Here is a 57,671-nt window from a genome sequence, read left to right as displayed (position 1 = left end):
CGCCACTATCGGGACCCACAAGGCGCCATCAGGAGCAGCAACGCCTTGCCAGCCTACAAGCTGCGCCGTGTCGTCGAGGAAATGAATGCGCAGCTCGCCGATGATTTCAGCCTCACCAGGCTGGCCCGCAGCGCCGAGCTGAGCGAGTACCACTTCAGCCGGATGTTCAAACGTGCCACCGGGCTCTCGCCGTCGCAGTACTTCATCGGCCTGCGCATGGCGCGGGCTCGGCAGCTGCTGATCGAAACGCAGCGCAGTGTCATCGACATCGGGCTGGAGGTGGGCTACTCGAGCCCGAGTCATTTTTCCCAGGTGTTTCGCCGCGAAGTCGGCGTCACGCCAAGCGCCTATCGGCAGGCCTGAAAGCGCAAACGAAAAAACCCCGGCCACGACGACCGGGGTTCTTCGTTTGCGGAGCCCGGCAGTTGCCGGGCTCCGCGCCACAGGCCGATCAGCGCTTGGCGACCTGATCCTTCGGCAGCTTGAAGGTCCAGACCATACCGCCCTGGTTGAACTCCTTCACCCGCTTGGCGACCTCGCCGCCCCACAGCGGGACTGCACCGCCCCAGCCGGAGAGAACGGAGACGTACTGCTCGCCGTCCATTTCCCAGGTAACTGGAGAGCCGATCACGCCCGAGCCGGTGTTGAACTCGTAGAGTTTCTTGCCGGTCTTGGCATCGAAGGCCATCAGGTAGCCTTCCGGGTTGCCGGTGAACACCAGGTTGCCCTTGGTCGCCAGCACCCCGCCCCACAGCGGTGCGTAGTTCTTGTAGCGCCAGACTTCCTTGCCGGTCTTCGGATCGATGGCGCGCAGCACGCCGATGTAGTCGTCGTTGAGCGGGTGGATGGTGAAACCGGCACCCAGGTAAGCCGCGCCCTTCTTGTAGGCGGTGCCTTCGTTCCAGATGTCCATGCTCCACTCGTTGGACGGCACATAGAACAGCCCGGTGTCCTGGCTGTATGCCATCGGCATCCAGTTCTTGCCACCGAGGAACGACGGCGCCACGGTTACAGTCTTGCCCTGAGCGCCAGCGTCGTTGGGCGAGCCCGGACGATTGGCGTCGTCGTAGATAGGCCGGCCGTTCTTGTCCAGGCCTTTGGCCCAGGTGATCTTGTCGACGAACGGGAAGCCACGGATGAACTTGCCGTTGGTGCGATCGAGTACGTAGAAGAAGCCGTTGCGGTCGGCGGTACCGGCAGCCTTGATGGTCTTGCCGCCTTCCTGATAGTCGAAGGACACCAGCTCGTTTACGCCGTCGTAGTCCCAGCCGTCATGCGGTGTGGTCTGGAAATGCCACTTGATCGAGCCGTCGTTCGGGTCCAGCGCCAGGCGCGAGGAGGAATACAGGTTGTCGCCAGGACGCAGGTGCGAGTTCCACGGTGCCGGGTTGCCGGTTCCGAACAGCAGCGAGTCGGTGTCCGGATCGTAGTAGCCGCCCAGCCACGGAGCCGCACCGCCGGTCTTCCACAGGTCGCCCGGCCAGGTCTTGCCTGCTTCGCCGCCGGAGATACCGCTCTCGACCTTCTTGCCGTCCTTCCACACGTAGCCCATGTGGCCTTCGACCGTCGGACGCGTCCACAGCAGTTCGCCGTTCTTCGGGTTGTAGGCTTCGATCTTGCCGACCACGCCGAACTCGCCACCGGACACACCGGTAATCAGCTTGCCCTTGACGATCAGCGGAGCTGCGGTCAGCGAATAACCGGCCTTGTAGTCGGCGACGGTTTTCTTCCAGACGACCTTGCCGGTGTCCTTGTTCAGCGCGACCAGCTTGGCGTCCAGCGTGCCGAAGATCACCAGATCGTCATACAGCGCCACGCCACGGTTGATCACGTCACAGCACGGCATGATGCCGTCCGGCAGGCGCGCATCGTACTGCCACAGTTCCTTGCCGGTACGCGCATCGACCGCATACACGCGGGAGTAGGAACCGGTGATGTACATCACACCGTCCTTGATCAGCGGCTGCGCTTCCTGACCGCGCTGCTTTTCACCACCCAGAGAGAAGCCCCAAACCGGTCGCAACTGATTGATGTTATTGGCGTTCAACGCGTCCAGCGTGCTGTAGCGCTGGCCCTGCAAGCCCATACCGTTGGTTACGATCTGGTCGGTGGACTTGGCGTCGTTGAGGATTTCCTGGTCGGTTACGGCCCAGGCGTGCAGGCTGGACATCGCCACCGCGGCGCATAGCGCCGTCAAGGCGAAGGGCTTGCGAAGACCGGTGTGCTTCATTGCGGCTACCTCTGCGGGTTCATTGTTATGCCGGGAAATTTTCCCGGTCTGGGGTTGATTCTTGGTTTGCCCCGCTTTGGCAACAATTGCCCGCAGTACCGATTTTCCTACTCCCTTGGTAGCAATACGCCGCCGTGGACGGCGGAAGCCGCAGTTTTTCAGGGCCGTATGGGTCGAGAGCGGCACCGAAGTCGCAGCCATCCGGCCGGAAAAGACTATTCCGCTGTGCTGGCCCAGCCCCTAAAACGGACGTCCCCTCGCTCAGAAGGATACGAGCCATGCTTCGCCATTCCCTCGCTATCGCCCTTGCCTTGCTTACTGCCCTGACCGCACATGCAGCCGAACCAATCCGCATCGGACTCAACTACCCGAGTACCGGCAACTACAAATCCGAAGGACTGGAGCTGAGCCGCGGCGCCCTGCTGGCGGTCGATGAAATCAATGGACGTGGCGGCCTGCTTGGCCGGCAGTTGCAGCTGGTCAGCCTGAACTCCGCCGCCCGCCCCGAAAAAGCCCGAGCCAATATCGAGCGCTTCGCCAATCAGGGCGCGGCGATGGTGTTCGGCGGCGCCAATAGCGAGGAGGCCCTTGTCGCTGGCCAGCGAGCACGCGAACTCGGGCTGCTCTATTTCCCCACGCTCGGCTACGCCAACGAAATCACCGGGCGCGACGGGCATCGTCATCTGTTCCGCGAGTCCAACAGTGCATGGATGAGCGCTCGCGTGCTCGGCGAATACCTCAGCTGGCACATGCCCAACCGGCGCTATCACTACGTCAGCCTCGAAGACGCATGGGGTCGCAGCATGGAGCAGGCACTGCGCGAGGCGACCAAGAGCCGCGACCGCGCGCGCCATGGCTACTCGAAGATCGCCGAGCGCGGCGCACGGCGCGGCGACTACCTGGCTGCTCTGCAGAAAGCCGCCGCCAGTAACGCCGATGTTCTGGTGATCGTCCTGCTTGGCGAAGATCTGGTGCAGACCATGCGTCTGGCGCATACCCTGGAACTCGGCAAACGCATGCAGATCATCGTGCCCAACCTGACCCAAAGCATCGTCGAACAAGCCGGCCCGCTGGTGATGGAGCACGTCATCGGCACGGAAGCCTGGACCTGGCGCGTGCCGAAGCTGGTCGGCAGCACCGAAGGCCAGGCGTTTGCCGATCGATTCATCGCCCAGCATCAGGCGTATCCGGGCAGTACCGCTGCCTCAGCCTATGGCATCGTCCGGCAGTGGGCGGACGCTGCCCAACGCGCCGGCAGCATCGATGCCGAAGCGGTGATCGCGGCCTTGGAAAACCACCGCTACCAGCTACTCAAGGACGAGCAGTACTGGCGCGACTTCGACCACCAGAACGTGCAGAGCATCTATGCGGTGCGGGTCAGGAATCGCAGCGAAATCATGCAGGACCGCTTCAAGCAGGACTACTTCACCATCATTCATCGCATGGACGGCGAAGCGGCTGCCCCGAGCCTGGATGACTGGCAGCAGGAGCGCGGTGATCAGCTCCAGCTGGAGTGATGTGAGGGTTATTGGTCGACGCGTTGCAGCGCTTCGACCTCGTAACGCGGATACAGATGGCTGACGCTGCGGATCAGCTCGAAACGGGTCAGGCTGATGCCGGCAAAACGCTCGGGGATCGGGCTTTGGATCACTTCATTCATATCCGCCCCGCTGCTCGCGGCATCGCGTAGTAGCCCGTCTAGCCAGCCTAGATAATCGCGCATCTGCCGGAACGGCTCGGCGTCATCCGCTACCGGGCCGTGGCCGGCAACCAGGCGTTTCCAGGGCAACGCTTCGAGGGTTGTCAGATCATCCAGCCAGACGTTCAAAGCAGGGCTGTTCGGTGTGGTCAAGGCGCGTTGGTAGAACAGAATGTCGCCGGCGAAGAGCACGCCGCTGCGTTCGTCGAGAATGGCCAGATCGGCGCCGGTATGTCCGCGCAGTGCCAGCAAGCGCAGGGGCCGCCCAGCGACTTCCAGCGTGCCCGACTCAACGGTTTCGCTTGGCAACACGACTTCAGTGCCGCGCATCCAGTCGCCAACCAGACGATACATGTTCTCGGCCATCGCGTTGCCCTGCTCGCGCAGCAGCTCGGTGGTGCCAGCCAGCGCCGCGATCGGCACATCAGCAAAGGCCTGGTTGCCCAGTACGTGATCGGGGTGATGGTGAGTGAGCAGAACCTTGGTCACCTGAAGGTCAGTGACGCGGGAGATGGCCGCGCGCATTGCCTCGCCATAGAGCCTGGACGGCCCAGTGTCGATAACGATGACCCCTGTATCACCGACAATGAAACCTGTATTGACGATATTGCCGCCATTGCGCTTGTCGAAGTTGTCGGTCGAGCCTTCCAGCAGCCAGACCCCATCGGCGATCTGCCGTGGCTGCAGCGTGTAGCTCAGCTCGGCCTGCACGGGTAGCATCATACAGAAGGCGAAGATCAGCATGAACAGGCGCATGACGCCTCCTTGGCTTGGTTTGCTTACTCGCGGATTGCGCGGTGCAGTCAGAATGCGGCCTCGAACTCGTTGCCGTTGTTGTCGCGCAACCACAAACGGGTTTCCTGACCGCCCTTCACTTCCAGGCTCAGGTTCGGGTTTTCGGCCACCGCGGGATACAGCTCCAGCTCCGCCATGACCTTGCCGTCTGCATCGCGCAACTCGGCCTGGTTGAGGAAGAATTCCGGAATACCGCCGACCAGACCGTTATCCATGGGATGGGATATCTGCAGGCGCAACCGGCTGAACTCGCCGCGGGGGAAGCGCGCACCAACCACCTCGCCCAGACGGTCTTCCCAACCCGCTTGCGCGCGCACGACGCTTGGCGCTGTGCAGCCGCCACCAGCTGCATCGACTCGCGCCGAGCCGATATGCCAGACGCCATCGCGGGTCAGCACAGCGGCGCGGATCGGCGTCGCCTGTTGCACCCGAATGCGAATGGCCACCAGCGGCACGACTTGGTCGCCTGGAGTAAAGGTGAAGATACGTGGGATCGGGTTGAGGTCGGCCCAGGCCTCGATGCGCACCACATCGTCACCCAAGGCGCGGGCGTCGATATGCACCGGCACCTGCCGGGAATCCTCGGCGAACGGTGGCACGTGCACCTGTACGCGCTCGTCGAACACGTAAGGCTCGCTGTTGAGCAAGCCCTTGTGATGGTACTCCCACATCACCGATTGCAGCGGGTCAGCCTCGGCCGCCACAGCAGTCGACGCATGGAAGGCAAACAGCAGCAGCAAGATTCGGGCGCTCATGTCGACTCCTCGAACGGCGATCCGCAGCGGGATCGGCATGGCGCAGCCGGTCAGCGCCCGGCCACGTCGCTCTCCACATCCTGGTACAACCCGGGCAACTCGTAGGTCAAACCGTGGCGGGCATAGAGCTTCGCCAGCTCGCCTTCGAGAATCAGTGGTTCCAGCGCCTCTTCCAGCGCGTAGGCCAGTTGTCGGTTGGATTCATGTACGGCCATCCCCAGGTCCCAGACCTGCTTGCCCATGTTCGGATAGGCGTTCTCGGCAAGTTTCAGATGCTCATCACCGGCCTTCGCAAGCAGCCACTCGACTTCCCCGCGCATGGCCATGGTGGCATCCACCTCGCCCTGCTGCATGGCGGTGAACGCCTGCGACACGCTCGGATAATGGTGAGTGTTCTTCGCCAGCCGACCTTCGAATACCGAGGAGAGGTAGAACGAGGGCACACTGTCGACCTCGACGCCAATCGGGTGGTACTGGAAGATCGCGACGCTTGGCACTTCATCGATGCGCCGGTCATCGTAGGCCGCCTGCCAGCGCTCGCGCTGGTAGGGGCCGAACATCACCACCAGCTCGTTGATCACCTCACCCAGCTCGTTGCGCTTGTAGGCGAACTCGCGGTCGTAGGGCACGCGCAGCATCACATCGGCCAGCACATCCGGCCTCAGGTAGTGGCCTTTCCAGATGAAATTGCGCAGATCGTCGTCAAGGGTTTCGTCCGGCGTCACCCACAGAACCTGCAGTTTCAGGCCCAGGCCTTCGGCGAGCTTGCGCGCCAGCTCCACATCGACACCACGCGGCTCGCCGTCATGCTGGTAGCTATACGGAGGAAAGTTCTCGTACATCGCCACCTTGAGCACGCCGGACTCGATGATGTCATCGAATGCACGCACCTTGACGATCTCCGCCTGCGCCAACGCGCCGCAAAGGGTCAACCACAGCGCGAGGACCAGCCGCGCGGCGTTCATCACTGCTTCGCCGCTTCGCTTTCAATATAGGTACGAATCGCCCACAGCGCTTCCTGACTGAGGGTGTCCGCCATGCGCGGCATGTACACGGCACCATCGCGGACTGCGCCGTTGATCACGCGCTCCTTGTACCACTCGTCACCGTCGTAGCTGGCTTCCAGCTCGCGTAGGTCGGGTGCGATACCACCGGAGATCGCTTCCAGGCCATGGCAACGAGCACAGTTCTGGTTGTACGCGGAGGAACCGATCTGCACCGCCAGATCATGATGTTCGCTCGGTGCGCGATAGGGGTTTTCTTCCAGCCATTCTTCACCGAGCGCCGGCAGGCCCTTGGTGTTGACGGCCTGCGGCGTCACGTCGCCATGCGCCATTACCAGGCCGGACATACCGAGGACACCCGCTGCCAGCAGTGAGCGCAAAAAGATCTTGTTATTCATGACTACCACCCTCTATTCGAGAACCTGTGCAACAGCCCCATCGGAGCGCATGGTGGTCATGTTGGCCGTGCGGGCGGGCCGGCAGAATCCTGCTTTGGATGCCTGCATCTCCTCCCTTGGTACTGGGTTTTACCACCACCTTTGGCACCGCACTGGTAGCAAGGCTAAATCACCCGGGGTTCGGGAAGGATTCCCGGCATCGGCGGGAGCTTTTCCGTGTCGGCTCTCACCGCGCGCTCTCAATAATCGAATCGCCAGGCCACCGCTATACGGCGGCCTTGTCCGAATCGACCAAGGGAATCGCAACCATGACAACAAGATCGAACCCCGGCAGCAAACGCCCACTCGCCATCGCCGTGCACTGCCTTGCACTGGCGGGCAGCCTGGCGCTGGCCGGTGCCGCGCATGCCAAACCGGTCAGCTGGGAAGACATCGCCAACGACCATCTTTCCACCGCCAACGTGCTGCAGTACGGCATGGGCACCAATGCACAGCGCTGGAGCCCGCTGGCGCAAGTCAACGAGAGCAACGTGTTCAAGCTGACTCCCGCCTGGTCATTCTCCTTCGGTGACGAAAAACAGCGCGGGCAGGAGTCCCAGGCCATCGTGCATGACGGCGTGATCTACGTGACCGGCTCGTACTCACGCGTGTTCGCCCTGGATGCCAAGACCGGCAAGCGCCTGTGGAGTTACGCCCATCGCCTGCCCGACGACATCCGCCCATGCTGTGACGTGGTCAACCGCGGCGCCGCCATCTATGGCGACAAGATCTACTTCGGCACCCTGGATGCTCGTCTCGTGGCGCTGAACAAGGACACCGGCAAGGTCGTCTGGAACAAGAAGTTTGGTGATCACGCCGCGGGCTACACCATGACCGGCGCACCGACCCTGGTGAAGGACGGCAAGACCGGCAAGGTGCTGCTGGTGCACGGCAGCTCGGGCGACGAGTTCGGCATCGTCGGCAAGCTGTTTGCCCGCGACCCGGAGACCGGCGAGGAAGTCTGGATGCGCCCCTTCGTCGAGGGCCACATGGGCCGTCTCAACGGCAAGGACAGCACACCGACCGGCGACATCAAGGCGCCTTCCTGGCCGGACGATCCCAACCACCCGACCGGCAAGAAGGAAGCCTGGAGCCAGGGCGGCGGCGCGCCGTGGCAGAGCGCCAGCTTCGACCCGGAAACCAACACCATCATCGTCGGTGCCGGCAACCCCGCCCCGTGGAACGGTTGGGAGCGCACCAGTGATGGCGGCAACCCGAAGGACTACGACAGCCTCTACACCTCCGGGCAGGTCGGCGTCGATCCGAGCACCGGCGAGGTGAAATGGTTCTACCAGCACACTCCGAACGATGCCTGGGACTTCTCCGGCAACAACGAGCTGGTGCTGTTCGACTACAAGGACAACAACGGCAAGACCGTCAAGGCCACCGCGCACGCCGATCGCAACGGCTTCTTCTATGTGGTCGACCGCAAGGACGGCAAGTTGCAGAACGCCTTCCCCTTCGTCGACGGCATCACCTGGGCCAGCCATATCGATCTGAAAACCGGTCGACCGGTGGAGAATGAAGGCCAGCGCCCACCCAAACCGGAACCAGGCGAAAAGCACGGCAAGTCAGTCGAAGTCTCGCCGCCCTTCCTCGGCGGCAAGAACTGGAATCCCATGGCCTACAGCCAGGACACCGGCCTGTTCTACGTGCCGGCCAACCACTGGAAGGAGGACTACTGGACCGAGGAAGTCAGCTACAAGAAGGGCTCGGCCTATCTCGGCCAGGGCTTCCGCATCAAGCGCATGTACGACGACCACGTCGGCATTCTGCGCGCCATGGACCCGACCACCGGCAAGGTGGCCTGGGAGCACAAGGAGAAGCTGCCATTGTGGGCCGGCGTGCTGGCGACCAAGGGCAATCTCGTCTTCACCGGCACCAGCGACGGCTATTTCAAGGCCTTCAACGCGAAAACCGGCGATGAGCTGTGGAAGTTCCAGACCGGCAGCGGCGTGATTTCCCCGCCGGTAACCTGGGAACAGGACGGCGAGCAATACATTGGTGTGACGGTCGGCTACGGCGGCGCCGTGCCGCTGTGGGGCGGCGATATGGCGGTGCTGACCAAGCCGGTCGCGCAGGGCGGCTCATTCTGGGTATTCAAGCTGCCGGAATGGGAGAAGAAGACCGCCAAACGATGAGCGGAAGCGTGCCCGTCATAGCAACGGGCACGCCTCAATTGCATCGAGGTACCGCGGTTCACGCGGCGGATCGGGTCTGTCGGCTTCGGGTTGGCGCTCTCGCCGACCAGCCAGACCCGCCGCGCGACCGCATTTCCCGCATCCAAACTCTTTCGGAACGTCACCATGAAAATGCTCTCCCGACTGCTGCCGCTGGTCCTGCTCGCCAGCCCTGCCGTGTTTGCCGCAGACGAAGGCCCGCTGACCGTCAACGGCTGTACCCTGCAGCCAGATAGTCAGTGCCCCAATGCTGATCTGCGCGGCGCCGACCTGAGCAATCAGGATCTGCGGCGCATCAACCTCGCTGGGGCCAACCTGTCTGGCGCCAACCTGCGCCACGCCAACCTCGACCTGGCCAATCTGGAAAAAGCTGACCTCACCGGCGCCACGCTGAACCGGGCCAGCCTGCAACAGGCCAACCTGCGCCTGGCCAACTTCACCAATGCCCGGCTGATCGCCGTGCAGGGCTGGGGGCTGTTCGCGCAAGCGGCACAGTTCAAGGGCGCCGATCTCACGGGTGCCTATCTGGAATTCGCGCGCATGAGCGGCGCGAAGATGCACGGCAGCAAGCTGCACGCCGCCGATCTGGAGATGACCTGGCTGAGCAAGGCCGACCTCAAGGGCGCCGACCTGACCGACGCCAACCTGCAGGAAGCCAAGCTTAACGACGCCAACCTGGCCGATGCCGTGCTGACCGGTGCTCGGCGCCACTACGCAACATTCCAAGGCACCAACATGGAGGGCTGCAAGGACTGCCCGCACGGCTGGGAAAAGTGATCTGCATACCTGCAGAGCAGCGGCGATGCAGTTCCTCAATCAATCCCATAGAAAGCCTGCACTAACGAAAACTCATACGGCGCCGATGACGTGACTGGGCAGTCTGCCCTTCACTGGATGCCAATAAGAATGTTCAACAATCACCTCAAACGAGAACTGGCCGAGCTACGCGAGGAAGTCGCGACCGACCGCCAGATCAAGGACTCGTTGTACAGGGAAATGATGGTCCTGGAACTGGACCGGCAGGGACGCATCCAGTACGCCAACGAGCTATTCCTGAACGAAATGGGTTATCGCCGTGACGACATCGTCGGCCGCGCGCTGGATGACTTCTTCACTGCGCAGTTTCGCGCCGAGCCGAACTACGCGCGCCTCAAAACGGCCATGCAGCGCGCCGAGCACATCAGTGGTGCATACCGATTGCTGCGTGCCGATGGTCAGGAGGCATGGCTGCGTTCGATCTGGCAACCAATCAAAAGCTCGAACGGCACGCCGCTCCATTTCACGCTATGCGCCACCAACCTGACCCGCACCATCGAGGCGTCCCGTGAGCATGAGAGCGTGATCAACGCGCTGCTGCGCTCCACCGCGGTGATCGAGTTCGACCTCGGCGGGCATGTCATCACGGCCAACCAGCGATTCCTGGACGGCATGGGCTATCGCCTCGAACAGATCAAGGGCAAGCATCACCGTATGTTCTGTGAGCGTGAAGAGGCAGAATCTGCGGCCTACCGCGAGTTCTGGGCCAGCCTGAACCGCGGCGAGTACATTGCCGAGCGCTTCAAGCGTATCGACGCGCACGGCCAGGCGGTCTGGCTCGAGGCCTCGTACAACCCGGTTCACGATGCCTACGGCAAGTTGTACAAGGTCATCAAGTTCGCCACGGTGATCACCGATCAGGTCAATCGTGAACTGGCGGTCGCCGAGGCCGCGACCATCGCCTATGACACCTCGCAGCACACCGATCTCAGTGCCCAGCGCGGCGCGCAGGTGGTTCAGCAGACTGTGGATGTGATGCATCGCATCGCCCAGCAGATGCAGGACGCCTCCGATGGCATCGAAGCGCTGGACAAGCAATCGCAACTGATCAGCGCCATCCTCAAGACCATCAGCGGCATCGCCGACCAAACCAACCTGCTGGCCCTGAATGCCGCAATCGAAGCGGCCAGAGCCGGCGACCAAGGCCGCGGTTTCGCGGTCGTTGCCGATGAAGTGCGTCAGCTGGCTGCCCGTACCAGCACCGCTGCCAAGGAGATTGTCGGCGTGGTACAGAAGAACCAGGACCTGGCTCAAGCCGCCGTGCACAGCATGTCTGTCAGCCGTGAGCAAACCGAACAGGGACTGGAATTCGCCAACCAGGCCGGCGCGGTGATCGTCGAGATCCAGGACGGTGCACAGCGGGTAGTCAGCGCTGTCGGGCAGTTCGCCAGCCAATTGAAGAGCTGACGGTATGCTTGCCGGAGTGGCGCACGCCCAGCATTCGCGTCACTCCGGCGATGCACTCTAGACTGTGCAGGTAAGATCCCAAGCGCCAAACCGGCTGATTCTTCGAGGACCGACGATTGAGCCAGAAGCCCATTATCCACATCGTCCAGCAGGCGGATATCGCCGGGCTGCCAGCATTCGCCGGGGTGCCGCTCGAGCGCATCAGCATGCCCGCCACAGCTGCCGAGTTTGCGCTGGCGGTGGCTGAAATCCTGCAGGCGTCATGCATCGGTTTCGATACCGAGTCCAAGCCCACCTTCAAGGTAGGTGAAGTTTCCAGCGGCCCGCACCTGATCCAGTTCGCCACGGCAGAAAGGGCTTATCTGCTGCGGGTCGGCATGCCTGGGTGTACAGAGGCAGCTCGTGCCGTGCTGCAGGCACCGGGGATAGTGAAGATCGGTTTCGGCCTGAAATCCGATCATTCCCGGCTGCGCAGCAAGCTGAACATTCAACCGGTCAGCCTGCTCGACCTGGGTTCGGTACTGCGCTATCAGGGCAAGAAAGGCCAGGTCGGCCTGCGCGGTGCCGTGGCTGGGATACTCGGTACACGGATCGAGAAATCACGCAGGGTGGCCACCTCGAATTGGGCCAATGCGCGCCTGACCGAAGCGCAGCAGGCATATGCGGCGAACGACGCCTATGCTGCGCTCAGGGTGTTTCTCGGACTGGTGTTGGAGCAGCAAAGCCTGCTGCTCCAGCATGCGACCACCAGCGATGCACGAGGGGCAACCCCGGCAAATCGGAAGCCACGCCCTCCCCGATCCGATAGGAATACCGCCATGAAGAAAACCCTGACGATCCGTTGGCAGCGACTGGTGAACGAACATGGCGAGACATGCCCCCGCTGCGGAGCTACCGAGCAGGCCGTTCGGCACGCGACCGCGGATCTGCGCCAGGCACTGCGCATCCTGGGAATTGACGTGCGCCTCGAAACGTCGCAACTGAGCCCCGCGGACTTCGCCCAGGCGCCACTGGAATCGAATCGCCTATGGATTGCTGAAGTACCGCTCGAACAGTGGCTCGGTGCGGCTGCGGGAGAAAGCCGCTGCTGCTCGGCGTGCGGCGATGCCAACTGCCGGACGCTGGAAGTCGCCGATGCGACCCACGAGGCCGTCCCGGCAGAGCTGATCATCAAGGCCGGTCTCCTGGCAGCCGCGCAGCTTCCGGACAATGCCAGCGGTTGCTGCCCAACGGCTCAGGCCACGTCGGGCCATGGCGGTTGCTGCTCCTGACCCAACTGCAGCGATCAGCCGAGCCCCTGTGCGGTGCGTTGCAGAAGCGATAACGCCACGTAGGCGAGTACGCCCAGCGCCGCCGAAAGCCAGAGCGCACCCGTGCCGAAATCATCGATCAGCAGCGCGAAGACGAACGGGGCGAACGCCTGGGCGAAGCGTGCCGGCACCATCAGCAAGCCTTGGCGCAAGCCATATCCATGCGGTCCGAACAACGCCAGCGGCAAGGTGCCTTTGGCGATGGTCAGAATGCCGTTGCCGCCGCCATGCAGAAGCACGAAAGCCGTGGTAGCCGGCGCACCAGCAAGCAGCACACCCGCAGCCCCTACCGGATGGGCGACGGCGGCGAGGCGCGCCGAGATCAACGGATGAAAGCGCTGCAGCAAGACAAACTCCAGGCAGCGAGCGCCAACCTGCGCCGGACCGACCAGCGCTGCAACACCGATCGCCGCCGCGGCAGAAAGCCCCGACTCCTGCAGCAGACGGGGCAGATGCGCCGCCATCGCCGTGCTGGTGAACCAGGTAGCGGCGAACACGAAAGCCAACAGCGCCATGGTCAGGCCCGAGCCGGGACGGCCATTGGCCTGTGATCGCTCGGCCGGAGACATCGCCCGCTGGACGCCGACCGGAATCAACAGACGATTCAGCGGCAACCCGAGCAACAGATGCACGCCCGCCCATGTCAGGCAGGTAGCGCGCCAGCCGTACTCGGCGTTCAACCAGCCACTGATCGGCCAGCATATGGTGCTGGCGAAACCGGCGAGTAGCGTTATGCCGGTAATCGCTCCACGTGCATCGCGCCCGAAGATTCCGGTGAGTGTGGAAAAGGCCGATTCGTAAAGCCCCAGCGCCATGCCGATACCGATCACCAGCCAGCCGAGCCAGAGCATCAGCGGGCCGCTGGCCATGCCAAGCACGGCCAGCCCGGCGGCAAAAATGATGCTGGACAGCGCCAGCACATCGCGTCCGCCGTGATGGTCGATGCGCTTGCCCGATAGCGGCCCGAGAACGGCGGTGACGATCAGTGCCAGGGAGAACGCGGCGAATACATTGCCGGTGGATATGCCCAGTTCGCTCGCCATCGGTTCGGCGAGAATGGCCGGCAGGTAGTAAGTCGAGCCCCAGGCCAGGGTCTGTGCACTGCCGAGTGCAAGCACGATGCGCAGGCGTGACGGCATGCTCAGCGGCACCCGCCGGCGGTATGTTGCGAGACGAGGCTGTGGTGATGGACGCGGTTCATCCGTGCTCCTCTGCTGCCGTCGACCAGTCGGCCAAGCTCGCCAGGATACGCAATCGGCCATGACGATTTCGCGTCACATACCTAGAACCTGGAACAGGCCGAACGGCGCAGCCAGGCCGGACGCAAACATGCCGAGCGCAAAGGCCAGGCAGGCTCAGTGGAGCTGCGACTGATCGGTTATAGCGCATCCCAGCGGTAACGCGCCCCCAGCCAGCCCGCCCGCGGCGCACCTGGGGCGATGAACTGCTCGTGGCGCCATTCGTCCGGGTCCGATTCGAAAGCGTTGCCGCTGCCAACGAAGGGGTTCTCGGCCAACGCGCCGCCGGTGGCGTAGCGCTTGTCGAAGAGGTTGTCGACCCGGCCGAAACGGATCAGGCCTCGCAGACCATGCGGTCGCCGACGCGGAGCAAACCCAGGTCGATGGCCCGGTGCACCAGCTCGGCCTGGGAGCTGACCCCCAGCTTGCTTTTCAGCAGGGCCATATGGTTTGAGACAGTCTTGCTGCTTATGCACAGACGCTCAGCGATCTCGCGATTGCCGATGCCACGGGCAAGCATGATGAAGATCTCCATCTCCCGCGGCGTCATCTCGGCCAGCCGTCCCTTGGCCGGTGAATGCGACGGCCGCTGGCACGCAAGATCCGTAGCCAGGGGCTGCTCGATGAAGGTTTGCCCGGCAAGCACCTTGCGCACTGCCTCGACCAGCACATCGGGCGCGCAGCGCTTGGTCAGATAGCCGGAGGCGCCGGCATCCAGCGCCTGCCGAACCAGCGCGAGTTCGTCGTGCATGCTGAAGATCAGCACTGGCATCAGCGGCAGTCGCTGACGCAGGCGGCGACAGGTTTCCAGTCCGCTGATGCCCGGCAGGCCGAGGTCGAGCACGACCAGGCTGGGAATCGACTGCTGAACCTGCTCCAGCGCCTGCTCGCCGCTGGCGGCTTCACTGACTGTCACTTCCGGGAGCAATGCCTTCAGCAGGCTCGCATAGCCCTGACGCACCACCGCGTGGTCATCCACCAGCAGAATCTTCATGACATGGCTCCTTGCAAAGGCAATTTGAGATAGAGCGCCCAGCCCTTGCCGGCGCGGTGGCGCACACGCAAGCGGGCACCGAGGCAACGCGCGTGCTCGACCATCGAGCGCAGGCCGACACCCGGGCGCTCCGCCGGCTGCCCGTGTCCGTCATCACGGATCAGCAATCGCAAGCCAAGAGGGTCACCACGCAGATCGAGACACACGCGAGTCGCACGCGCATGCCGTGCCACGTTGGTCAGCGCCTCCTGCACCATGCGATAGAGATGCACCTTGGCGTCCATCGACAGGTCTGGAATTGGTCCTCGCAGTCGGACTTCGCACGCGATGCCCTGGGTGCTTTGCCATTGCTCGGCCAGTTGCCCAATCGCGTCTTCCAGACTCAGGTGATCGAGCATCACCGGATACAGGTCACGCACCAGCGTGCGAAAGCCGTTCTGTAGATCGAGGCTGTGTTGTTCGAGATGGGCTGCCGTTTCGCGAATGGCCGACGGCTGATCGGCCTGAACGCGCAGCAGGCAGGCCCGCGCGCGGATGCCGGCCAGATACTGGCCGAGGTCGTCATGCAGCGCCTGCGCCAGCCGGGTGCGCTCACGCTCCTGCAGCGCCAGTAGCGCCTGGGTCAGCCGTTCGTTGTCGAGCCGGGCGTCCTCGAGGGCAGCCGCCATGTGATTGAAGTGCTCGGCGAGTTCACGCGCCTCGGCGAAGCGATGCGGCGGCAGGCGCGTGTCGAGCCGGCCATCGGCGATTCGCACCAGCGCACCGAACAACTCGGCCAATACGCGCATCCCGGGCCGCAGTGCCCAACGAATCGCCAGCAGGCAAAGCAGCAGCGCCAGGCCGAACAACACCACTAGCTGTACCAACGAGTCCCTGACTTCCTCGACTTCGTCGCTTGGATCGACGCTGATATGCAAGCGTCGGCCATTCGGCAGTTGCAGCACCGTGGGTGCAGACAGCTCGGCCGGATACAGCCACGCCCCGAGCCAGTCGCTCCGCACCGGATCGGCGGCATCGGCCCCAACCAAGTCCGCTTCGAGCCAGCGAACGCGGACGTGACGCAGGCTGTCGGTGAGTCCAGGTCGCAAGGATTCTGGATCACGCTCGGCCATTTCGCCGAGGTAGCCAACCACCGCGGCAGCGGCATTCAGCTCACGCTGCACGTCATGGCTGGCCTGGCGTAGCAAGACTGCCAGGCAAACCAGCGTGACCAGCGTGAAGAAAAGCGTGACCAGCAGATTGATTCGCCAGAGTGCAGACATGTCGACGGTTTCCCGGGGTCAGCTGTGCCGAGCGCGAGGTCGCTTCACTTGACCACGAACCGGCCTTCCATCCCCTTGTTCTGCAGACCCTTGCAGTAGAAGGGAAAGCTGCCCGGCTTGACTGGCAGGAAGAAGATTTCCGCTTCACCGGCGTCTTCGAACTCCAACTCGACCAGCGTGATCGCCTTGATCTCTACGCCGCCGGCCTCGACCTTGCGCAGGAATATCGACTGCGCGAACTCGGGGGCCTGAAACGCACACTCTTTCTGACCATCGGAGCTGATCTTGAGCTGATAGGCGACACCTGTTTCCAGCTGGTACTCCTTCTGCGAGACGGCGTAATCGCTTTCTTCGGAGCCAAATTTAAGGTCGGGCAACGCCTGCGTCCGGCGAGTCAGGTCGCCAGCGGCATGGCTGTGATCGAAGCCGATCAGGCTGCCAATCAGCAGAAGGTTGAACAGCAGCGCTTTGATAGTGGGCATGGGCATAGTCTCGTTATTGTTTTCGGTGCCCCATCCTAAGGCGCCCCGCTGCGCCCAGCTTCCTACCTTGGTAGCGCCTAGACCGGCAGGTCGCATTGCGTCGCGCCGGAGCCAGTCGATCACGCGCATCGAAACCGACCAGAAAAGCACGTTCTCCGCTTATTTCTGAACGCTGGCGCTACTGACTTAGGTAGCGGCCCGTTAAACCAGTACCAACGTAGCAGTACCAAGGTTCCGATCAACTTAATTGCCGGCCGGCCGCAATACTCAGGCATGCATGATGCCGTTTAGACATCACCTCGATCTCCGGCGACTGGGCGGCTGTATTGCCATCCCTGGTACGCCGCCGCTGGTTCTTTTGCGTTATCAGGAGTTGGAACCGTGATCTCTCTCAAATCCATACAGCAGCGAATAGCAATTACCGGCGGCTTATGCCTGCTCGCGACAGCAGGCATATTGATCGGCTACAGCGTCTACCTTGCCAGCACGACTCAGCAGCTGGTTTCTGGCCGTGTCAGTCAGCAGGCGCAAGAGGACGCATTGCAAACCCTGCAGCATCTTGGTGGCAAGTACGCGGGCGAGATCCGCTCCGAGTTCACCGAGGCACTGGAAGCCGCCCGCGGCATGGCGACCGCATTCGCAGTCGGCAAGTCGGGTTCGACGAACTCTGGAGGCCTCCAGATCGGGCGTGATGAGGTCAATTCCATTCTGCTGAACGTGCTCAAGAGCCAGCCAGACTTCAACGGCACGTACTCATGCTGGGAACCCGACGCCATCGATGGCCAGGACTTCCTGTTCACCGACGGACAGAACGGCAACAACGGGCAGACCGGCCGCTTCACGCCGTACTGGACACGTGGTGCAGACGGCAAGATCGCCGTTCAGCCGCTGGTCGAGTACGACACCATGGACAAGCACCCCAACGGGGTGCTCAAGGGCGGCTGGTATATCGGCCCGCGGGAAACGCTCAAGGAAAGCGTACTCGGCCCACTGCCCTACATCGTTCAGGGCAAGCAGGTGTGGCTGGCGACGCTCTCGGTGCCAATCATCGTCGACGGTCGCTTTATGGGCGTAGCGGGCACCGACTACAACCTGGACTTCGTGCAGCAAATCAGCCAGGAAGTATCCGCCAAGTTGTTCGACGGACAGGGTGAAGTGGCGATAATCAGTGATCAGGGCCTTATCGTTGCGGAAAGCCGCTTCCCGAATCTGATTGGTCAGCATTTCCAAAAAGTACTGCCTGATGGCTGGCAGACGGTGCTGACCTCAGTGCAGAAAGGCGAAGAACTTGCCCGTCTGGATGACAACGGCATGGTCGTGGTGTTTGCCCCCATCGAGCTAGGCCGCACCGGAAAGCCCTGGTCGATGATGCTGAAGATCGACAAGGAGATCGTGCTGGCCAAGGCGACCGAACTGAAAGCGGAGATGGATGCGCAAAGCGCCCGGAGCATGCTGCAACAGATTGGCGCGGGCGTGCTCATCTCGCTACTTGCGGTCATTGCTTTGTGGATTTCCTCCCGGGCGCTGGCGCTGCCCATTCGCAAGGCGGCTCAGCTGGCCGGGGCGATTCAGAAAGGTGACTTCTCCCAGCGCATGGCGCACCAGTCTGCAGACGAAGTCGGCCAGCTGTCCGCCAGCCTTGACAGGATGGCAGACAGTCTCCAGGAACAGGTGCACGTCGCCGAGCGTATATCCCAGGGCGACCTGGCGGTCGAAGTGAGGCTGGCATCGGAACAGGATCAACTCGGCCTTGCGCTGCGGAGAATGGTGGACAACCTGAATGGGCTGGTATCTCAGGTACAGCAGAGCTCCGAGCTGATCAACGACAAAGCGGGCCGGGTCACCACGCTGAGCCAGGATCTGTCCAACGGCGCGACGGAATCCGCATCGGCGGTTACCGAGATCAGCGCGACCGTGAACCAGATGGCTGTGCAGATCCGCCAGACCTCCGAGTACGCCAGCGAAGCCAACGCGCTCTCGCGCAACTCAGAACATTCGGCGCGCAGCGGCAATGAGCTGATGGTCACGCTCAAGGCCGCGATGCAGGAGATCAACCAGTCGGGGCTGGACATTACCAACATCATTCGGGCAATCGAAGAGATCGCCACGCAAACCAATCTGCTCGCGTTGAATGCGGCCATCGAGGCGGCCCGAGCGGGCGAGCATGGGCGCGGATTCGCAGTGGTTGCCGATGAGGTCCGTCAGCTGGCAGCACGCAGCGCCGAAGCCGCACAACGCTCCACGCGGCTGATTCAGGAGTCCAATGCACGCACGATCAAGGGCATGGAGATAACCGACGACACGGCACGTGCACTCGAGGCAATTGTCCAGGGCGCGGCGCAGGTATCGCAGCTGGTGGACGAGATCGCTTCCGCGTCGAGCCAACAGGCATCCGGTATCGAGCAAGTCAGCCAGGCCATCGGCCAGATCGATGAGGTCGTACACCACAACAGCACCAACTCCGAGCAGTCGACGCAAGCGGCACAGGAGCTGACGCAGCAAGCGCAGCAAATGATCGTTCAGGTCGGACGATTCAAGGTCAGGCGAGTTCGCTGACAGGCCCGAGGCGGCGCGCCTGCTGCGCCGCCTCGCTGGGTTTTTCTACGACCTTGGTACACAGCGACTGGTACTTTCTGCATATTCCCCCGCTCCGCCATGGTTCCTATGCTGCCTGCAACGTCACAGGAGCTGCCCATGCGCCATGTATTACGACGAGCCGGTTTCCTGATCGCCTTCACCTGCTGCGCCCCTTGGGCGGCCGCCGCCCCCAGCCAGGAGCTATCGATACGCATCGGCTACCTGGGTTATCGAGCGGATACCGGGCCAGTGCTCTCCAACGTCATTCCTGAACCGGAAGATGCCGCCCTTCGCGGCGCCGAGTTGGCGATTACCGATAGCAACAGCACCGGACGCTTTCTCAAGCACAGCTACGCGCTCGAGGCGGTCACCAGCGATACGGCGGAGGACCTGCTTGAACAGGCCGCCAAGCAATACGCGGATGGCTTGCGCCTGTTCGTGGTCAATGCCCCGGCGGCAACCTTGCGCCAGCTGTCCGACGCCATGCCGCAAGCCCTGCTGATCAATGCCGGCAGCGCCGACGACGCGCTGCGCAGCCAGAGTTGCCTGGCCAATGTCCTGCACACACTGCCGAGCCGCAGCATGCTCGCCGACGCGCTAGGCCAGTTCCTGGCGGCGCGGCGCTGGAACCGCTGGCTACTGATCGCCGGCCCTACCGCGGATGATCAGGCCTACGCCGATGCGCTGCGCCGTGCAGCAAAGCGCTTCGGGCATCGGATCGTCGCGGAAAAAGCCTGGAGCTTCGACAACGACCAACGCCGCAGCGCCCAGGCCGAGATGCCGCTGTTCACCCAGGCCGCCGAATACGACGTGGTGCTGGTGGCCGACGAGCGTGGCGACTTCGGCGAGTACGTGCCCTACCAGACCTGGCTGCCAAGGCCGGTTGCCGGTACTCAGGGTATGACCGCCACCGGCTGGCACAAGACTGTGGAAACCTACGGCGCCGCGCAGCTGCAGAAACGTTTCGAAGCGCATGCCAAGCGCTGGATGAATGACCGCGACTTCGCCGCCTGGATGGGCGTGCGCAGCCTTGCCGCCGCAATCACGCGCTTGCGCAGCACGGACCCCGCCGCGATTCGCCAGTTGTCGCTCAGCGGCGAGCTGCCGCTGGATGGCTTCAAGGGCCGCAAACTGAGCTACCGCGCATGGGACGGTCAGCTGCGCCAGCCGATTCCACTGGTGCACCCGCGCGCACTGGTTTCCAATTCCCCGCAGGAGGGCTTCCTGCACCCCACCAGCGAGCTGGATACCCTCGGCTTCGATGCGCCGGAAAGCAGCTGTCGCCTCAGCGAGGTTCACCCATGAAGCGATCAATGATTGGCGGCTTGCTGGGCCTGGCGCTGCTGTCCAGCAGCACGATCCAAGCTGATGAGTTGGGTTACGAAGCCTATGTGGACAGTCCCAAGCGCATCAAATGTCTCTACGGCTACGTGACGGCGAAGACCGGCAACTTCGATGCCGCCAGAGCCATCTTCGAAGACTGCGTGGCGCGCTGGAACGACGTCTATTCACTGATCTCGCTCGCGCAGATGTACGAGAGCGGCAACGGTGTGGAGAAAGACCTGAACAAATCCGCCGCGCTGCTCAAGCAGGGCGCGGAGCAGCCGGACAACGCCAGTTATGTCAGCCTGGCGCGCTATCACTGGGGCGTCGCGCTGGCCGAAGGGCGCGGCGTCGAGGCTGACCCCGAGTCCGCACGCAGCTGGTTGCAGCGCGCGGCTGCCGATGGCCAGCCGGAAGCGGACGAATACCTGCAGCGGCTGGAGCAAGCTCGCGTGCCAGCATCGATCACACAATAACGACAAGAGAACCCGGCCATGCCACGAACTGCCCTTGCCACCGCTATCGCCCTCGCCTTCAGCCTTGCTGCGGGCTCGGCGGCGGCCGCCACTGCCTATGTTTCCAACGAGAAGGATGACAGCATCAGCGTCATCGACCTGGACAAGATGGAAACCGTCGAGACCTTGCAGGTCGGCATGCGCCCGCGCGGCCTTACCCTTTCCCACGACAACAAACTGCTCTACATCTGCGCCAGCGACTCGGACACCGTTCAGGTGATGGACCTGGCCACGCGGCAGATCATCAAGCAGCTGCCATCCGGTGCCGACCCGGAACAGTTCGCCCTGCACCCCAACAACAAATGGCTGTACATCTCCAACGAGGACGACGCCTTGGTGACGGTGGTCGACGTCGACAAGGAGGAAGTGCTGGCGCAGATCGATGTGGGTGTCGAGCCGGAAGGCATGGCGGTCAGCCCGGATGGCAAGTGGGCGGTCAACACCAGCGAAACCACCAACATGCTGCACTGGATCGACACCAGCACCAACGAACTGGTGGACAACACCCTGGTCGACCAGCGGCCGCGCCACGTGGAGTTCACCAATGACAGCAAGCTGCTCTGGGCATCGGCGGAGATCGGCGGCACGGTCAGCGTGGTGGACGTGGATAAACGCGAGATCCTCAAGACGCTGACCTTCAAAATCAAGGGCGTGCACCCGGACAAGGTGCAGCCGGTGGGCATCAAGCTTTCCTCCGATGGCAAATACGCCTTCGTCGCGCTCGGCCCGGCGAACCATATTGCGGTGGTCGACGCGAAGACCTACGAGGTGCTCGACTATCTGCTGGTGGGCCGGCGCGTCTGGCACATGGCGTTCAACCCCGATGAAAGCCTGCTGTTGACCACCAACGGCGTCAGCGGCGATGTCTCGGTGATCGATGTCGCAAAGCTCAAGGTCACCAAATCGATCAAGGTCGGCCGCTATCCGTGGGGTGTGGTGGTCACACCATGAACGCGCTGGAGGTCAGTGATGTCGGCTTCGCCTACGGCGCTCGCCGGGCACTCGATGGGGTGAGTTTCACCGCGGCGCAAGGCCGCTTCACCGCATTGCTCGGTCCGAACGGGGCTGGAAAGTCGACGCTGATTGCATTGCTGACGCGCCTGTATGACCTGCAACAGGGGCAGATCCATATTGCCGGCTTCGGTTTGCGCGAAACGCCGCGCAAGGCTTTGGCCCGACTGGGCGTGGTGTTTCAGCAGAGCACGCTGGATCTGGACCTGACCGTGGAACAGAACCTGCGCTACCACGCGGCGCTGCATGGCATGCCCCGGGCCGTGGCGACCGAGCGCATCGAAGTTGAACTGCAGCGTCAGCAGCTCGCCGAGCGCCGGCGTAGCAAGGTACGCGAACTCAACGGCGGGCATCGCCGGCGCGTGGAAATCGCCCGCGCACTGCTGCACCGCCCCGATCTACTATTGCTCGACGAAGCCAGCGCCGGCCTCGATCCCGCCAGCCGCCAGGCGCTCAACCAGCATGTGCGCATGCTCTGCCAAGAGCAGGGCATGAGCGTGCTGTGGACCACGCACCTGCTCGATGAAGTCCATGCGGACGACGATCTGCTGGTGCTCAATCGCGGCCGGCTGGTCGCTCAGGGCAGCGTGGCCAGCGTGGCGCTGGACGGCGAGGATCTGGCCGCGAGCTTTGCACGGCTGACCGGCGACGCTACGCAGTCCGCGCCAGCTCCTACGCTTCAACGTGAGAACCCTGCTGCGGCAGTCCCAGGCCTTTCGGCATCTGCCGTTGCCCCGGCAACAGCGACACCTGCGGCAGCCCACCACACAAGCGCACCCCTCGACCCAGGGCGGGAAACCTTATGACGATCTACTGGGAATGCCTGCGCGGCATAGTCCTGCGCGAATGGCTGCGCTTCGTCCAGCAACGCTCGCGTTTCTTCAGCGCTCTGGTGCGTCCGCTGCTGTGGCTGGTGGTATTTGCTGCCGGTTTTCGCGCGGCGCTGGGCATCGCCATCATCGAGCCGTACGACACCTACATTACCTACGAGACCTACATCGTGCCGGGGCTGGCCTGCATGATCCTGCTATTCAATGGCATGCAGGGTTCACTCTCGATGGTCTACGACCGCGAGATGGGCAGCATGCGCGTGCTGCTGACCAGTCCGCTGCCGCGCAGCTTTCTTTTGGCCAGCAAGCTGGTGGCCATCGCGCTCATCTCGTTGTTGCAGGTCTATGCGTTTCTGGCCATCGCCTGGTTCTACGGCGTCCAACCGCCACTGCTCGGCCTGCTCGTCGCCCTGCCCGCCCTGCTGCTGGTGGCACTGTTGCTGAGCGCTCTGGGCCTGCTGCTATCCAACGGCATCCGTCAGCTGGAGAACTTCGCCGGGGTGATGAATTTCGTCATCTTCCCGATGTTCTTCCTCTCTTCGGCGCTGTATCCACTGTGGAAGATGCGAGACGCCAGCGAGTGGCTGTACTGGATCTGCGCGATCAACCCGTTCACCCATGCCGTGGAGCTGGTACGAAACGCGCTCTATCTGCGTCTGGCTCCCACGGCACTGGTGGTCTGCCTCGGCCTTACACTGCTGTTCAGCCTGCTCGCAGTGATCAGCTTCAATCCGCAACACGCCGCACTGCGCCGCTCGGCATAAGTGAATTACTACTTTGGTACTGGTTTTCCACTCCATCGTAGGATTTAAAAGACGCGCCCATTGTTCTGTAATCGGCCTACCGAAACGCCAAGGACTATATCCATGCTCAGGTCGCTGCTGCCCTTGCTCTTTGCCGCACTGCCTGGACTCGGCGCGCCCCTCATCGCATCGGCCGAGGAGCAGCTCGCCCTGTTCTCCGCCGAAGGTTACCGCCAGACGCAGTACCGCAGCCCCACGCCGCCGTCCATCGACGGCGCGCAGACCCTGGATACCTCGGCATTACAGGCATTGCTCGAAGCACAGCCCGACGTGGTACTGGTGGACGTGTATCGCAGCCAATGGCTGGCTGGCCAGTTCGTCGATAGCGAACCCCACGCCAACCTGCCAGGCAGCCTCTGGCTGGCCAATACCGGCGACGGTGACCTGCAACCCGAATGGGCGCGTTATTTCAGCGATAATCTGGCGCGTGCCAGCCAAGGCAATCAGGAGCGGCCAATCGTGTTCTACTGCCGCTCCGACTGCTGGCTAGGCTGGAACGCCACCAGGCGCGCTCACGCGTTGGGCTATAAGAAACTGTACTGGTATCGCGACGGGGTGGACGGCTGGGAACAAGCGGGCCTGCCCTTGCACCCCGCTACGCCGAAGCCCCTGCCTGGCAGCGACTAGCGTCCCGAAACCAGCATGCCCCACCATAATCACAACAAAGAGGTGACCGGCCTTGTACAAGATTCTGATCGCGGACGACCATCCGCTGTTTCGTGAAGCCATCCATAACGTCATCCGCGACGGCTTTCCGGATAGCGAGATACTCGAGACCGCCGACCTGGACAGCGCCCTGGCGCTGACCCTGGAACACGACGATCTCGACCTGGTGCTGCTGGACCTGAACATGCCGGGCATGCACGGACTGAACGGCCTGATCAATCTGCGCAACGAGGCGCCGACCATTCCGGTGGTGATCGTTTCCGCCGAGCAGGACAAGCAGATCGTATTGCAGGCGATTACCTATGGCGCGGTCGGCTTCATCACCAAGTCTTCGCCACGGGCGCAGATGACCGACGCCATCGAGCAGATTCTCAACGGCAACGTCTACCTGCCCTCAGACATCATTCGCAGCCAGAAGCCCACCAGCCGCCATTCCCATCACAACGAACAGTCGATTCCGCCGGAACTGCTGCAAGCCCTGACCCGCAAGCAACTGCTGGTGCTGGAGCGCATGACCAAGGGTGAGTCGAACAAGCAGATCGCCTATAACCTCGATATCGCCGAAACTACGGTGAAAGCGCACGTCTCGGCGATCCTGCGCAAGCTCAACGTGCACAACCGTGTCCAGGCGATCCTCTCGGCTGGCGATATCGACTTCACCGCCTACCTGCGCCGCTGAAGGGCGGCGCCTCAGCGCCGGGCTGAAACTAGGCGCTCGCCTGGGCGCCTTCGAACCAGGCAAGTTTCTCGCGTAGCTGAACCACCTCACCAACGATCAACAGGGTTGGTGCCTGGACCTGTTCCTGCGCGATCAGCTCGGCAAGCGTCTCCAGCGTGCCGGTAAAAACTCGCTGATTACTCGTCGTGCCCTGTTGCACCAGCGCCGCCGGGGTACCCGCCGCGCGGCCATGGGAAATCAGTTGCTGGCAGATCACTGGCAAGCCCACCAAGCCCATGTAGAACACCAGCGTCTGCGCTGGGGCGGCGAGTTCCGCCCAAGGCAAATCGCAGCTGCCGTCCTTCAGATGACCGGTAACGAAGCGCACCGATTGCGCATGGTCGCGATGGGTCAGCGGGATGCCGGCGTATGCCGCGCAGCCGCTGGCCGCGGTAATACCGGGCACCACCTGGAACGGCACGCCATGGGCCGCCAGCTCTTCGATTTCCTCGCCGCCGCGACCGAAGATGAACGGATCACCGCCTTTGAGTCGCAGCACGCGCTTGCCTTCCTTGGCCAGGGTCACCAGCTTCTGGTTGATTTGCTCCTGCGGCACCGCATGTTCCGAGCGCTGCTTGCCGACGTAGATACGATCGGCATCGCGCCGGCACAGGTCGATGATCGCCGGCGCCACCAGTCGGTCGTAGAGCACCACGTCGGCCTGCTGCATCAGCCGCAAGGCACGGAAGGTCAGCAGATCAGGGTCGCCTGGGCCGGCACCGACCAGGTAGACCTCGCCCAGCGCACGCGGCGCAGCACCGGCGAGCTTTTCCGCGAGCAGGCGCTCGGCTTCGACGCTACGACCGGCAAGAGCCTGCTCGGCGATCGGCCCCTGAAAAGTCTCCTCCCAGAACACCCGCCGCTGCTGCACATTGGCAAACTTGGCTTTGACCTGAGCACGAAACTGCTTGGCCAGACCGGCCAGCTGGCCGTAAGCCGCGGGAATCCAGGTCTCGATACGCGCCCGGATAAGCCGTGCCAGCACCGGTGCATCGCCACCGCTGGACACCGCAATCACCAGCGGCGAACGGTCGACGATTGCCGGAAAGATCACGCTGCACAGCTCTGGCGAGTCGACCACGTTGACCGGCATGCCCAGCGCATTGGCGTGCTGCGATACCGATGCGTTCAGCGGCTCGTCATCGGTGGCTGCGATGGCCAGCACACAGCCCTGCAGGTCCTGCGGGTCATAGCCGCGATTGAGGCACTCACCGCCGCCCGCCTCGACTAGCTCAACCAGTTGCGGTTCGATGCTCGGTGCCACCACCCGCAACCGCGCTCCAGCTTCACTCAACAGTCGGGCCTTGCGCAGCGCAATCTCGCCACCACCGACGATCAGCACCGTGCGGCCTTTGAGGTTGTGGAACAGCGGAAGGTATTCCATGGGCGAATCCTGGAGGGTCATTGGAGGTACGGGCATCACAGCCATTACGGCCGTGATGCCCCTTGTCGAATATCAAGGATCCGGTCTGATGCCTGGATCGCGATGCCGCAGCGTCAGATATCAGCCGATGATGTCGATGCCGCCCATATAGGGCTTCAGCACTTCCGGTACAACCACGCTGCCGTCGGCCTGCTGGTAGTTCTCCAACACGGCGACCAGGGTACGGCCAACGGCCAGACCCGATCCGTTGAGGGTGTGTACCAGTTCGGGCTTGCCGGTTTCCGGGTTGCGATAGCGCGCTTGCATGCGTCGTGCCTGGAAATCGCCACAGTTGGAGCAGGAGGAAATCTCGCGATATTTGTCCTGGCTCGGCACCCAGACTTCCAGGTCATAGGTCTTGGTCGCGCCGAAGCCCATATCGCCCGTGCACAGCGACAACACACGGTACGGTAGCTGCAGCAACTGCAGCACCTTCTCCGCATTGCCAGTCAGCTCTTCCAGCGCCTCGAAGGATTTCGACGGCTCGACGATCTGCACCATCTCGACCTTGTCGAACTGGTGCTGGCGAATCATGCCGCGGGTATCGCGCCCGGAGGCGCCGGCCTCGCTGCGGAAGCACGGGGTATGGGCGACGAACTTCAGCGGCAGTTGCTTGGCGTCGAGAATCTCGCCAGCAACAATGTTGGTCAGCGAAACCTCTGCGGTCGGGATCAGGTAGAAGTCTGCTTCGCCCTCGCGGCTGATCTTGAACAGATCTTCCTCGAATTTCGGCAGCTGGCCGGTACCCTGCAGCGCGGGCGCCTGCACGAGATACGGGGTATAGGCCTCTTCATAACCGTGGTCACGAGTATGCAGGTCGATCATGAACTGCGCCAGGGCGCGATGCAGGCGGGCAATCGGCCCGCGCATCAGGGCGAAGCGGGCGCCGGACAGCTTGGCGGCGGTTTCGAAGTCCAGCCAGCCATGCTGCTCGCCCAGGGCGACGTGATCCTGCACCGGGAAGTCAAAGGTCTTCGGCGTGCCCCAGCGACGCACCTCGACGTTCTCATCCTCGTCCGCACCGACCGGCACCGACTCGTGCGGCAGGTTGGGAATGCTCAGCATCAGCTGGTCGAGTTCGCTCTGGATGCGGTCCAGCTCCTGCTTGCCGGATTCGAGTTCGCTGCCCATGCGATCCACGTCGGCGAGCAACGGGGCGATGTCCTCACCGCGCTGCTTGGCCTGGCCGATTGACTTGGAACGCGCGTTGCGCTCGGCCTGGAGTTGTTCGGTGCGGGTCTGCACGGTCTTGCGCTGAGCTTCCAGCGCTTCGATGCGCGCCACGTCCAGCTGGTAGCCACGGGTGGCCAGGCGGGCCGCCACGTCCTGTAGCTGAGTGCGTACCAGTTTCGAATCAAGCATGGTGGGTCTCGTCTGTGAAAGCTTGGATGAAGGGCGAAGAGGGAGCGAAGTTTACTGTGAACGGTCGTCGGTTCATAACCTTGCGAGCATGAGGCCAGCCCAGGCTGCCAACAAGCCACCGAGAACGCTGCCGCCGACGTAGGCAAAGGCAGTTGCCAGCTGACCACTCTCCAGCAGCCGCAAGGCGTCCAGCGAAAAGCTGGAGAAGGTCGTCAGTGCGCCAAGAAAACCAATGATCAGCGCGCCACGCAGCTCGGGCGAAATGTCCGGCCGCGCGAGAAAGGTGGCGTACAGGTAGCCGATGAGCAGGCAACCCAGCAAATTCACCGCCAGGGTGGCGAAATAGAAATGCCGTGGCCATTGCGTGCTGACCCAGGTGGCAACGGCAAAGCGCAGCAATGTTCCAACCACGCCGCCGCAGGCGACGGCGATCGCCATGCGGATCATCCCTTTCTCCGTTGTATGGGGCTTTCTCGGTCGAGCCGGGCAAGATGTTCGAGCTTGTCGCGGATTTTGCTCTCCAACCCGCGCGGAGCAGGATGGTAGTAGCGACGGGGCTCCATGGCCTCGGGAAAATAATCCTCGCCGGCCGCATAGGCATCCGGCTCGTCATGGGCGTAGCGGTACTCATTGCCGTAGCCGAGTTCTTTCATCAGCTTGGTCGGCGCATTGCGCAGGTGCAGTGGCACCTCCTGCGAACCATTTTCCGCGGCATCGCGCATCGCTGCCTTGAACGCGGTATAGACGGCGTTGCTTTTCGGCGCGCAGGCGAGATAGACGATGGCCTGCGCCACGGCCAGCTCACCTTCCGGACTGCCCAGCCGTTCCTGCACATCCCAGGCATTCAGGCACAGCGGCAGTGCGCGCGGATCGGCGTTGCCGACCTCCTCACTGGCCATGCGTACAACGCGCCGGGCCAGGTACAGCGGGTCGCAGCCGCCGTCGAGCATGCGCGCGAACCAGTAAAGTGCCGCATCAGGATTGGAGCCACGTACCGATTTGTGCAGCGCGGATATCTGGTCGTAGAACGCTTCGCCGCCCTTGTCGAAACGGCGCCGGCTGTCACCCAGCAAATCCTGCAGCAGGTCGGTACTGATGGTACCGCCCTGCTCCGCCAGATCGGAGGCGTTCTCCAGCAGGTTGAGCAACCGCCGCCCATCGCCGTCGGCCGCGGCCAGCAGCATCTGGAAGCTCTCTTCCGGCAGTTCGAGATGCAGGTCGCCGAGCCCCTTGGGCTCGCTCAATGCCCGCGCCACCAGTTTGCGCAAGGCCGCCTCGTCGAGGCTTTTCAGCACGTAGACGCGGGCACGCGAGAGCAACGCATTGTTGAGTTCGAACGAAGGATTTTCGGTGGTCGCGCCGATGAATATCAGCGTGCCGTCTTCAACGTACGGCAAAAAGGCATCCTGCTGCGACTTGTTGAAGCGATGCACCTCATCAACGAACAGGATGGTCCGCCGACCATATTGCGCAGCCTGCTGTTTGGCGATCTCGACCGCCTGGCGGATCTCCTTCACCCCAGCGAGCACGGCCGAAACCGTCTCGAAATGGGCGTCTGACACCTTGGCCAACAACCGCGCCAGCGTGGTCTTGCCGACGCCGGGCGGCCCCCAGAACACCATGGAATGCAGCGCGCCCTGTTCCAGCGCCTCGCGCAACGGCTTGCCGCGGGCGAGCAGGTGCTCCTGCCCGACATACTCGTCAAGGCTGGCTGCGCGCAAGCGCGCTGCAAGTGGCTGGGAGACTGGTTCGCGGCTGAACAGGTCCATTGCGGACGGTTACCTCAATTGCAGCGGCCTGCAATTGCGCAGGCCGCTGAAAACGAAATGCCGGACGTAGGTCACTCGGAGATGACGTCGGCACCCTCGGGGATTTCAAAGGTGAACAGATCGGCCTTCAGCGGCTGGTTCATCTTCACACCCATGAACAGGATATTGGTGCGCTGACCTACGCTGTCGATCAGTTGCATGTCATTGATCACTCCGTTGCGAAATGACAGGCGCAGGTTATCGAACAGCGTGTCCTTGGCCTTCGGCTTGAGCGTGAAATCCACCACCTCGCCGGCCTCCTTGTGGGAAACCTCGAAGTTCTCGCTGATGGTGGAAACGTCGCCGGACAGCAGCAGCGCCGGAGTATGAGTCAGGCGCTGGTCAAGTTCCTGAATGGTGACCTGCTCGAGATCCGGATCATACAGCCAGACCTTCTTGCCGTTGGATACCAGTAGCTGCTCCATCGGCGCGTCGGTGTGCCAGCGGAACTGTCCGGGGCGCTTCAATGACAGCTCGCCGGAAGTCTCCTGCAGCTGGGTACCACTGCCATCGAGCGAAAGCTGCGAGAAGCGGCCGGTCAGCGTTTCGGCCTGGTTGAGCAGGCCGGTCAGTCGTTTGGTAGACGCAGCCTGGTCGGCGTGAGCCGGGGCCAGGGCGACCATCAGGACAGATGCACACAGCAAACGGATCAATTGCATGTAGCCCTCGAAGCGATTCAATCGCGCATAGGCGGCGGCGCGATGACTTCGCGCGAGCCATTGGTGTTCATGGATGTCACCACGCCGGCCATTTCCATGGCTTCGATCATGCGAGCGGCGCGGTTGTAGCCAATCTTGAGCTTGCGTTGCACCGCGGAAATCGACGCGCGGCGGCTTTCCGTGACGAAGCGAACGGCCTCGTCGTACAGCGGATCTTCTTCGCTACCTTCCCCGCTACCCTCGCCACTACCACCATCGAAGCCGCTGCCCGCCTCTTCGACGCCGGCCAGAATATCTTCGATGTAGTCGGGGGCGCCACGGGCCTTCCAGGCTTCGACGACCCGGTGCACTTCCTCATCGGAAACGAACGCGCCATGTACGCGAATCGGCAGGCCGGTGCCCGGTGGCAGGTAGAGCATGTCACCGTGACCGAGCAGCTGCTCGGCGCCGCCCTGGTCGAGGATGGTGCGCGAGTCGATCTTGCTGGATACCTGGAACGCCATGCGGGTCGGAATGTTGGCCTTGATCAGACCGGTGATCACATCCACCGAAGGACGCTGGGTGGCCAGGATCAGATGGATACCGGCTGCGCGAGCTTTCTGCGCGATACGCGCGATCAGCTCTTCGACCTTCTTACCGACGATCATCATCATGTCGGCAAACTCATCGACCACCACCACGATGGTCGGCAGGCTCTTCAGGTAAGGCGGCTCGTCATCCATCGACTCGCGCTTGTACAGCGGGTCGTGCAGCGGGGTGCCGGCCTCTTCGGCTTCCTTGATCTTGCGGTTGAAGCCTGCCAGGTTGCGCACGCCCATCGCCGCCATCAGCTTATAGCGCCGCTCCATCTCGGCCACGCTCCAGCGCAGCGCGTTGGCGGCCTCCTTCATATCGGTGACGACCGGGCAGAGCAAATGCGGGATGCCCTCATAGATCGATAGCTCGAGCATCTTCGGGTCGATCATGATCAGGCGCGCCTCTTCCGGCGTCGACTTGAACAGGATCGACAGGATCATGGCATTGACCCCCACCGACTTACCGGAACCGGTGGTACCGGCCACCAGCAGGTGCGGCATCTTCGACAGGTCGGCGATGACCGGCTTGCCGCCGATATCGTGGCCGAGCGCCAGCGTCACTGGTGACTTGGCGTCGTCGTATGGAGCCGAAGAAAGCACTTCGGAGAACCGCACAATCTGGCGATCCTCGTTGGGAATCTCGATGCCCACAGTGGTCTTGCCTGGAATTACTTCCACCACGCGAACGCTGATCACCGCGAGCGAGCGCGCAAGGTCCTTGGCCAGGTTGGAGATACGGCTGACTTTCACGCCAGCAGCCGGCTGGATTTCAAAGCGAGTGATGACCGGGCCCGGATGAACCGACTCGACGATGACTTCGACACCAAACTCCTTCAGCTTGATTTCCAGCAACCGCGACATCGCTTCCAGGGACTCGGGTGAATACTGCTTCTGCTGTTTCTCGGCAGCGTCAAGGATAGAAATCGGCGGCAGACTGCCCTCGATCAGCGGATCGACGAACAGATTGGCCTGCTTTTCTTTCAGCACACGCTTGCTCGGTTCTGCAGGCTTCGGCGGCGCAGGCGGCGCGATCACTGGCGCTACACGCTTGTCCCGCTCGCTCATGTGCTTGGCCAGCGCTTCATCCCGCTCGATGATGCGCTCCTTGACCTTGGCCTGCTCACGGCGATCCCGCACCATTGGCGCAGCGACTTCGCTGACTACATCATCGGCTTCGCGCAGTTGCGCGACCATCTGCTTGCGCTCGGCCCGAGCATTCCACCAACGACTGAACACGCTCTGGATCAACTCGATCAGATCAAGCGTGATCTTGCCGGTGATATCCATCACCTTGAACCAGGACAGGTCGGTGAAAACGGTCAAGCCAAACAGGAAAAACGCCAGCAGTGCCAGGGTGCTGCCCTGCACGTTCAACGAAAGCACCGCGAGCTGACCGAGACTTTCGCCTAGCGCCCCGCCTGTGGACGCTGGCAAGCCAGGTGCTGCCTGAAAATGGATATAGGCCAACGCAGAACCGGACAGCACCAGAAATACCAGCCCGATCAGCCGCCAGGAGAACAGCCAGCCATTCCAGACCCAGGGTTGATGTCGGGCACGGAAGACCTGCCAGGTTTTTACGCCAAGCAAAAGGGGGAACAGGTAGGCGAAATAGCCCAGCGCCATGAACAGGACATCGGCAAACCAGGCGCCAGCACGCCCCGCAGCGTTGCGAACCTGATCGATATTGCTCGTATGTGTCCAGCCAGGATCACCAGGATCGTAGGTCAGCAGTGCCATCCACAGATAGACGCAGAGCGCACCGAGCGCTATCAACGCGCCTTCCTTGAGGCGATAGTGCAATTGTTGTCGCCAGACGGTCGCCGGCGCGGTAGATGAGGAATTCTTCAAAACGCTTTCTTTCCTGCGCCTGCGGCGCGATGAACCGTAGTCAGCCAGAACCCCGGCATTGTACGGGTTTGTCGATTCGATGGCATGCGGGTTCCGCGGCGGCTTGGGCTTTTGCCAATGCTTCGGTGTAGCATAAACGCCCGATTTCCCGGCGCGGCTCGACTGGAGCACGCTTCTCTATTTGCAACAAAGGCTTATGAGGGCTTTTTATGAGTGAAGTCAAGCATTCGCGTCTGATCATCCTCGGCTCGGGCCCGGCCGGTTATACCGCTGCGGTATACGCTGCCCGCGCCAATCTGAAGCCACTGATGATCACTGGCATCCAGCCCGGCGGTCAGCTGACGACCACCACCGAAGTCGACAACTGGCCTGGTGACGTCGAAGGCCTCACCGGCCCCGACCTGATGGTCCGTATGCAGAAGCACGCCGAGCGCTTCGACACCGAGATCGTCTTCGATCACATCCATACCGCAGAGTTGCAGCAGCGCCCGTTCACCCTGCGCGGCGACAGCGCCGTCTACACCTGCGACGCTCTGATCATCGCTACCGGCGCTTCGGCACAGTACCTCGGCCTGCCTTCGGAAGAGGCATTCGCCGGCCGTGGCGTATCGGCCTGCGCAACCTGTGACGGCTTCTTCTACCGTAACCAGGTCGTCGCGGTGATCGGCGGTGGCAACACTGCAGTCGAGGAAGCACTGTACCTGTCCAACATCGCCAAGGAAGTCCACCTGATCCACCGCCGCGACAAGCTGCGCTCGGAGAAGATCCTGCAGGACAAGCTCATGGACAAGGCGACCAACGGCAACATTCGCCTGCACTGGAACCACACCCTCGAGGAAGTGCTCGGCGACGCCAGCGGCGTAACCGGCGTGCGCCTGAAGAGCACCCTAACTGGCGAAGAAAACCGGCTCGACCTCGCCGGCGTGTTTATTGCCATCGGGCACAAGCCGAATACCGACCTGTTCCAGGGCCAGCTGGACATGAAGGATGGCTATCTGAAGATCAGAGGCGGCGGCGAAGGCGATGCCACCTGCACCAGCATTCCCGGTGTCTTCGCTGCAGGCGATGTTGCGGACCACGTCTATCGCCAGGCGATCACCTCTGCCGGCGCTGGCTGCATGGCGGCACTGGACGCCGAAAAGTACCTCGATAATTGATCAAACGGCGGGCTTCGGCCCGCCCTCCCCTATCTGCAACTGCGTGGCGAAATGCTGACCTGGCTAAAGCGCGACGACCTCGAATTCCCTCCTCTCGAGAAGGCTCTACATGAACCCAACGGTCTTCTGGCGGCCGGAGGCGATCTGAGCGCCGATCGGCTGTTGGCGGCCTATCGACATGGCTGCTTCCCCTGGTATCAAGACGGCCAGCCGCTGCTGTGGTGGTCTCCGGATCCGCGCACAGTGCTCTATCCGAATGAGCTGCATGTCTCGCGCAGCTTGCGCAAGCGGATGCGTCAGGGCGATTTCCAGGTGACGTTCGACCGCGCCTTCGGCGACGTGATCCAGGGCTGCGCAGGCCCGCGCAGCTATGCGGACGGCACCTGGATCACCACACCGATGCAGCAGGCCTACATCCATCTGCACGAAATCGGCGTGGCGCATTCGGTGGAAGTCTGGCAGGACGGGCAGCTCGTCGGAGGACTCTACGGCCTGGCTATCGGTAGGCTATTTTTCGGCGAGTCGATGTTCAGTTGCGTCACCGATGCATCCAAGGTCGGCTTTGTCGCGCTGGTAGAGCGGCTACGCGCATGGGGCTTCGCCCTGATCGACTGTCAGATGCCGACGCGCCATCTGGAAAGCTTTGGTGCCCGCAGCATTTCACGCGAGACCTTTGCCGCCGCGCTTGCCGAGCATCTGGATAGCTCCAGTACAGCCGACTGGCGCGCCTAGTCGACTACCGCAAGCTGACCTACACTCAGCTCATGATTTCTGAGAGTTGACCATGACTTCACTGGCTCGCCTCAAGTTCTACGCCACCCAGCCCCATGCGTGCAGCTACCTGCCCGACGAACAGGCCACCACCCTGTTTCTCGACCCCAGCCAGCCGATGGATGCACAGGTGTATGCGGAGCTTTCAGAGATGGGCTTCCGCCGCAGCGGCGATCACCTCTACCGTCCGCACTGCCAGCGCTGCTCGGCGTGCATTCCGGCGCGCATCCCGGTCGCTGCGCCAGCCCTCAGCCGTCAGCAAAGGCGGATACTCAAACGCAACGCTGATCTGCAGGTTCGCTGTGTTCGGCCGGCATTCAGCGAGGAGCTCTATACGCTCTATGCCAGCTATATCGAGAAGCGGCACGCCGATGGCGATATGTATCCGCCCAGTCGCGAGCAATTCAATACCTTCCTGGTGCGCGATCTTCCATTCTCGCGGTTCTACGAGTTCAGGCTGGACGGACGGCTGTTGGCCGTGGCAGTCACCGATGTACTGCCTAATGGGCTTTCGGCGGTCTACACCTTCTACGATCCTGAAGAGGAGCGCCGCAGCCTGGGGCGCTATGCGATCCTCTGGCAGATCGGCGAAGCTGCGCGTCTTGGGCTGAAAGCCGTGTATCTCGGCTACTGGATCAAGAACTGCCGAAAGATGAATTACAAGACCGAATATCGTCCAATCGAACTGCTGGTCAATCAACGCTGGGTGACACTCAGCTGAAGTCCTTGGCTCATCGACCCATTTCGGGCACAATGCTTGCCGCTTTTGCCCGCGCACGCATGCGCCGGGTCACTCATTTGGACACCGAGGACTTTACTGAATGTCGAAAGAAGACAGCTTCGAAATGGAAGGTACTGTCGTCGACACCCTGCCAAACACCATGTTTCGTGTGGAGTTGGAAAATGGGCACGTCGTTACTGCGCACATCTCCGGAAAGATGCGCAAGAACTACATCCGGATTCTTACCGGTGACAAGGTTCGCGTGGAACTGACCCCCTACGATCTGAGCAAGGGTCGCATCACCTACCGCGCCCGCTAAGCGAGCTGCGAGAAAAAATGCCCGGTTCTGACCGGGCTTTTTTGTTGCGTTAAAAGTTCGGCCCGCTACAGCCCGCGGACAAAAAACGCCCGGCAAAAAAGCCGGGCGTTCGACACCTCTGACAGTCACGCCAGCTCGGCAGAAGTCTCGAATTCGAAGAACGGTTCGCCGTCCCGAATATCGATATGCACCACCCCACCATGCTCGGCCAGCTCTCCGAACAGGATCTCTTCGGCCAAAGGCCGCTTGATCTTGTCCTGAATCAGCCGCGCCATTGGCCGTGCCCCCATCTGTGCATCGTAGCCATGCTCGGCCAGCCAGCCGCGGGCCGCATCCGACACCTCCAGCGTCACATGCTTGTCCTCGAGCTGCGCCTGCAGTTCGATGAGGAACTTGTCGACGATGCTCTTGATCACTTCGTGGCTCAGCCGGCCGAACTGGATGATTGTATCCAGACGGTTCCGGAATTCCGGAGTAAAGCTCTTCTTGATCACTTCCATCGCATCCGACGCATGGTCCTGCAGCGTAAAACCAATCGAGGCTCGCGCCGCAGTTTCCGCACCGGCGTTAGTGGTCATGATGATGATCACATTACGGAAGTCCGCCTTGCGCCCGTTGTTATCGGTGAGCGTGCCGTGATCCATCACCTGCAGTAGCAGGTTGAAGACTTCCGGGTGCGCCTTCTCGATCTCGTCCAGCAGCAGCACACAGTGCGGCTGTTTGGTGATGGCCTCGGTTAGCAGGCCACCCTGATCGAACCCGACGTAACCCGGAGGTGCGCCGATGAGCCGGGACACGGTATGGCGCTCCATGTACTCGGACATGTCGAAGCGAATCAGCTCGACCCCCAGAGCGCGCGCCAGCTGACGCGCAGCCTCGGTCTTGCCCACACCGGTCGGACCGGCAAAGAGGAACGAGCCGACTGGCTTGTCTGGCGCCTTGAGCCCTGCACGAGAAAGCTTGATGGCGGTCGCCAGCGAATCGATCGCATCGTCCTGTCCGAACACAGTGAGCTTGAGGTCACGCTCAAGATTACGCAGCAACTCCTTGTCCGAACTGCTGACGTGCTTCGGTGGGATGCGTGCGATCTTCGCAACGATGTCCTCGACCTGCTCGACGTCGATGCATTTGACGCGTTGATCCTCAGGCTGCAACCGTTGGTACGCGCCAGCTTCATCGATCACGTCAATCGCCTTGTCAGGCATATGGCGATCGTTGATATAACGCGATGCCAGCTCCGCCGCCGCACGAAGCGCCTCGTCGCTGTACTCGATATGGTGATGCTGCTCGAAACGCCCCTTCAGCCCACGCAGAATGCCAATGGTGTCCTCAACCGAGGGCTCGGACACATCGACCTTCTGGAAACGCCGCGCCAGCGCGCGATCCTTCTCGAAGATTCCGCGAAACTCCTGGAAAGTCGTGGAGCCGATGCAGCGAATCTCCCCTGAAGAAAGCAGCGGCTTGAGTAGGTTGGAAGCGTCCATTACCCCACCCGAAGCAGCACCAGCGCCGATGATGGTATGAATCTCGTCAATGAAGAGAATCGCATGTGGACGCTTGCGCAGCTCGCCAAGCAGCGCCTTGAAGCGCTTCTCGAAATCCCCGCGGTATTTCGTACCAGCTAGCAGTGCACCCAGATCCAACGAATAAACGACACTGTCGGCCAGCAGATCCGGAACCTGGTTGTCCACAATCCGCTTGGCCAGCCCTTCGGCAATCGCCGTCTTGCCGACGCCGGCCTCGCCGACGAGAAGCGGATTGTTCTTGCGCCGACGCGCGAGAATCTGCGCAACGCGCTCGACCTCATTTTCGCGCCCTACCAGCGGATCGATCCGCCCTTGACGTGCCAGCTCATTGAGATTGCTTGCATAGGCATCAAGCGGATTGCTGGAGGCTCCCGACTCGCCGCCGTCTTCATCCTGCATTTCCGCATCGCTTTCCGGGCTACCGGCATTGCCTGGAACCTTGGAAATCCCATGCGCGATATAGTTGACGACATCGATACGCGCCACATTCTGCTGCTTGAGCAGGAATACGGCCTGACTCTCCTGCTCACTGAAGATTGCCACCAGCACGTTGGCGCCTGTCACCTCGCGCTTGCCGGAGCTCTGAACATGGAACACCGCACGCTGCAGAACGCGCTGAAACCCTAGTGTTGGCTGGGTTTCACGCTCTTCATCATGCTGTGGAATAAGTGGAGTGGTGGAGTCAATGAACTCCTGCAGATCGTGGCGCAGCTTGTCCAGGCTCGCGCCACAGGCCCGCAACACGGTCGCAGCCGCTTCATTGTCCAGTAGGGCCAACAGGAGGTGTTCAACCGTCATGAATTCATGACGCTTGGTACGTGCCTCTTTGAAAGCCAGATTCAGAGTGACTTCGAGCTCACGGTTCAACATAGCTTTCACCTCTTCCCCAGCAATCGGAGTTAACCGTCCTTCTCGATCTCACAAAGCAGCGGGTGCTGGCATTCCCTTGCATATTGATTCACTTGCATCGCTTTGGTTTCGGCCACATCACGGGTATACAGCCCGCAAACTGCCTGCCCCTCGGTATGGACGGCCAGCATGATCTTGGTGGCCTGCTCCCTGCTGTGATTAAAAATGCCTTCCAGCACCTCGACGACAAAATCCATCGGTGTGTAGTCGTCATTAAACATGACAACTCTATACATCGGTGGTGCCTTCAATTCTGGCTTGGCCTCCTGAACAGCGAGGCCAGACGCGTCGTCTTCGTCCCCTAAGGGCCGGTCCTGATTGAATGTTAGTCGAATCTGAGCAAATGCATGCATGCGCATAACGGTTCTAGGTCGTGGCGCCGGGGCCAGATAAATATGGACAGCTTCGCAGCCAGCTGACGAGTCGCCTTGACTATCGGCAAAACGATGATACAAACAGTATGTGCCTACAAGGGCAAACGGGTTGCGCAACATGAGGCCTCGGGCTGCATAAGCGCGGAATGAAATGGATGTTACTCCAGTAATGGACTCCTTTGCAGAGGGATAACAGCATGCTAAGCGGTAAGGTCAAGTGGTTCAACAACGCCAAAGGCTATGGCTTCATCGTAGCAGACGGCGGCGATGAGGACCTGTTCGCCCACTACTCAGCCATCCAGATGGAAGGCTACCGAACTCTGAAAGCTGGGCAAGCGGTCATGTTCAATATCCTGCAGGGTCCGAAAGGCCTCCACGCAACCGACATCAGGCCGCAGCAGGCCATGTCTGAAGCGACGGCCCCTGCTGCTCAGGGTGTTTCCACCGTAGACGCCTGACGTTTCACGAAACAAACAAAAAGGCCGATCAGATGATCGGCCTTTTTTTCGTCAGGTCGCGTTACATATGACTGATCATTGCATCGCCGAACTGCGAGCATGACATCAGCTGCGCGCCTTCCATCAGCCGCTCGAAGTCGTAGGTCACGGTCTTGGCTGCGATAGCGCTTTCGGTCGACTTGATGATCAGGTCCGCTGCTTCTACCCAGCCCATGTGACGCAGCATCATCTCGGCGGAAAGAATCAAAGAGCCGGGGTTGACCTTATCTTGGCCGGCGTACTTCGGCGCAGTGCCGTGGGTCGCCTCGAACATGGCTACGGTGTCGGACAGGTTCGCGCCAGGAGCGATACCGATACCGCCCACTTCGGCGGCCAAGGCATCGGACAAGTAGTCACCGTTCAGGTTGAGCGTGGCAATGACATCGTACTCAGCCGGGCGCAGCAGAATCTGTTGCAGCATGGCGTCAGCGATGGCGTCTTTCACGACGATATTCTTGCCGGTATTCGGATTCTTGAACTGCATCCAGGGCCCACCATCCAGCAGCTCAGCGCCGAACTCGTCGCGAGCCACCTCATAGCCCCACTCCTTGAAGGCACCTTCGGTGAACTTCATGATGTTGCCTTTGTGCACGATAGTGACCGAGCTACGGTCATTGTCGACCGCGTACTGCAGGGCTTTACGAACCAAGCGCTTGGTGCCTTCCAGTGAAACCGGCTTGATGCCGATGCCACAGTTTTCTGTGAAGCGAATCTTCTTGACGCCCATTTCTTCGGTAAGGAACTTGATGACTTTCTCCGCCTCAGGGGAGCCAGCCTTCCACTCTACGCCGGCGTAGATGTCTTCGGAGTTTTCACGAAAGATCACCATGTCAACGTCACCCGGCTTCTTGACCGGGCTAGGCACACCGGTGAACCAGCGAACCGGACGCTGACAGACGTAGAGATCAAGCTCTTGGCGCAGCGCAACGTTCAAGGAGCGGATGCCACCGCCGACCGGAGTGGTCAGGGGGCCCTTGATTGACACCACGTAATCACGAACGGCTTCCAGGGTCTCCTTCGGCAGCCAGGTGTCCTGGTCGTAGACCTGTGTCGCCTTCTCGCCCGCGTAGATTTCCATCCAGGCAATCTTGCGCTGACCGCCATAGGCCTTCTGCACGGCGGCATCCACGACTTTGATCATCACCGGGCTGATATCGACTCCGATACCATCCCCTTCTATATAAGGAATGATCGGGTTGTTGGGGACGTTCAGGGTGTTGTCGGCATTAACGGTAATTTTGTCACCGCTGGATGGCACCTGGATCTTTTGGTATCCCATGCTGGACTCCGTCTTCGTGGTTAGACATCGATCGTCGTTTGAGGGTAACCCACTCGAATCGCCTGAAACTACATGTTCGTTCGTCGTATGCGCAATGCCGTTCTGCCAGAGGGTGGCGCAATGGTATACTTCTCGGATGACTAACAAGTCATAAGGGACGAGCCTGTCTTGTACAAGACCCGCCTCTTGAAACCTCAGAGTTGCTACCGCAGCTCCCTGGTTCAAATGCTCGACACTCTATTGGTGCATCCATCATCACCGCGGCTAATCCCCTTCTGGCTCACCAAACGAAGAGCCAGGGCGCCTACCCGGCGCACTCGGGATCCTGTGCACGCCCAGCAAGAAGAGAGTTAACGCTAAATGTCCACCCCTTCGAAGATCATCTATACCTTCACCGACGAAGCTCCAGCCCTGGCCACCTATTCGCTTCTTCCAATTGTAGAAGCCTTCGCCGCCTCCGCTGAGATAGCCGTCGAAACACGCGACATCTCTCTTGCAGGGCGCATTCTTGCGAGTTTTGCCGACCAGTTGGACGCTGACAAGAAAGTCGACGACGACCTCGCCAAGCTTGCCGAACTGACCAATCAGCCCGATGCCAACATCATCAAGCTGCCGAACATCAGCGCCTCCGTACCGCAGCTCAAAGCAGCCATCGCCGAGCTGCAAGCCCTCGGCTACAACATTCCCAACTTCCCGGAAGACCCACAGACCGACGCCGAGAAAGACGCACGCGCGCGTTACAGCAAGGTGCTCGGCAGTGCCGTGAATCCGGTCCTGCGTGAGGGGAACTCCGACCGTCGCGCCCCGGCCGCAGTCAAGGCCTATGCCCGCAAGCACCCGCACTCCATGGGCAAGTGGAGCAAGGCGTCGCAGTCCCACGCCGACTACATGCGCGGCGGCGATTTCTTTTCCAGCGAACAATCGATCACCATGGAAAAAGCCGGTGACGTGCGCATCGAGTTCGTCGGCAAAGACGGCAAGGTGGAAGTCAAGAAGCAGCTCGCCCTGCAGGAAGGCGAAGTGCTCGACGGCATGTTCATGAGCTGCAACAAGCTGCGCGCGTTCTTCGAAGAAACCCTGCAGGACTGCAAGGAAACCGGCGTGATGTGGTCGCTGCACGTCAAGGCCACCATGATGAAGATCTCGCACCCGATCGTCTTCGGCCATGCGGTCAGCGTTTACTACAAGGACGTGTTCGACAAGTACGGCGAACTGTTCAAGGAGCTGGGCGTCAATCCGAACAACGGCATCAGCAGCGTCTACGACAAGATCAAGTCGCTGCCCGTCTCGCAGCAGGAAGAAATTCTGCACGACATCCATGAGGTCTACGCCCATCGTCCGGAAATGGCGATGGTCGATTCGGTCAAGGGCATCACCAACCTGCACATCCCGAGCGACGTCATCGTCGACGCCTCGATGCCGGCAATGATCCGCAACTCTGGTCAGATGTGGGGTAAGGACGGCAAGCAGAAGGACACCAAAGCGGTAATGCCGGAAAGCACTTACGCCCGCATCTACCAGGAAATGATCAACTTCTGCAAAACCAATGGTGCCTTCGACCCGGTCACCATGGGCAGCGTGCCGAACGTTGGCCTGATGGCTCAAAAGGCTGAGGAATACGGCTCGCACGACAAGACCTTCGAAATGCAGGCCGACGGCACCATGCGCGTCGTTCTGGCCGACGGCACCGTTCTGATGCAGCACGAAGTCGAGAAAGGCGACATCTGGCGCGCCTGCCAGACCAAGGACGCCCCGATCCGCGATTGGGTCAAGCTGGCCGTTACCCGCGCCCGTCAGTCGAACACCCCGGCGATCTTCTGGCTGGACCCGGAGCGCGCCCACGATCGTCAGCTGCAGGAGAAAGTGGAAACCTATCTCAAGGATCACGATCTGAGTGGCCTGGACATCCGCATCATGGGCTACAACGAGGCCATTCGCGTCAGCATGGAGCGCATGATCCGTGGGCAGGACACCATTTCGGTGACCGGCAACGTGCTACGCGACTACCTGACCGACCTGTTCCCGATCATGGAACTGGGTACCTCGGCGAAAATGCTTTCCATCGTTCCGCTGATGGCTGGTGGCGGCATGTACGAAACTGGAGCTGGTGGCTCCGCACCAAAGCACGTGCAGCAGCTGGTGGAAGAAAACTACCTGCGCTGGGACTCCCTGGGTGAGTTCCTCGCCTTGGCCGTGTCCCTGGAAGAAACCGGAATCAAGACCGGCAACGTCAAGGCCAAGATCCTCGGCAAGACTCTGGACCAGGCTACCGGCAAACTGTTGGACAACAACAAGTCGCCGGCGCGCAAGGTTGGTCAGCTCGACAACCGCGGCAGCCACTTCTACCTCGCACTGTACTGGGCTCAGGCCCTGGCGGCGCAGGACGAAGACGCTGAACTCAAAGCCCACTTCGCTCCGCTGGCCAAGCAGCTGACCGAGCAGGAAGCTACCATCGTTGACGAACTCGCTGCCGTTCAGGGCAAGCCGGTCGACATCGGCGGCTACTACCGCTCCAACCCCGAGCTGACCAGCAAGGTGATGCGCCCCAGCGCCACCTTCAACTCAGCTCTGGCGGCGCTGAACGCCTGAACCCAGGCCTGAGCGTCACCACGAACCCCGGCCCTGCGCCGGGGTTCGTGCTTTCCGAGATCGGGCTCCCTATCATCCGATCATTTACACGAGGCAGCTCCTATGGATTGGCAACCGCATATCACTGTCGCAACCGTGATCGAGAATCAGGGCCGCTTCCTGCTGGTGGAAGAACTCAAGGCAGGCCGTCTCGTACTCAATCAGCCTGCCGGGCACCTGGAAGCCAACGAAAATCTGCGAGAGGCAGCCGTGCGGGAAACCCTCGAAGAAACCGGTTGGGATGTCGAGCTCACCGGTGTCATCGGCATTTACCTGTACACCGCGCCCAGCAATGGCGTGACCTATCAGCGCGTCTGTTTCGCGGCCAAAGCGCTGCAGCATGATCCACAGCGCACGCTCGATGAGGGTATCGTCGCAGCCCGGTGGTTGAGCCGCGAAGAGCTGGCCGAGCAGCCGGACCGCTGGCGCAGCGAGCTGGTGCCCCGCTGCATCGATGATTACCTGAGCGGCCCCCTGCATTCGCTTGAAGTGATTCGCAACTGATCACGGCTTCGTCAGCCAGCGGCTGGCCTGTTAGAATTGCGCCCCCTTGCAAAACCTCAGCGTATTCCTATGTCTGTAACGACCCTAACCGCCCCGGAAAAAACTCGCGTAATCGTTGGCATGTCCGGCGGAGTGGATTCTTCCGTTTCGGCCCTCCTGCTGCTCGAGCAGGGCTACCAGGTCGAAGGCCTGTTCATGAAGAACTGGGAAGAGGACGATGGCACGGAATACTGCACTGCCAAAGAAGACCTTGCCGATGCCCAGGCCGTCTGCGATCGGATCGGCATCAAGCTGCACACGGCCAACTTCGCAGCCGAGTACTGGGACAACGTCTTCGAGCACTTCCTTGCTGAGTACAAGGCCGGGCGCACACCGAACCCGGATATCCTCTGCAATCGCGAAATCAAGTTCAAGGCGTTCCTCGATTACGCACTGATGCTCGGCGCCGACCTGATCGCCACGGGTCATTACGTCCGTCGCCGTGACCGTGACGGACGCAGCGAGCTGCTCAAGGGGCTGGACCCGAACAAGGACCAGAGCTACTTCCTGCATGCGGTCGGCGGCGAGCAGCTAGGCAAGACGCTGTTTCCCGTTGGCGAGCTGGAAAAGCCAGCAGTCCGCGCGATCGCGGAGAAGTACGACCTCGCTACGGCGAAAAAGAAAGATTCCACCGGCATCTGCTTCATCGGCGAGCGGCGCTTCAGCGACTTCCTCAAGCAGTATCTTCCGGCGCAGCCGGGCAACATCGAAACCGTCGACGGCGAAGTGATCGGCCGCCACCATGGTTTGATGTATCACACCATTGGCCAGCGCCAGGGGCTGGGGATAGGCGGCTTGAAAGATGCATCGGACGAGCCCTGGTACGTCTTGAGCAAAGACCTGCAGCGCAATGCGCTGGTGGTCGGCCAGGGCAACGACCATCCATGGCTGTTTTCCCGCGCCCTGCTAGCATCCGAAATCTACTGGGTGAACCCCATCGACCTCAGCACGCCACTCAAGCTGACCGCCAAGGTTCGTTATCGCCAGAGCGATCAAGCCTGCACGCTGGAAAAGACCGCAGAGGGTTACCGGGCCGTGTTCGAGGCACCACAACGGGCGGTAACACCGGGCCAGTCGGTCGTGTTCTACGACGGCGAAATCTGTCTGGGTGGCGGCGTGATCGAGCAGGCCGAGCCTTGGTTCGAGGGCCGCCCATGAAGGCGCTGGATGAGCAGCTGATCGCGCTTGGTGCGGTGTTCGAAGCCGCAACGCTGGTAGATCGCATTGCACGCACCGGCCAAGTGCCGAACGCCTCACTTGCCTGCATGCTCGGCAGCCTGCTGGCGCGCAATCCGCAAACCACGCTGGAGATCTATGGCGGCGACGATCTCAACCTGCGTGATGGCTACCGCGCGCTGGTTGGCGCACTGGAGCGCGACAGCAGCACGCTGCAGCGCGAGCCGCTACGTTACGCACTGGCAATGATCGGCCTGGAGCGCCAGCTGGACAAACGTGATGACATGCTTCAGGTCATCGGCAGCCGTCTGGACCAGATCCAGCAGCAGGTCGAGCACTTCGGCATCACCCACGAGAACGTCGTCGCCTCGTTCGGCGGGCTATATCAGGACACCTTGAGTACCTTCCGCCAACGCATCCAGGTTCAGGGCGATATGCGTCACCTGCAGCAGACGGACAATGCGGCCAAGATTCGCGCCCTGCTGCTTTCCGGCATCCGCTCGGCGCGCCTCTGGCGCCAGCTCGGCGGGCATCGCTGGCAGCTCATCTTCAGCCGTCGCAAGTTGCTCGATGCGCTCTATCCAAGGCTTCGCTCAACTCAGGGCGAGGACCATTAACCGCAGCGAATGTGCCGGGCTCAGCCGGTGCATTCGTGTATAATCTGCGCCCTCTTTTCGTTGCCTGTCCGAGAATGCCCTCTATGCAGCTTTCCTCGCTCACGGCGGTTTCCCCCGTCGACGGCCGCTACGCCGGCAAAACCAGCGCCCTGCGCCCGATCTTCAGCGAATTCGGCCTGATCCGCTGCCGTGTTCAGGTCGAAGTCCGCTGGCTCCAGCGCCTCGCTGCCCATCCAGGCGTTCCGGAAGTTGCGCCCTTCTCCAGCGAAGCCAATGCCGTGCTGAATCAGTTGGCCGAGAACTTTCAGCTGGAACATGCCGAGCGCGTCAAGGAGTTCGAGCGCACCACCAACCATGACGTCAAAGCGGTTGAGTACCTGCTCAAGGAGCAGGCCAAGCAGCTGCCGGAACTGGCAAAGGTCAACGAGTTCATCCACTTCGCCTGTACCAGCGAAGACATCAACAACCTCTCCCATGCGCTGATGCTTCGCGAAGGGCGCGACAGCGTCCTGCTACCGCTGATGCGCCAGATCGCCGAGTCGATTCGCAACCTGGCCGTGCAGTTCGCTGACGTGCCGATGCTGTCGCGCACCCATGGCCAACCCGCGTCGCCGACCACCCTCGGCAAAGAGCTGGCGAACGTCGTTTACCGCCTGGAGCGTCAGATTGTGCAGGTTGCAGCTGTTCCGCTGCTGGGCAAGATCAACGGTGCCGTGGGCAACTACAACGCCCACCTGAGCGCCTATCCGGATATCGACTGGGAAGCCAACGCGCGCGAGTTCATCGAAGGTGACCTCGGCCTGACCTGGAACCCCTACACGACGCAGATCGAGCCGCACGATTACATCGCCGAGCTGTTCGATGCCATTGCGCGCTTCAACACCATTCTCATCGACTTCGACCGCGACGTGTGGGGCTACATCTCCCTCGGCTACTTCAAGCAGAAGACCGTTGCGGGCGAGATCGGCTCGTCCACCATGCCGCACAAGGTCAACCCGATCGACTTCGAAAACTCCGAAGGCAATCTCGGCATCGCCAACGCGCTGTTCCAGCATCTGGCGAGCAAGCTGCCGATTTCTCGCTGGCAGCGTGACCTGACTGACTCCACCGTGCTGCGCAACCTAGGCGTCGGCTTCGCCCACAGCGTCATCGCCTACGAAGCCAGCCTCAAGGGTATTGGCAAACTCGAGCTGAACGCCGCCCGCATCGCCGAAGACCTCGACGCCTGCTGGGAAGTGCTGGCTGAGCCGGTGCAGACCGTCATGCGCCGCTACGCCGTGGAGAACGCCTACGAGAAGCTGAAGGACCTGACCCGCGGCAAAGGCATCACGCCAGACGCCCTGCAGGCGTTCATCGACGGCCTCGACATTCCGGCTGAAGCCAAGACTGAGCTGCGCAAGCTGACCCCGGCCAACTACATCGGCAACGCAGTTGCGCAGGCCAAGCGCATCTGAGCGAAACCATGCATGCACGCCCGGCTGTGCCGGGCGTTTTTATTTTCAGCTCTGCATATAGAGCAAGGTGTTACGCATGACTTCTAACATTCCACTTCAAATCCTGGGCGGCATCAGCGCCCGGGAATTTCTGCGCGACTACTGGCAGAAGAAACCTCTTCTCATCCGCCAGGCCATTCCGGACTTCCAAAGCCCCATCTCCCCAGACGAGCTGGCCGGCCTCTCGCTGGAAGAGGAAGTCGAATCCCGCCTTGTCATCGAACACGGCGAAAGCCCTTGGGAGCTTCGCCGTGGCCCATTTGCCGAGGACACCTATCAGCAGCTTCCCGAGCGCGACTGGACCCTGCTGGTGCAGGCCGTGGATCAGCTGGTGCCGGATGTTGCCGACCTGATCGAACACTTCCGCTTCCTCCCCAACTGGCGCATCGATGACGTGATGATCAGCTATGCCGCCCCGGGCGGCGGCGTCGGCCCGCATTTCGACAATTACGACGTGTTCCTGCTACAAGCGCATGGACAGCGCCGCTGGCGCATCGGGCAGATGTGCGACAGCGACAGTCCGATGCTCGCCCATGGCGATCTCCGGATTCTTGCCGACTTCCAGGGTACTGATGAGTGGGTATTGGAGCCTGGCGACATGCTCTACCTGCCCCCCCGCCTCGCCCATTTCGGCACAGCCGAAGATGCCTGCATGACCTATTCTGTCGGCTTCCGCGCACCGAGCGCGGCGGAGGTTCTGACTCACTTCACCGATTTCCTTGCGCAGTTCCTGCCCGACGAAGACCGCTACAGCGACGCCGATCTGCAGCCGACCGACGATCCGTACCAGATTCAAAGCGATGCACTGGATCGTCTGAAAGCACTGCTCGCAGAACACATGAGCGACGAACGCCTGTTGCTGACCTGGTTTGGCCAGTTCATGACAGAACCTCGCTATCCCGAGCGTGTAGAAGGTCCTGGCATCGACGAAGCCGAATTGCTTTCCGCCCTTGAAGATGGCGCCCTGCTGGTCCGCAACCCCGCTGCTCGCCTGGCCTGGAGCGAAGTGGATATCGGACTGCTACTGTTTGCCAGCGGACAAAGTCGGTTGCTGCCTGCCGGCCTGCGTGAATTGCTCAAGCTGATTTGCTCGGCAGATGCGCTGCATGCCGAGAACGTGGGCGCTTGGCTGAGCGACGATGATGGGCGTAGCCTTTTGTGCGAACTGGTCAAACAAGGAAGTCTGGAGTTTGCTGATGAATAGCGTTCAGGTACGGATTGCCGACTGGCAGCAGGATAATGCCGAGCTACGGCGTATCCGCGAGGCAGTTTTCATTGCCGAGCAGGCCGTTCCGCCAGAACAGGAATGGGACGCCGATGATGCTGACGCTATCCATTTTCTCGCTCTGGAAGGTGACTATCCGATCGGCACCGCCCGGCTGCTAGCCGATGGACAGATCGGGCGAGTAGCAGTGCTGCGTGACTGGCGCGGCATGAACGTCGGCGATGCGCTGATGCGTGCGGTCATAGCCGAGGCCGAACGCCGCGGCCTAGCTGAACAGAAGTTGACGGCTCAGGTTCATGCCACCGCGTTTTATGAACGCCTGGGTTTCGAAGTCGTCAGCGACGAGTTCCTCGAAGCCGGCATTCCCCATGTCGACATGCTCCGCCGCAGCCACTGAGCCCTCATGAGCGATAACGCCTCGGACGAACAAGAAGATCAGGCCGAACTTCCGGCCATCGACTTCCATTCCCCGGGGCGTTTTACAGTGCATAACCCTCAGGCTGACATCCCCGAGTCCGAGACTTGGGAAGTCGCGTCCTTTCAGTTAGGCCAAAGCACCCCACTGCAGCGTTTCAGCAAACCCATCGAGGTTCGCCAGCATACATTGGCCATGCTGCAGCAGACAAAGCGTTGCGTCTGCATCTTCACCACGGACCTCGAGCCTTGGCTGTATCACCACAGCAGCGTCCAACAGGCGTGCACCCGCCTGCTGCTGTCTCATCCGCGCAACCAGCTGCGCATTCTGGTCGCCGATCCAACACGGGCGATCAAGGAAGGCCACCGCCTCCTTCAGCTAGCCCGTCGGCTCACCAGCAACCTGCATATTCGCAAGCTGAATCCCGACCATCCCGCGACCAGCGGCGCGTACCTCATCGCTGACGACTGCGGTCTATTGGAAAGGCCCAAGGCTGACCAGTACGCCGGATATGCCTTGTATCGTGACCTGGGTCGAGTGCGTATGCGCCAGGCAGAGTTCGACAAGGCGTGGGATCATGGGCTGTCGGATGCGAACTTACGGAGCTTTCTGCTATGACCCTTCGTACCTTGCTGTTGACCGCCTCGCTCACTCTTTGCCTGCCACTACACGCAGCAACCGAGGTCATCCAGCTCAACAACCGCATGGCCGAGGATGTGATTCCCGTGGCCGAGTCTGTACTGGGCAATCAGGGCCGGGTCACAGCCTACGGCAATCAGCTGATCGTCAATGCACCTGACTCGATGATCAGCGAACTGCGGCGGGTAATCGATCAGCTGGATGTCGCGCCGAAGCGTCTGCTCATCAGCGTCGACACGCAGGACTCGGCAAGCAGTAGCGCAGGCGGTTATCAGGTCGATGGAAGCGTGCGTTCCGGTGACGTCGAGTTCGAAACCGGGCGCGGCGAGACCGGCGGTCGCGATCGGGTACGCATCATCCGTCGCAGTACCAACAGCCGAGATGGTGGAATTCAACAGGTGCAGGCCAGCGAGGGCTACCCAGCCCTGATTCAGGTTGGTCAAAGTGTGCCACTGACGACCCAGGGCACCGACGGTTACGGCCAGATTTACCAGCAGACGCAATATCGCGACGTTCTTCGGGGCTTCTATGCCACTGCGACCATCCACGGCGATCGGGTGCAGATCAGCATCAGCAGCACTCGTGATCGGCTCGCACAGGGCCGCAGCGGTGTGGTCGAGATGCAGAACGCCGATACCCGGGTCAGCGGTCGCGTCGGCGAGTGGATCACCATCGGCGGCATCGACGAAAGCGCGGACTCTGAACAGCGCGGCACGCTACGCCGCTATTCGACACAGGGCAGCCAGAATCTGTCGATGCGCCTGAAGGTCGATGTCCTGGACTGATAGCGGCCCCTTCTGCGCGACCCCAACGCGAGAATGTAGTGCCGCAAAAAAAACACTACAAAACGATTGACGATGCCTTTTCAGCGGAGCATTATTGCCCCGCTCCCGCTAACCAGGGGCCCTGGCAAGGGTCTCCGGGGCGTGCTCAAGCCAACCAGCCGAGCCGTTCCGTGACTGTACTGCCCACAAGGCGGACTGACGAGGTTGCGACTGGAACGAGTCGTCCTGAGGGACGGGGTAGCGATTGACGCATCAGCCAGACTGACCGCTTCTCGTTGTTGTAGCGCACACGGCAGCCACGCCGGCTGTGGGCGCAGCAACCGGAACCAGCCCGGCGATCGTATCCCCCCTTCTCTTGGTTCAATCCTCGTCCCAGTCGATATTTCGACGCTCTGCCGCGTGTTGCCCGCAATGATCAGCGATAGCACGTAGGTTTCGGTGGGAAAAGTCGGTGCTCAACCACACTTATTTTGAAGGATTGAACATGTCCGCATATCAAGACGACATCAAGGCAGTTGCCGCCCTGAAAGAGCAATACGGCAGCAGCTGGGCCGCTATCAACCCTGAGTCCGTCGCTCGCATGCGCGCCCAGAACCGCTTCAAGACCGGTCTGGAAATTGCTCAGTACACCGCCGACATCATGCGCAAGGACATGGCCGAGTACGACGCCGACTCGTCCGTCTACACGCAGTCCCTCGGCTGCTGGCACGGCTTCATTGGTCAGCAGAAGCTGATCTCCATCAAGAAGCACCTGAAGACCACCAACAAGCGCTACCTCTACCTGTCCGGCTGGATGGTTGCCGCCCTGCGTTCCGAGTTCGGCCCGCTGCCGGACCAGTCCATGCACGAGAAGACCGCCGTTTCCGACCTGATCGAGGAGCTGTACACCTTCCTGCGTCAGGCTGACAGCCGCGAACTGGACCTGCTCTTCACCGCCCTGGATGCTGCTCGTGAAGCTGGCGACAACGCCAAGGCTGCCGAGATCCAGAATCAGATCGACAACTACGAAACCCACATCGTACCGATCATCGCCGACATCGACGCTGGCTTCGGTAACCCGGAAGCCACCTACCTGCTGGCCAAGCGCATGATCGAAGCTGGTGCGTGCTGCATCCAGATCGAAAACCAGGTATCCGACGAGAAGCAGTGCGGCCACCAGGACGGTAAAGTGACCGTTCCGCACGCCGACTTCCTCGCCAAGATCGCCGCCGTTCGCTACGCCTTCCTTGAGCTGGGCATCGACAACGGCGTGATCGTTGCGCGTACCGACTCCCTGGGTGCCGGCCTGACCAAGCAGATCGCTGTGACCAAAGAGCCGGGCGACCTGGGCGACCTGTACAACTCCTTCCTGGATTGCGAAGAAGTTTCCGAAGCCGCTCTGGGCAACGGCGACGTCGTCATCAAGCGCGAAGGCAAGCTGCTGCGTCCGAAGCGTCTGCCGTCCAACCTGTTCCAGTTCCGTGCTGGCACCGGTGAAGCGCGCTGCGTACTGGACTGCATCACCTCGCTGCAGAACGGTGCTGACCTGCTGTGGATCGAAACCGAGAAGCCGCACGTTGGCCAGATCGCAGCCATGGTCGACGAAATCCGCAAGACCATCCCGAACGCCAAGCTGGTCTACAACAACAGCCCGTCGTTCAACTGGACTCTGAACTTCCGCCAGCAGGTGTTCGACGCATTCGTAGCCGAAGGCAAGGACGTTTCTGCTTACGACCGCGCCAAGCTGATGAGCGTCGAGTACGACGAAACCGAACTGGCCCAGGTTGCAGACGAGAAGATCCGTACCTTCCAGCGTGACGGTTCGGCTCACGCCGGCATCTTCCACCACCTGATCACCCTGCCGACCTACCACACCGCCGCGCTGTCGACCGACAACCTGGCCAAGGGCTACTTCGCCGACCAGGGCATGCTGGCCTACGTGAAGGGCGTTCAGCGTCAGGAACTGCGTCAGGGTATCGCCTGCGTCAAGCACCAGAACATGGCTGGTTCGGACATTGGCGACAACCACAAAGAGTACTTCGCTGGCGAAGCTGCTCTGAAGGCAAGCGGTAAAGACAACACCATGAACCAGTTCCACTAAGAACAGGTTCGCAGCTTCCAAAGCTGCGGTGTAGTGAAAAAGCCCCGGCACCTGTGCCGGGGCTTTTTTTTTCACAGCAGAAACGTTACATGCGCCTGCTCTTCGTCGGCCAAACGCACTACTGTCATTCTCTTGTCGCATATGCAATTTAGCGTCATGGCTCCGACAACAAATCGTTATGGAGCTGCGCCGTGATTACTGAGAACAAAGACATTCTGTTCGGCAACGGGGACGAGTTGCCCAGTAACCATTCAACGAATCCGCATATCCAGGAGGTGATCTCGATTGGTCGCCGCAAAGTACTCGCTGGCGGCGCAGCAATGGGCGCCTTGGCGTTTCTTGGCGCGTCGCTTCCCGGACTCGTACAAGCAGCCGAGCCTACGGCCCGGGAACTCAAGGATATTCCGTTCAAGCGCCGTACGCGCCTGCCCTTCACCCCGGTTGCAGTTACTCGCGCAGATGCCATCACGGTACCGGCCGGGTACTCCGCGACAACCTTCATCCCGTGGGGCACCCCTATTACCGGTCGCTATCCGGCCTGGCTCGAAGATGGCAGCAATAGCGCAGAAGATCAGGCTCAGCAGGTGGGCATGCATCACGATGGGATGCACTTCTTCCCGATGAACGCGAAACACGGCGGGCGCCAGAGCGACCACGGCTTGCTGGTCCTCAATCACGAGTATATCGACGCTCCCCTGCTCCACCGCAACGGCCCAACGGTGGTAGACGGCAAGCGCACCAATGTAGACGAAGTGCGTAAAGAAATTAACGCGCATGGCGTATCCGTCGTGGAAATCCGCCGCGGCCCACGAGGCGAATGGTCGGTACTGCCGACCGCCCGAAATCGCCGCATTACCGGCGCCACCCCGATGCGCATCGAAGGCCCGGCCAGTGGTCATGCGCTGATGCGTACGCGCTATAGCCCGAGCGGGACGTCGACCCGAGGTACCCTCAACAACTGCGCCAACGGCCACACGCCGTGGGGCACTTATCTGACCTGCGAGGAGAACTGGGCTGGTTACTTCGCCACCGCCGACAGTGAAACCCCACGCGAGCTCAGCCGTTATGGCATACGCGGCAGCGGCCGCTACGGCTGGGAGACAGTCGCGGGCGATGAGTTCGAGCGGTTCAATGCGACACGGATGGCCGAGGCTCCGCAGGAGGACTATCGCAACGAGCCAAACACCTTCGGCTGGGTAGTTGAGATAGACCCGTTCGACCCCAATTCAACCCCGGTGAAGCACACGGCGCTGGGTCGTTTCGCCCACGAAGGGCTGGTGTTCGCCCCAGTCAAGCCAGGTCGCCCCGTCGTCTGCTACTCGGGAGACGACTCGCAGAACGAGTACATCTACAAGTACGTCAGTCGCGACAAGTACCGACCGCAACGCAGCGATGGACGCCTGCTGGACGACGGCATCCTCTATGTGGCGCGTTTCAACGCCGACGGGAGTGGCGACTGGCTTGCGCTGGACCATGCAGACCCAGCGTTCCAGCGGGCCTGCGATGCTGCCGACGTGAAGTTCGCTGACCAAGGTGAAGTCCTGATCAACACCCGCCTGGCAGCAGACATCGTCGGCGCAACCAAGATGGACCGACCGGAGTGGGGTGCGGTGAACCCTGATACGGGCGAAGTCTACTTCACCCTCACCAACAACAGCGGCCGTCAGGAAGCCGACGCTTCCAACCCGCGGGCACCGAACCCGTTTGGTCATATCATCCGGTGGCGCGAGGAGAGCCGCGACTTCGCTGGAACGCGATTCAGCTGGGACCTCTATCTTCTCGCTGGCCCTCAGGAAAACAGCCGCAGTCCGAAAGGGAAACCACTCGACGACAGCAGCATCATGGCCAGCCCGGACGGGCTATGGTTCGATGACGAAGGCCGTCTATGGATTCAGACCGACATGAGCGGCAGCCAGCTGAGCGCAGGGCCATTTGGTAACAACCAGATGCTGGTATCCGACCCCAAAACCGGCGAGACCAAGCGGTTCCTGGTCGGACCCAAGGGCGCAGAGGTGACGGGGATCACAGCGACACCTGATTTCCGAACCCTATTCGTCAATATTCAACATCCCGGCGAAGGCTCGACGGCAACGAACTACACGAGCACTTGGCCGGACGGCCCGGGCCGCAGGCCACGTTCCGCGACCGTCATCATTACGCGTGAAGACGGCAAGCGCCTGATGTGATCGCTTAGGGGCTGGCTCACGCCGGCCCCTTTTCCCTTGAAGCCCTGTCCAGCTGCGCCATGTCAGACTCTTCCGGCGAAGTGAAAAGGCCCCAGGTAGAGATGAACAGTGCGGCCACCAATGGGCCGATAACAAAACCGTTCAATCCGAACAAAGCCAGCCCCCCCAACGTCGAAATGAGCACGACGTAGTCCGGCATTTTGGTGTCCTTGCCGACCAGAATGGGCCTGAGGATATTGTCTACCAGGCCAATCACCAAGATTCCGTAAAGCGTCAGTACCACGCCTTGCCAGATCGCTCCGGTCATCAGGAAATAGATCGCTACGGGCGTCCAGATCAGGCCCGCCCCCACCGCCGGCAACAACGACAGAAACGCCATCAGCACACCCCAGAGCAAGGCGCCTGATATCCCGAGCACGGCGAAGATAATTCCGCCCAGCGCCCCTTGGGTAATGGCTACGACAATATTGCCCTTGACCGTCGCTCGCACCACACGCGTGAACTTGTTGAACAACCGCCGCTTCTGCGCATCGCTGAGCGGAATGGCCTTTCTGATTCGTGCAACCAGCTCACGGCCATCCCGGATGAAGAAGAACAACAGGTAAAGCATCACGAAAAAGCTGATCAGAAACTGAAACGTACCCTGACCAAAGCTGAATGCCTTCGTCGCAAGGAACTGACTTCCCTCCAGGGCCCCGGACGCAAGCCGCTCACGCATCGATTCAAGATCCCCGAAACCGAAACGCTGCAACTGCAGTTGCACTGACTGAGGCAGCAGATCCCGCAAACGCGCTACCCAGCTGCCGATATCCAGCTCCCCGCTTTCGATCTGCTTGTAGAGAGTCGCGCCCTCCTGAACCAGCATCCCCGTAGTCAGGATGACAGGAAGAACGGCCACCAGCAGACAGACCAGCAGCGTGACGAACGCTGCCAGATTCCGTCGCTGATTGAGGCGCCGGTGTAGGTATCGCTGTAGGGGAGCGAAAATGATTGCGAGGATGACGGCCCAGAAAACTGCGCCGTAGAACGGCAATAGAATCCAGCCAAACGCGAGAGAAACCACCACGAGCAGTGCAAGAAAGACTTTTTGCTCGAGCGTCGAATTGACCATTGTTGACCCTGCCGCTGCGTTCAGTACTGTTTAGTCAACGGGCAGCGGTACGAGTGCGGGTCAGGCGATCAATCGATGTCGGGCCGTCAGCAAGCGGACGGCCCTAATCTGAACTCCGCGACGTTACAGGGTCATCGCCGCTAGCCAGCCGAAAGCCAACAATGGGAGGTTGTAGTGCAGGAAGGTCGGCACGACCGTGTCCCAGATATGGTTATGCTGACCATCTGCGTTCAGACCGGCAGTTGGCCCAAGAGTGGAGTCGGATGCCGGCGAACCGCCGTCTCCCAAAGCGCCTGCGGTTCCGACCAGGCTGACGATCGCCAGCGGGCTGAACCCTAGCTCCACGCCAAGCGGGACAAAGATCGCGGCGATGATCGGCACGGTAGAGAACGACGAGCCGATGCCGATGGTGACCAGTAAGCCGACCAGGAGCATCAGCAATGCACCAACAGCCTTGCTGTTTCCGATCCATTGAGTCGATGCATCTACCAGCAACTTCACCTCGCCGGTTTCACGCATCACTTCGGCAAACCCAGCGGCTGCAATCATGATGAAACCGATCATGGCCATCATCTTCATGCCATCAGTGAAAAGATCATCTGCCTCCCGCCAGCGCACTACGCCCGATACAGAGAAAATGACAAATCCCACGAGCGCACCGAGGATCATTGAGTCCAGCCACAGCTGGATCACGAATGCTGCCGCAACGGCTACCGCCGCTACCAACAGCGTCAGCGGGCTGTAGCTGACAGTACTCTTTTCAACCTGCTCGATCCGCGCAAGGTCATACTCGCGAGGTTTGCGATAACTGTAGAAAGCCACCACTAGACCCGCGACCATCCCCATCGCGGGGATAAACATCGCCTGCGTAACTTTGATACCGGTGACATCCACCCCACTCTTCGCAACGTTCGCCAACAAAATCTCGTTCAGGAAGATATTGCCGAACCCGACTGGGAGAAACATATAAGGGGTAATGAGGCCAAATGCGAGAACACAGGCAATCAAACGCCTATCCATCTTCATCTTCGACAGCACGAAAAGGAGCGGCGGAACCAGAAGCGGAATAAACGCAATATGGATAGGCAGAATATTCTGCGAAGACACGGCTACGGCAAGCAGCAAACCAATCATCAGCCACTTAATGGCGCCGGCACCCTGCGTACCTTGCTTGCCAACCAGGTTCAGCGCCTTGTCCGCGAGGGCGTGCGCAAGGCCGCTTTTCCCGATAGCCACGGCGAAAGCGCCGAGCAAGGCGTAAGACAATGCAACCGTTGCCCCGCCGCCAAGCCCCTTATTGAACGCGGCGAGACTGCCCTCGATGCCCAATCCACCGATCAAACCGCCGGCCAGCGCTCCTGCAATAAGCGCAACCACTACATGCACGCGGCATAGACTCAGGATCAGCATGATGCCGACTGCCGCAACAACTGCGTTCATTCGAATTCTCCATAGAAACGACCTGGGTCGCGTGAAAAGCGCCGTACTCTGCTACAACGAAGCGAAAGAGTCAAAAACAGGGGGTTCGAACAGCACGCCAATACTGGGCAGGCTCGATTGCTTCGCCTCTGCTTATATTTCGACGCTGGATTTGGATAGCCTCTACGACTCATTGAAGACTTTAAATCCATAGCGACTATCCAGCCCGGCAAAAGACATTAATCGCCTTGGTACTCGCAGCCACTGGTACAAGTTTCATGAATACGGATACGCGAAAGCTCTGGAAGCAAAGGCTTGAGCTCGTTCCAAATCCATTTCGCCAAGTTCTCGCTGGTGGGATTTTCCAAACCCGGAATGTCATTTAGGTAATTATGATCAAGCAATTCGTACAACGGCTTGAATATCGTTTTGATTTCGCCGAAGTCGCGAATCCAACCCGTATGCGGGTCAACCGGACCGCTGATGTAGAGAGCTACTCGAAACGAATGGCCGTGTAAACGTCCACATTTGTGCCCCTGCGGTACGTGAGGCAGGCGGTGCGCTGATTCGAACGTAAACTCTTTGAAGATTTCCACGATATCCACTCGCATTCTGGTCACTGAATCGAGGCGCGATTCTACGCGCTTTGACGAGCTGACACATGCACCACCCGCCGTGAGGCCGTGACAGGCAACCGGCAATCGAATTAATTAAGTGGTTCTAGGGGCTCTGGTTGATGACGCGGGTTCGCGAACACCTAGCGACGGTCGGTGTTGACCTGCTTATACAGCGGCCGGCGCGAAGCCGAACGAGGGCGACCTATAGCTACGACAACAGGTCAAGCACGGGGGCAACAATATGAATGCGGCCCATCGACGTCCGATACGAGTACCAAAGACGACCTGTAGGTCGCTGCACGGCTTGTAGAGCAGCCATCCCCTGTCGGCAACGTCCGACACCATCACTGGCGCTATCTGAAGCAATAGCTTGGACTTGGATACAGCCGCACACGGCCCTTCTGGTGAGGCGCGGCCTATTCCTCCCTCCCAACCCGAGCGGTTTGAAACCGGCCTC

52 protein-coding genes and 2 pseudogenes (1 of these 54 running past the window's edge) are annotated in these 57,671 nt (G+C 61.2%); 32 read left to right on the top strand and 22 right to left on the bottom strand.

Annotation, left to right across the window (positions count from 1 at the left end):
- On the top strand, positions 1–363 hold the 3' portion of the coding sequence (locus tag BHD08_RS18715; protein WP_125024376.1) for a helix-turn-helix domain-containing protein. 504 nt of this gene lie to the left of the window's left edge; only the last 363 of its 867 coding nucleotides appear in the window; the start codon falls outside the window, past its left edge; it ends in the stop codon at positions 361–363.
- An 88-nt stretch (positions 364–451) separates the two neighbouring features.
- Here BHD08_RS18715 and BHD08_RS18710 read toward each other — a convergent pair whose 3' ends face one another.
- Positions 452–2,230 carry a PQQ-dependent methanol/ethanol family dehydrogenase gene (locus BHD08_RS18710; protein WP_015276883.1) on the bottom strand — a complete coding sequence of 593 codons (1,779 nt, stop codon included), beginning with the start codon at positions 2,228–2,230 and terminating at the stop codon, positions 452–454.
- A gap of 278 nt (positions 2,231–2,508) precedes the next feature.
- Here BHD08_RS18710 and BHD08_RS18705 point away from each other — a divergent pair, with 278 nt between their 5' ends.
- Entirely contained in the window at positions 2,509–3,747 is a 1,239-nt protein-coding gene (locus tag BHD08_RS18705) for a substrate-binding protein (RefSeq protein WP_125024127.1), read from the top strand.
- Positions 3,748–3,755: 8 nt separating this feature from the next.
- Here the strand turns inward: BHD08_RS18705 and BHD08_RS18700 are convergent, their stop codons facing one another.
- Genes BHD08_RS18700 through pedF form a run of 4 tightly spaced genes read right to left on the bottom strand, consistent with a single transcriptional unit; the run spans position 3,756 to position 6,881 of the window.
- Positions 3,756–4,685: a quinoprotein relay system zinc metallohydrolase 1 gene (locus tag BHD08_RS18700; protein WP_125024125.1), complete on the bottom strand. Its 930-nt coding sequence runs from the start codon at positions 4,683–4,685 to the stop codon at positions 3,756–3,758.
- Between the two features lie 47 nt (positions 4,686–4,732).
- Positions 4,733–5,479: a quinoprotein dehydrogenase-associated SoxYZ-like carrier gene (locus BHD08_RS18695; protein WP_125024123.1), complete on the bottom strand. Its 747-nt coding sequence runs from the start codon at positions 5,477–5,479 to the stop codon at positions 4,733–4,735.
- A 50-nt stretch (positions 5,480–5,529) separates the two neighbouring features.
- Positions 5,530–6,444, bottom strand: coding sequence for an ABC transporter substrate-binding protein (locus BHD08_RS18690; RefSeq protein ID WP_125024121.1), 915 nt, complete (start codon positions 6,442–6,444; stop codon positions 5,530–5,532).
- On the bottom strand, positions 6,444–6,881 hold the full coding sequence (gene pedF, locus BHD08_RS18685; protein WP_015276878.1) for a cytochrome c-550 PedF: 438 nt from the start codon (positions 6,879–6,881) through the stop codon (positions 6,444–6,446). The genes BHD08_RS18690 and pedF overlap by 1 nt, the downstream gene beginning before the upstream one ends.
- Positions 6,882–7,189: 308 nt before the next feature.
- Between pedF and exaA the strand changes: the two genes are divergently transcribed.
- The 5 genes and pseudogenes from exaA to BHD08_RS18665 all read left to right on the top strand — a co-directional run bounded on the left by exaA (position 7,190) and on the right by BHD08_RS18665 (position 12,594).
- Positions 7,190–9,061: a quinoprotein ethanol dehydrogenase gene (gene exaA / locus BHD08_RS18680; protein WP_125024119.1), complete on the top strand. Its 1,872-nt coding sequence runs from the start codon at positions 7,190–7,192 to the stop codon at positions 9,059–9,061.
- 165 nt (positions 9,062–9,226) lie between these two features.
- Positions 9,227–9,877 (top strand): pentapeptide repeat-containing protein, encoded by a 651-nt coding sequence (locus BHD08_RS18675; RefSeq protein ID WP_125024117.1) that lies wholly within the window; start codon positions 9,227–9,229, stop codon positions 9,875–9,877.
- Between the two features lie 117 nt (positions 9,878–9,994).
- Positions 9,995–10,777: pseudogene (locus BHD08_RS23570) on the top strand (PAS domain-containing protein); the annotation flags it as partial.
- Positions 10,763–11,323 (top strand): methyl-accepting chemotaxis protein, encoded by a 561-nt coding sequence (locus BHD08_RS23565; RefSeq protein ID WP_375708262.1) that lies wholly within the window; start codon positions 10,763–10,765, stop codon positions 11,321–11,323. The pseudogene BHD08_RS23570 and the gene BHD08_RS23565, both read left to right, overlap by 15 nt.
- A gap of 116 nt (positions 11,324–11,439) precedes the next feature.
- Positions 11,440–12,594 (top strand): DUF2703 domain-containing protein, encoded by a 1,155-nt coding sequence (locus BHD08_RS18665; RefSeq protein WP_125024113.1) that lies wholly within the window; start codon positions 11,440–11,442, stop codon positions 12,592–12,594.
- Positions 12,595–12,608: 14 nt separating this feature from the next.
- On the opposite strand, the gene BHD08_RS18660 is transcribed toward BHD08_RS18665, so the two are convergent.
- The 5 genes from BHD08_RS18660 to BHD08_RS18640 all read right to left on the bottom strand — a co-directional run bounded on the left by BHD08_RS18660 (position 12,609) and on the right by BHD08_RS18640 (position 16,609).
- Positions 12,609–13,772 carry an MFS transporter gene (locus tag BHD08_RS18660; RefSeq protein WP_125024111.1) on the bottom strand — a complete coding sequence of 388 codons (1,164 nt, stop codon included), beginning with the start codon at positions 13,770–13,772 and terminating at the stop codon, positions 12,609–12,611.
- 239 nt (positions 13,773–14,011) lie between these two features.
- Positions 14,012–14,149: a hypothetical protein gene (locus BHD08_RS18655; RefSeq protein ID WP_256678730.1), complete on the bottom strand. Its 138-nt coding sequence runs from the start codon at positions 14,147–14,149 to the stop codon at positions 14,012–14,014.
- A gap of 56 nt (positions 14,150–14,205) precedes the next feature.
- Positions 14,206–14,865 (bottom strand): response regulator transcription factor, encoded by a 660-nt coding sequence (locus BHD08_RS18650; protein ID WP_125024109.1) that lies wholly within the window; start codon positions 14,863–14,865, stop codon positions 14,206–14,208.
- Positions 14,862–16,127, bottom strand: coding sequence for a sensor histidine kinase (locus BHD08_RS18645; protein WP_125024107.1), 1,266 nt, complete (start codon positions 16,125–16,127; stop codon positions 14,862–14,864). The genes BHD08_RS18650 and BHD08_RS18645 overlap by 4 nt, the downstream gene beginning before the upstream one ends.
- Positions 16,128–16,171: 44 nt before the next feature.
- Positions 16,172–16,609, bottom strand: coding sequence for a hypothetical protein (locus BHD08_RS18640; protein ID WP_015276869.1), 438 nt, complete (start codon positions 16,607–16,609; stop codon positions 16,172–16,174).
- Between the two features lie 624 nt (positions 16,610–17,233).
- Between BHD08_RS18640 and BHD08_RS23560 the strand changes: the two are divergent.
- The 9 genes and pseudogenes from BHD08_RS23560 to BHD08_RS18600 all read left to right on the top strand — a co-directional run.
- A pseudogene (locus tag BHD08_RS23560) lies at positions 17,234–18,265 on the top strand (HAMP domain-containing protein); the annotation flags it as partial.
- Positions 18,257–19,165 carry a methyl-accepting chemotaxis protein gene (locus tag BHD08_RS23555; RefSeq protein ID WP_375708261.1) on the top strand — a complete coding sequence of 303 codons (909 nt, stop codon included), beginning with the start codon at positions 18,257–18,259 and terminating at the stop codon, positions 19,163–19,165. The pseudogene BHD08_RS23560 and the gene BHD08_RS23555, both read left to right, overlap by 9 nt.
- A gap of 138 nt (positions 19,166–19,303) precedes the next feature.
- On the top strand, positions 19,304–20,491 hold the full coding sequence (locus BHD08_RS18630; protein WP_125024104.1) for an ABC transporter substrate-binding protein: 1,188 nt from the start codon (positions 19,304–19,306) through the stop codon (positions 20,489–20,491).
- A complete protein-coding gene (locus tag BHD08_RS18625; protein WP_015276866.1) occupies positions 20,488–20,985 on the top strand; it encodes a tetratricopeptide repeat protein in 498 nt (165 codons plus the stop codon). The genes BHD08_RS18630 and BHD08_RS18625 overlap by 4 nt, the downstream gene beginning before the upstream one ends.
- Positions 20,986–21,003: 18 nt before the next feature.
- Entirely contained in the window at positions 21,004–21,975 is a 972-nt protein-coding gene (locus tag BHD08_RS18620) for a YVTN family beta-propeller repeat protein (protein WP_015276865.1), read from the top strand.
- Positions 21,972–22,841: an ABC transporter ATP-binding protein gene (locus BHD08_RS18615; protein ID WP_125024102.1), complete on the top strand. Its 870-nt coding sequence runs from the start codon at positions 21,972–21,974 to the stop codon at positions 22,839–22,841. The genes BHD08_RS18620 and BHD08_RS18615 overlap by 4 nt, the downstream gene beginning before the upstream one ends.
- Positions 22,838–23,629, top strand: a complete 792-nt coding sequence (locus tag BHD08_RS18610; protein ID WP_125024100.1) for an ABC transporter permease — start codon at positions 22,838–22,840, stop codon at positions 23,627–23,629. Before BHD08_RS18615 ends, BHD08_RS18610 begins: the two co-directional genes overlap by 4 nt.
- Positions 23,630–23,731: 102 nt before the next feature.
- Positions 23,732–24,295: a PQQ-dependent catabolism-associated CXXCW motif protein gene (locus tag BHD08_RS18605; RefSeq protein WP_125024098.1), complete on the top strand. Its 564-nt coding sequence runs from the start codon at positions 23,732–23,734 to the stop codon at positions 24,293–24,295.
- A gap of 52 nt (positions 24,296–24,347) precedes the next feature.
- Positions 24,348–25,013, top strand: coding sequence for a response regulator transcription factor (locus BHD08_RS18600; RefSeq protein ID WP_015276861.1), 666 nt, complete (start codon positions 24,348–24,350; stop codon positions 25,011–25,013).
- Between the two features lie 28 nt (positions 25,014–25,041).
- On the opposite strand, the gene cysG is transcribed toward BHD08_RS18600, so the two are convergent.
- From cysG to ftsK, 6 genes are all read right to left on the bottom strand, one after another.
- The gene (cysG, locus tag BHD08_RS18595) at positions 25,042–26,436 is read right to left on the bottom strand and encodes a siroheme synthase CysG (RefSeq protein WP_125024096.1); all 1,395 of its coding nucleotides are present in this window, start codon (positions 26,434–26,436) and stop codon (positions 25,042–25,044) included.
- Between the two features lie 120 nt (positions 26,437–26,556).
- Entirely contained in the window at positions 26,557–27,837 is a 1,281-nt protein-coding gene (serS, locus tag BHD08_RS18590; protein ID WP_015276859.1) for a serine--tRNA ligase, read from the bottom strand.
- A 72-nt stretch (positions 27,838–27,909) separates the two neighbouring features.
- Positions 27,910–28,284 carry a fluoride efflux transporter CrcB gene (gene crcB, locus BHD08_RS18585; protein WP_125024094.1) on the bottom strand — a complete coding sequence of 125 codons (375 nt, stop codon included), beginning with the start codon at positions 28,282–28,284 and terminating at the stop codon, positions 27,910–27,912.
- On the bottom strand, positions 28,281–29,606 hold the full coding sequence (locus BHD08_RS18580) for a replication-associated recombination protein A (protein ID WP_125024092.1): 1,326 nt from the start codon (positions 29,604–29,606) through the stop codon (positions 28,281–28,283). The genes crcB and BHD08_RS18580 overlap by 4 nt, the downstream gene beginning before the upstream one ends.
- Before the next feature lie 71 nt (positions 29,607–29,677).
- Complete coding sequence (lolA, locus tag BHD08_RS18575; RefSeq protein WP_125024090.1) at positions 29,678–30,304, bottom strand: outer membrane lipoprotein chaperone LolA; 627 nt, start codon at positions 30,302–30,304, stop codon at positions 29,678–29,680.
- A 17-nt stretch (positions 30,305–30,321) separates the two neighbouring features.
- The gene (gene ftsK / locus BHD08_RS18570) at positions 30,322–32,775 is read right to left on the bottom strand and encodes a DNA translocase FtsK (RefSeq protein WP_177412701.1); all 2,454 of its coding nucleotides are present in this window, start codon (positions 32,773–32,775) and stop codon (positions 30,322–30,324) included.
- Positions 32,776–32,936: 161 nt separating this feature from the next.
- Here ftsK and trxB point away from each other — a divergent pair, with 161 nt between their 5' ends.
- The 4 genes from trxB (at position 32,937) to infA (ending at position 35,695) form a co-directional block, all read left to right on the top strand.
- Entirely contained in the window at positions 32,937–33,884 is a 948-nt protein-coding gene (gene trxB, locus BHD08_RS18565) for a thioredoxin-disulfide reductase (RefSeq protein ID WP_125024088.1), read from the top strand.
- Positions 33,885–33,935: 51 nt separating this feature from the next.
- Positions 33,936–34,616 (top strand): leucyl/phenylalanyl-tRNA--protein transferase, encoded by a 681-nt coding sequence (gene aat / locus BHD08_RS18560; protein ID WP_125024086.1) that lies wholly within the window; start codon positions 33,936–33,938, stop codon positions 34,614–34,616.
- A 52-nt stretch (positions 34,617–34,668) separates the two neighbouring features.
- The gene (locus BHD08_RS18555; protein ID WP_125024084.1) at positions 34,669–35,376 is read left to right on the top strand and encodes an arginyltransferase; all 708 of its coding nucleotides are present in this window, start codon (positions 34,669–34,671) and stop codon (positions 35,374–35,376) included.
- Between the two features lie 100 nt (positions 35,377–35,476).
- Complete coding sequence (gene infA / locus BHD08_RS18550; protein ID WP_002553999.1) at positions 35,477–35,695, top strand: translation initiation factor IF-1; 219 nt, start codon at positions 35,477–35,479, stop codon at positions 35,693–35,695.
- Positions 35,696–35,820: 125 nt separating this feature from the next.
- Here the strand turns inward: infA and clpA are convergent, their stop codons facing one another.
- Together clpA and clpS are read right to left on the bottom strand one after the other, a co-directional pair.
- Complete coding sequence (gene clpA / locus BHD08_RS18545) at positions 35,821–38,091, bottom strand: ATP-dependent Clp protease ATP-binding subunit ClpA (RefSeq protein ID WP_015276851.1); 2,271 nt, start codon at positions 38,089–38,091, stop codon at positions 35,821–35,823.
- A gap of 29 nt (positions 38,092–38,120) precedes the next feature.
- The gene (gene clpS, locus BHD08_RS18540) at positions 38,121–38,483 is read right to left on the bottom strand and encodes an ATP-dependent Clp protease adapter ClpS (protein WP_015276850.1); all 363 of its coding nucleotides are present in this window, start codon (positions 38,481–38,483) and stop codon (positions 38,121–38,123) included.
- 218 nt (positions 38,484–38,701) lie between these two features.
- On the opposite strand from clpS, the gene cspD reads away from it, so the two are divergent.
- On the top strand, positions 38,702–38,962 hold the full coding sequence (gene cspD / locus BHD08_RS18535) for a cold shock domain-containing protein CspD (RefSeq protein ID WP_015276849.1): 261 nt from the start codon (positions 38,702–38,704) through the stop codon (positions 38,960–38,962).
- Between the two features lie 61 nt (positions 38,963–39,023).
- Here the strand turns inward: cspD and icd are convergent, their stop codons facing one another.
- Positions 39,024–40,280, bottom strand: coding sequence for an NADP-dependent isocitrate dehydrogenase (gene icd / locus BHD08_RS18530; RefSeq protein WP_015276848.1), 1,257 nt, complete (start codon positions 40,278–40,280; stop codon positions 39,024–39,026).
- A gap of 360 nt (positions 40,281–40,640) precedes the next feature.
- Between icd and BHD08_RS18525 the strand changes: the two genes are divergently transcribed.
- The 11 genes from BHD08_RS18525 to BHD08_RS18475 all read left to right on the top strand — a co-directional run bounded on the left by BHD08_RS18525 (position 40,641) and on the right by BHD08_RS18475 (position 54,067).
- Entirely contained in the window at positions 40,641–42,869 is a 2,229-nt protein-coding gene (locus tag BHD08_RS18525; protein WP_015276847.1) for an NADP-dependent isocitrate dehydrogenase, read from the top strand.
- Between the two features lie 102 nt (positions 42,870–42,971).
- Positions 42,972–43,412, top strand: a complete 441-nt coding sequence (locus BHD08_RS18520) for an NUDIX hydrolase (protein WP_015276846.1) — start codon at positions 42,972–42,974, stop codon at positions 43,410–43,412.
- A gap of 69 nt (positions 43,413–43,481) precedes the next feature.
- Entirely contained in the window at positions 43,482–44,609 is a 1,128-nt protein-coding gene (mnmA, locus tag BHD08_RS18515; RefSeq protein WP_015276845.1) for a tRNA 2-thiouridine(34) synthase MnmA, read from the top strand.
- Positions 44,606–45,244: a high frequency lysogenization protein HflD gene (hflD, locus tag BHD08_RS18510; RefSeq protein WP_015276844.1), complete on the top strand. Its 639-nt coding sequence runs from the start codon at positions 44,606–44,608 to the stop codon at positions 45,242–45,244. The genes mnmA and hflD overlap by 4 nt, the downstream gene beginning before the upstream one ends.
- Positions 45,245–45,327: 83 nt before the next feature.
- Positions 45,328–46,698, top strand: coding sequence for an adenylosuccinate lyase (gene purB, locus BHD08_RS18505; RefSeq protein ID WP_125024081.1), 1,371 nt, complete (start codon positions 45,328–45,330; stop codon positions 46,696–46,698).
- Between the two features lie 76 nt (positions 46,699–46,774).
- A complete protein-coding gene (locus BHD08_RS18500) occupies positions 46,775–47,941 on the top strand; it encodes a cupin domain-containing protein (RefSeq protein ID WP_125024079.1) in 1,167 nt (388 codons plus the stop codon).
- Positions 47,934–48,359, top strand: coding sequence for a GNAT family N-acetyltransferase (locus BHD08_RS18495; protein WP_015276841.1), 426 nt, complete (start codon positions 47,934–47,936; stop codon positions 48,357–48,359). The genes BHD08_RS18500 and BHD08_RS18495 overlap by 8 nt, the downstream gene beginning before the upstream one ends.
- A gap of 6 nt (positions 48,360–48,365) precedes the next feature.
- Entirely contained in the window at positions 48,366–48,995 is a 630-nt protein-coding gene (locus BHD08_RS18490) for a histone acetyltransferase HPA2 (protein ID WP_125024077.1), read from the top strand.
- Entirely contained in the window at positions 48,992–49,801 is an 810-nt protein-coding gene (locus tag BHD08_RS18485) for a secretin N-terminal domain-containing protein (protein WP_125024075.1), read from the top strand. The genes BHD08_RS18490 and BHD08_RS18485 overlap by 4 nt, the downstream gene beginning before the upstream one ends.
- A gap of 484 nt (positions 49,802–50,285) precedes the next feature.
- On the top strand, positions 50,286–51,881 hold the full coding sequence (locus BHD08_RS18480; protein ID WP_125024073.1) for an isocitrate lyase: 1,596 nt from the start codon (positions 50,286–50,288) through the stop codon (positions 51,879–51,881).
- Between the two features lie 191 nt (positions 51,882–52,072).
- Positions 52,073–54,067, top strand: coding sequence for a PhoX family phosphatase (locus tag BHD08_RS18475; protein WP_015276837.1), 1,995 nt, complete (start codon positions 52,073–52,075; stop codon positions 54,065–54,067).
- Between the two features lie 16 nt (positions 54,068–54,083).
- On the opposite strand, the gene BHD08_RS18470 is transcribed toward BHD08_RS18475, so the two are convergent.
- From BHD08_RS18470 to queD, 3 genes are all read right to left on the bottom strand, one after another.
- The gene (locus BHD08_RS18470) at positions 54,084–55,178 is read right to left on the bottom strand and encodes an AI-2E family transporter (RefSeq protein WP_015276836.1); all 1,095 of its coding nucleotides are present in this window, start codon (positions 55,176–55,178) and stop codon (positions 54,084–54,086) included.
- Positions 55,179–55,301: 123 nt separating this feature from the next.
- Positions 55,302–56,618, bottom strand: coding sequence for a Na+/H+ antiporter family protein (locus tag BHD08_RS18465; protein ID WP_015276835.1), 1,317 nt, complete (start codon positions 56,616–56,618; stop codon positions 55,302–55,304).
- 218 nt (positions 56,619–56,836) lie between these two features.
- Complete coding sequence (gene queD / locus BHD08_RS18460) at positions 56,837–57,193, bottom strand: 6-carboxytetrahydropterin synthase QueD (protein WP_177412699.1); 357 nt, start codon at positions 57,191–57,193, stop codon at positions 56,837–56,839.
- Between the last annotated feature and the right edge of the window lie 478 nt (positions 57,194–57,671).

The sequence above is a fragment of the Pseudomonas sp. SCT genome (genome assembly GCF_003864275.1).
Taxonomy (GTDB): domain Bacteria; phylum Pseudomonadota; class Gammaproteobacteria; order Pseudomonadales; family Pseudomonadaceae; genus Stutzerimonas; species Stutzerimonas stutzeri_AE.
The sequence above is the reverse complement of the archived record's forward strand: the minus strand, read 5'-3'. Positions and strand labels throughout refer to the sequence as shown.

Excerpts from the sequence above, each read along its gene's own strand:
- mnmA (WP_015276845.1), top strand. The coding sequence starts at position 43,482 with ATGTCTGTAACGACCCTAACCGCCCCGGAAAAAACTCGCGTAATCGTT.
- serS (WP_015276859.1), bottom strand. The coding sequence starts at position 27,837 with ATGCTTGATTCGAAACTGGTACGCACTCAGCTACAGGACGTGGCGGCC.
- BHD08_RS18650 (WP_125024109.1), bottom strand. The coding sequence starts at position 14,865 with ATGAAGATTCTGCTGGTGGATGACCACGCGGTGGTGCGTCAGGGCTAT.
- BHD08_RS18675 (WP_125024117.1), top strand. The coding sequence starts at position 9,227 with ATGAAAATGCTCTCCCGACTGCTGCCGCTGGTCCTGCTCGCCAGCCCT.
- BHD08_RS18620 (WP_015276865.1), top strand. The coding sequence starts at position 21,004 with ATGCCACGAACTGCCCTTGCCACCGCTATCGCCCTCGCCTTCAGCCTT.
- BHD08_RS18625 (WP_015276866.1), top strand. The coding sequence starts at position 20,488 with ATGAAGCGATCAATGATTGGCGGCTTGCTGGGCCTGGCGCTGCTGTCC.
- BHD08_RS18470 (WP_015276836.1), bottom strand. The coding sequence starts at position 55,178 with ATGGTCAATTCGACGCTCGAGCAAAAAGTCTTTCTTGCACTGCTCGTG.
- crcB (WP_125024094.1), bottom strand. The coding sequence starts at position 28,284 with ATGATCCGCATGGCGATCGCCGTCGCCTGCGGCGGCGTGGTTGGAACA.
- BHD08_RS18615 (WP_125024102.1), top strand. The coding sequence starts at position 21,972 with ATGAACGCGCTGGAGGTCAGTGATGTCGGCTTCGCCTACGGCGCTCGC.
- BHD08_RS18695 (WP_125024123.1), bottom strand. The coding sequence starts at position 5,479 with ATGAGCGCCCGAATCTTGCTGCTGCTGTTTGCCTTCCATGCGTCGACT.
- BHD08_RS18500 (WP_125024079.1), top strand. The coding sequence starts at position 46,775 with ATGACTTCTAACATTCCACTTCAAATCCTGGGCGGCATCAGCGCCCGG.
- BHD08_RS18520 (WP_015276846.1), top strand. The coding sequence starts at position 42,972 with ATGGATTGGCAACCGCATATCACTGTCGCAACCGTGATCGAGAATCAG.
- exaA (WP_125024119.1), top strand. The coding sequence starts at position 7,190 with ATGACAACAAGATCGAACCCCGGCAGCAAACGCCCACTCGCCATCGCC.
- clpS (WP_015276850.1), bottom strand. The coding sequence starts at position 38,483 with ATGCATGCATTTGCTCAGATTCGACTAACATTCAATCAGGACCGGCCC.
- BHD08_RS18525 (WP_015276847.1), top strand. The coding sequence starts at position 40,641 with ATGTCCACCCCTTCGAAGATCATCTATACCTTCACCGACGAAGCTCCA.
- BHD08_RS18555 (WP_125024084.1), top strand. The coding sequence starts at position 34,669 with ATGACTTCACTGGCTCGCCTCAAGTTCTACGCCACCCAGCCCCATGCG.
- BHD08_RS18645 (WP_125024107.1), bottom strand. The coding sequence starts at position 16,127 with ATGTCTGCACTCTGGCGAATCAATCTGCTGGTCACGCTTTTCTTCACG.
- BHD08_RS18610 (WP_125024100.1), top strand. The coding sequence starts at position 22,838 with ATGACGATCTACTGGGAATGCCTGCGCGGCATAGTCCTGCGCGAATGG.
- BHD08_RS18605 (WP_125024098.1), top strand. The coding sequence starts at position 23,732 with ATGCTCAGGTCGCTGCTGCCCTTGCTCTTTGCCGCACTGCCTGGACTC.
- hflD (WP_015276844.1), top strand. The coding sequence starts at position 44,606 with ATGAAGGCGCTGGATGAGCAGCTGATCGCGCTTGGTGCGGTGTTCGAA.
- cspD (WP_015276849.1), top strand. The coding sequence starts at position 38,702 with ATGCTAAGCGGTAAGGTCAAGTGGTTCAACAACGCCAAAGGCTATGGC.
- aat (WP_125024086.1), top strand. The coding sequence starts at position 33,936 with ATGCTGACCTGGCTAAAGCGCGACGACCTCGAATTCCCTCCTCTCGAG.
- purB (WP_125024081.1), top strand. The coding sequence starts at position 45,328 with ATGCAGCTTTCCTCGCTCACGGCGGTTTCCCCCGTCGACGGCCGCTAC.
- BHD08_RS18485 (WP_125024075.1), top strand. The coding sequence starts at position 48,992 with ATGACCCTTCGTACCTTGCTGTTGACCGCCTCGCTCACTCTTTGCCTG.
- BHD08_RS18660 (WP_125024111.1), bottom strand. The coding sequence starts at position 13,772 with ATGCCGTCACGCCTGCGCATCGTGCTTGCACTCGGCAGTGCACAGACC.
- BHD08_RS18495 (WP_015276841.1), top strand. The coding sequence starts at position 47,934 with ATGAATAGCGTTCAGGTACGGATTGCCGACTGGCAGCAGGATAATGCC.
- pedF (WP_015276878.1), bottom strand. The coding sequence starts at position 6,881 with ATGAATAACAAGATCTTTTTGCGCTCACTGCTGGCAGCGGGTGTCCTC.
- clpA (WP_015276851.1), bottom strand. The coding sequence starts at position 38,091 with ATGTTGAACCGTGAGCTCGAAGTCACTCTGAATCTGGCTTTCAAAGAG.
- trxB (WP_125024088.1), top strand. The coding sequence starts at position 32,937 with ATGAGTGAAGTCAAGCATTCGCGTCTGATCATCCTCGGCTCGGGCCCG.
- BHD08_RS18700 (WP_125024125.1), bottom strand. The coding sequence starts at position 4,685 with ATGCGCCTGTTCATGCTGATCTTCGCCTTCTGTATGATGCTACCCGTG.
- BHD08_RS23555 (WP_375708261.1), top strand. The coding sequence starts at position 18,257 with ATGGCAGACAGTCTCCAGGAACAGGTGCACGTCGCCGAGCGTATATCC.
- BHD08_RS18480 (WP_125024073.1), top strand. The coding sequence starts at position 50,286 with ATGTCCGCATATCAAGACGACATCAAGGCAGTTGCCGCCCTGAAAGAG.
- BHD08_RS18630 (WP_125024104.1), top strand. The coding sequence starts at position 19,304 with ATGCGCCATGTATTACGACGAGCCGGTTTCCTGATCGCCTTCACCTGC.
- BHD08_RS18710 (WP_015276883.1), bottom strand. The coding sequence starts at position 2,230 with ATGAAGCACACCGGTCTTCGCAAGCCCTTCGCCTTGACGGCGCTATGC.
- BHD08_RS18705 (WP_125024127.1), top strand. The coding sequence starts at position 2,509 with ATGCTTCGCCATTCCCTCGCTATCGCCCTTGCCTTGCTTACTGCCCTG.
- BHD08_RS18690 (WP_125024121.1), bottom strand. The coding sequence starts at position 6,444 with ATGAACGCCGCGCGGCTGGTCCTCGCGCTGTGGTTGACCCTTTGCGGC.
- BHD08_RS18490 (WP_125024077.1), top strand. The coding sequence starts at position 48,366 with ATGAGCGATAACGCCTCGGACGAACAAGAAGATCAGGCCGAACTTCCG.
- icd (WP_015276848.1), bottom strand. The coding sequence starts at position 40,280 with ATGGGATACCAAAAGATCCAGGTGCCATCCAGCGGTGACAAAATTACC.
- infA (WP_002553999.1), top strand. The coding sequence starts at position 35,477 with ATGTCGAAAGAAGACAGCTTCGAAATGGAAGGTACTGTCGTCGACACC.
- BHD08_RS18580 (WP_125024092.1), bottom strand. The coding sequence starts at position 29,606 with ATGGACCTGTTCAGCCGCGAACCAGTCTCCCAGCCACTTGCAGCGCGC.
- BHD08_RS18465 (WP_015276835.1), bottom strand. The coding sequence starts at position 56,618 with ATGAACGCAGTTGTTGCGGCAGTCGGCATCATGCTGATCCTGAGTCTA.
- cysG (WP_125024096.1), bottom strand. The coding sequence starts at position 26,436 with ATGGAATACCTTCCGCTGTTCCACAACCTCAAAGGCCGCACGGTGCTG.
- BHD08_RS18640 (WP_015276869.1), bottom strand. The coding sequence starts at position 16,609 with ATGCCCACTATCAAAGCGCTGCTGTTCAACCTTCTGCTGATTGGCAGC.
- lolA (WP_125024090.1), bottom strand. The coding sequence starts at position 30,304 with ATGCAATTGATCCGTTTGCTGTGTGCATCTGTCCTGATGGTCGCCCTG.